The organism is Romboutsia weinsteinii (assembly GCF_002250835.2).
GTDB lineage: Bacteria > Bacillota > Clostridia > Peptostreptococcales > Peptostreptococcaceae > Romboutsia_A > Romboutsia_A weinsteinii.
Window position 1 is genome coordinate 1 of record NZ_NOJY02000005.1, and the last position, 57,671, is coordinate 57,671.

The window sequence follows — 57,671 nt, forward strand, 5'->3', positions numbered from 1 at the left end:
GTATATATGGAGATAATAGATTATGCTCTAAAACAAGGTTTAGATAGTATAGTTTTAGTACCTGAGATTGCGTTGACCCCACAAACAATAGCAAGATTTAAAAGTAGATTTGGAGATATAGTAGGTGTATTTCATAGTCAGCTTTCAGAAGGTCAAAAGCATGACGTATATAAAGCAATAAAAGAAGGTCGAATAAGAATATTAATAGGGGCAAGATCAGCCTTGTTTGCACCTTTTAGTAGCTTAGGAGTTATAATTATTGATGAATTTCATGAAAGTGCTTATAAATCAGAAAAAAATCCTAAATTTAGCGCTATAGAAGTAGCTAGGTTTTTAGCGATAAAAAACAATGTATCTTTAGTATTAGGATCAGCGACACCTTCTATAGAAGAATACTATAAAGCTGAAAATGGAGAATATAACCTAATAAATATTAAAAAAAGAGCAAATAATAATCCGCTGCCTAAGATAGAAGTAGTTGATATGAAAAATGAATTAAATAATGGAAATAAGAGTATATTTAGTAATAGATTGCAAATACAAATACAAGAAGCTGTAAAAAGCAATAATCAAGTTATATTGTTTTTAAATAGAAGAGGTTATGCAAACTTTGTATCTTGTAGAAAATGCGGATATGTTTTTCAATGTGAGAATTGTGACATCTCTTTAACATACCACAAGGGAAAAAATATAGGTCGCTGCCATTATTGTGGATATGAAAAAGAGATACCAAATGAATGTCCTGAATGTAGTAGCCACTATGTCAAACCTTTTGGAGTAGGTACACAAAAAATAGAAGAAGAGTTAAAAAGTATATTTCCTGATATGAGAGTGCTTAGGATGGATAAGGATACGACTTCTAAAAAAGGATCCTTAGAAGAAATATTAAATAAATTTAAAAATGGAGAAGCTGAAATCTTAATTGGGACTCAGATGCTTAGTAAGGGTCTTGACTTTGATAATGTTACATTAGTTGGAATATTATCAGCAGATATGATATTAAATTTTCCTGATTTTAAAAGTTTTGAAACTACATTCCAGTTGGTAACTCAGGTGGCTGGTAGAGCTGGAAGGTCTGATAAGGAAGGTCATGTTGTACTTCAGACTTATGATACTGATCATTATGCGATTAGAAGAGCTATAAATTATGATTTTGAAGGTTTTTATGAGGATGAAATAAAAATAAGAAAAGCATTTGGATATGCACCTTTTAATAATATGGTTAGTGTAGTAATAAGTGGAAGTAATGAAAGGTTAGTAGAGCAAAATGCAAGGAATATGTATAAATCTATGATTTATTTACTAGATAATAGGGGTATAAATAATTTTGACTTTATATTAGGTCCAAATCCTTGCTCTATATCAAAAATAAATCAGAATTATAGATGGCAAATATTATTTAAAGATGATAATATTGAAATTAATTTATTAAAGGGTATAATAAAATATATATGTATTACGAAAAGAGATACGGTGTTTAGTAAAGATATAAACGTATCAATAGATATTAACCCGAATAGCGTATTATAAATTTAGGAGGAATAATAAAAATGGCATTAAGAAATATAGTTCAAATAGGAGAGCCTGTATTAAGAAAGAAATCTAAAAAGGTTGAAGTAATAGATGAAAAAATAATTCAATTATTAGAAGATATGGCAGATACTATGTATGAAGCAGATGGTGTGGGTCTTGCAGCACCTCAAGTAGGAATACTAAAGAGAGTAGTAGTTATAGATATCGGTGATGGAATAATAGAGTTAATAAACCCAGAAATAATAAAAACATCTGGAGAACAAATAGATGAAGAGGGTTGCCTAAGTGTTGTAGGTGAATCTGGAGAAGTAAGAAGACCTTATGTAGTAAAAGTAAGAGCATTAAATAGAAAAGGGCAGATAATAGAAATAGAAGGTGAAGAGCTATTAGCTAGAGCATTCTGCCATGAGATAGACCACTTAGATGGTGTATTATTTGTTGACAAAATAGAAAAGTAATAGGAGCTGATTTAATTGAAGATAGTCTTTATGGGAACGCCAGACATTGCAGTTGGATGTTTACAAAAAATAATAGATGAAAAACATGAACTTATTGGAGTTGTAACTCAACCTGATAAGCCAGTAGGTAGAGGTAAGAAAATGGGAATGCCTCCTGTAAAGGAGCTTGCATTAAAATACGACATACCAGTATACCAACCATTAAAAGCAAGAGATGAAGCTTTTATAGAAGAGATGAGAGCTTTAAATCCAGATGTAATAGTAGTTGTGGCATTTGGACAAATACTACCAAAGGCATTGTTAGATATACCTAAGTTTGGATGTATAAATGTTCATGTATCTTTACTTCCGAAGTATAGAGGGGCAGCTCCTATAAATTGGGTTATAATAAATGGCGAAGAAAAAACTGGTGTAACAACTATGTATATGGATGAAGGTTTAGATACTGGAGACATGATTTTAATATCTGAATTTGATTTAGATAATGAAATAACTGCAGGTGAGCTTCATGATAAGATGAAAGAAATTGGGGCTGAAACACTAAAAGAAACTCTAGATCTAATAGAAAAAGGGTGTGCTCCTAGAATACCTCAAAATCATGATGAGTTTTCATATGCTCCAATGATGAATAAGTCATTAGGAAATGTTGATTGGAGTAAGAGTGCTACTGAGATACATAACTTAGTAAGAGGTGTTAACCCATGGCCAAGTGCTTACACAACTTACAACAATGATACAATGAAAATTTGGAAGACTAAAGTATTAAATGAAAAATCTAATAAAACACCTGGTACAATAATTAGAGTAGATAAAGAGGGTATTAGAGTAAGCACCTGTGACAATGTACTTTTAATTGAAGACATACAAATGCCAGGTAAGAAAAGAGTACAAGTTGGAGAATATATAAAAGGAAATAGTATAGAAGCTGATTTAGTATTAGGTTAGGTGAATTATTATGGAAGCTAAAAGATATTTAACTACTATAGGGATTTTACTTGGAATACTAACAGTTTTACTAGGAGTAGTTAATGTTTTTATAGCAAATTTAACTCAAGTATTTTCAACACTAGTAAATGTTATAACCTTTTTAATAATACTTACAATAGTATTTTCAACGGTAATTACTTATAGGGTCATTAAGGATAAAGAAGTTAGTTCGAAATTAATGAGTATTAATTTTAAGATAGTAAGTATATTATTTCCTATAGTGACTTATGTAGCATCATTAATAGGAATATCTAAAAATGAAATAAGAATAATATTTATAAAGTTAAATAATAAATATATATATAGCAAGAAGTATAATCTAAACTCTGAGGACATACTAATTCTTATACCTCATTGTGTACAAAAAAATAGTTGCAAGTTAAAAGTAACTAATGAAATAACAAACTGTAAACAATGTGGTTTGTGTAACATAGGAGATTTAGTCCAGTTAAAAGAGAAAGCTAATGTTAATATATTTGTAGCTACAGGAGGAACTCTAGCTAGAAAAATTATAATGGACAACAGACCGAAAGCTGTTATAGCTGTAGCTTGCGAAAGAGATTTGACGGCTGGAGTCCAAGATACTAGTAAAATTCCAGTATTAGGTGTATTTAATAAGAGACCTAATGGACCTTGTGTAGATACAAGTATTGATATTAAAGAAGTTGAAGAAGCGATAAATTTCTTTACATCTAAAAAATAGGAGTGTGTTTTATATGTATCCATATTATGGCATGATGTTTGATCCGACAATTTATATATTGATACCGGCGATAATATTTACAATGTATGCTCAATTTAAAGTAAGTTCTACTACTAGTAGATATCTAAAAGTAAATTCTCAAAGAGGATATACTGGAGAGAGAACAGCTAGATCGATATTAGATTCAAATGGCTTATATAATGTTAACATAGAAATGGTAAGAGGAAGACTTAGTGATCATTATGATCCGAGAAGCAATACAGTTAGATTATCACAAGATGTATATTATGGAACATCTATAACTTCAGTTGCAGTAGCTGCGCACGAATGCGGTCATGCAATACAGCATGCAAAAGGGTATGCACCCTTAAGTATAAGAAGTAGTTTAGTTCCAGTAGTAAACTTTGCATCTAATATATCTTGGTTTTTAATAGCATTAGGATTTTTCTTTACAAGAGGACCTTTTTTACAAATAGGAATATTACTATTCTCAGCATCTGTATTATTCCAAATTATTACACTTCCAGTTGAATTTAACGCTTCAAGTAGAGCTGTAGTTCAGCTTGGAAACTTGGGAATTCTTGAGGGGAAAGAAGTTGGTCAAAGTAGGAAGGTGCTTACTGCAGCAGCACTTACTTATGTTGCAGCAGCATTAACATCAGTACTTCAACTTTTGAGACTAGTAGCTATAGCACAAAGAAATAATGATTAAAGGAGATTGTCCTAGTATTTCTAGGACTTTTTCTATGTAAATGAAAAATAAAATTATAAGGAGAATATTTGATGAATTCAAGAGAAATAGCATATAATGTGCTGAGTGACATAGAAAAAAACAATAATTATTCGAATATGGCAATAAATAAATATTTTAAAAATCTAGATATTAGTGACCAAGATAGAGGTTTTGCAACAGAATTAATTTATGGTGTAGTAGAAAATAAATATTATTTAGATTATATTATGGACAAACTTTCAAAGATAAAGTCACAAAAAATGGAGATTCATGTTAAAATATTGATAAGGATGGGAATTTATCAGATAATAATGTTAGATAGTGTGTCTGATTATGCAGCAGTAAATGAAACTGTAAATTTAGTAAAGAAATTTGATAAGAAATCATCAGGATTTGTAAATGCAATTTTGAGAAATGTAATAAGACAAAAAGAAACTATATCTAATGTAGATATAGACGATAAAATTATGTATCTATCTACTAAGTATTCTTATAAGCCGTGGATGATGAAAAATTGGATTAACAGTTTTGGTATAGAATTTACTGAAGATTTATTAGAAGCTAACAATGAAAAGCCTAGTTTATATCTAAGAACTAATACTTTAAAAATTACTAGAGATGAGCTTATTAATAGATTAAATGAGATGAATATAAAATGTTATAAAGTAGCTACGATTGAAGAAGCAATAAGAGTTGAGAACCTTAAGAACATAGAAAATAATAAGTTATTCAAAGAAGGATTATTCACAATACAAGATATAAGTTCTATGATTGTAGGAAAGGTACTAAATCCAAAAGAAGACTCACTTGTATTAGATGTATGTAGTGCTCCGGGAGGAAAGAGTACTCACTTAGCAACTATTATGAAAAATACTGGTAAGGTAGTATCTAGAGATATATTTGAGCATAAAATAAAGCTTATAAATAGTACAGCTAATAGATTAGGATTAACTAATATTGAAGCAGAATGTAGTGATGCATCGGTAATTGATAAAGATAGTATAGAAAGGTTTGATTATGTATTAGCGGATGTACCTTGTTCAGGTCTTGGAATAATAAGAAGAAAACCAGAAATCAAGTATAAGGAAAAAGCAGAACTTAAGGGATTACCAGAATTACAAAAGGTAATATTAAACAATGCCTCTAAATATGTTAGATGTGGAGGAAACTTGGTATATAGTACATGTACTATACAAGACGCTGAAAATATAGATGTAGTTAACAATTTCCTTGAGGAAAATGATAATTTTGAACTAGTTCCTATAGATGCTGTAAATGTAGATTTAGATAATCAAGATAAGGGATATCTAAAAATATACCCTAATATACATGGCATGGATGGCTTCTTTATAGCAAAATTTAAAAGAGTAAGGTAGTGATAATATGAATCAGAATAAAGTAGCATTAAAAAACTTTACAGAAGAAGAATTAAAAGAGTTTATGAAGACTATAGGAGAAAAGTCCTTTAGAGGAAGTCAAATATATTCTTGGATATATAAAGGTGCTAAAAGCTTTGATGATATGAATAATATTCCTAAAAGCTTAAGAGATAAACTTGATGAAGTTTCTTATATTGGAAATTTAGAAATAGAATTAAAGTTAGAATCTAAGAAAGATGGAACTAAAAAATATTTATTTTTATTAAATGATGAAAATATTATAGAAACTGTAATGATGGATTATGAAAGTCGTGTTACAGTATGTATTTCTAATCAGGTTGGATGTAGAATGGGATGTAAATTCTGTGCGTCTACTATAGATGGTTTACTTAGAAATTTAGAACCATGGGAGATATTAGACCAAATTATTAAGATACAGGAAGATACAGGTAAGAGAGTATCAAACCTAGTTCTAATGGGAAGTGGAGAACCACTTGACAACTTTGAAAACACTAAGAAATTCTTAAAGCTTGTTAACGATAAAAATGGGTTAAATATTGGTTATAGACATATAACTTTATCAACTTGTGGTATAGCTCCTAAGATGCGTGAACTAGCCGATTTAGAGATACCTATAAACTTAGCTTTATCTCTACATTCACCTTATGATGATAAGAGGCAAGAAATAATGCCTGTAGCTAAGGCATATCCTGTTAAAGATATAATTGATGCTTGTAAATATTATATCAAAAAGACTAACAGGAGAGTTACATTTGAATACTCGCTTATAAAGGGAGTTAATGACTCAGAAAAAGATGCAGAGGCTATATGTAAGCTTGTAAAAGGAATACTATGTCATGTTAACTTAATACCTATAAATAACGTTGAAGAAAGAGATTTTGAGAGACCAGATAAGTCTTATATTTATAAGTTTAGAGATGTTTTAGAAAAAAATAATATACCAGCTACAGTTAGGATTTCTATGGGCTCTGACATTGGTGGGGCTTGTGGACAATTAAGAAGAAAACATAAGTAGCTTAAGGGGGAAGTCGTATGATCTATAGTTGTGCCTCCCATATTGGAAAAGTAAGAACAAATAATGAAGATTATTGTGGCGGGGAAATAATAGAAATTGAAGAGAAAAATACCGTTGGAGTTTTTGCAATAGCTGATGGTATGGGTGGTCATAAAAAAGGTGAAGTAGCTAGTAAATTAGCAGTAGAAAATATAATCTGTTTTTTAAAAGAAAACCTAATACAACATGAAAATGTAAAGATAGATTATATTGATGATATACTAAAACAAGCGTATAATAGTGTAAATTCTATTATACATAAAAAATCAGTAGATAACATAGAATGTGAAGGTATGGGAACTACTTTAGTAACTGCAGTTATTTACAAAAATAATTTGTATGTTGCTAATGTTGGGGATAGTAGGTGTTATTTGTCACATGGTAAAAAATTTGATAAAATAACAGTAGATCATTCTATAGTAGAAGAGCTTGTAAGAGCAAATGTGATTACTGAACGTGAGGCCAAGACACATCCTCGTAGGAATCACATAACTAGAGCTATGGGTACTGATGAAATGGTAATAGTGGATATATTTAAATGTAGTATAGAACCTGAGGATATGATTCTTCTTGCTACTGATGGACTTACAGGATTTGTAGAAGATGACGAAGTAAAAAAGATAATATCAAAAGATAAAAATATAGATGAAATTAGTGAAGAGTTAATAAATATGGCTAATGAGGTTTCAGGAAAAGATAATGTATCGGTCATATTAATAAAAGCATAATGTAGGATGGTGATAATGTGGGAGAGACTATTTTAGGTAATAGGTATGAAATCATCAGAAAAATTGGTGATGGAGGAATGGCTTTTGTTTACGAAGCCAAGGACAAGTTATTAAGCAGAACTGTTGCATTAAAGGTTCTTAGACCCGAGTTTGTTGATGATGATGAATTTTTAGGTAAATTTAAAAGAGAGGCTGAGGCGGTTGCAAGTCTTTCTCATCCTAATATAGTAAATGTTTATGATGTTGGGGAAGATGGAAAGGTCCATTATATAGTAATGGAGTTTGTAGATGGGCAAAATCTAAAGGAAATAATAAAGGATGAAGGAACTTTAGATGAGTATACAGCTCTTGATATAACTAAGCAAATTGCTATGGCACTTAGTGCAGCTCACAAAAAAGGTATTATACATAGAGATATAAAGCCTCATAATATTCTTATTTCTAAAGAAGGAAGAGTTGTAAAAGTTGCTGATTTTGGTATAGCTAAAGCGGTATCAAACTCTACAATGACAAATATAGGAAGCATAATAGGTTCCGTGCATTATTTTTCACCAGAGCAAGCTAAAGGGAAATATGTAACTAACAATGCGGACCTTTACTCGTTAGGCATAGTTTTATATGAAATGCTTACAGGCAAGGTACCTTTTAAAGGTGACAGTCCTATATCAATAGCTCTACAACATATAAATGATGAGATAGAATTTACTTCTGAAGAGAGAGTAAGTATACCTCAAAGTGTAAGAACTATAATAAAGAAGTTAACAGAAAAATCAAGTGCAGATAGATATCAAAGTGCGGAAGAGCTAATAGAAGATATTGAATATATAGAGAAAAATATTGATCTTGATTTTATAAAAGAATATGATAACTATGCTACAAAAAAGATTGATGGAGCTGAGTTAAATAAAGCTATAACTCCTACACCTGTAGTTGAATTAAATGATGAGCCTGATGAAGATGATGGCTTTGAAGATGATGAAAAACCATCAAGATTAAAGAAGAATAAAGAAAAAACTAAAAATAAGAGCAAGAAGAAAAAAATGAAAAAAGAAGATAGCCCTAAAACTAAGAAGAGGCTTAAAATAGCAGCGATTATATTATGTTTAGTATTAGCGACTCAAGTATTTGTCGCACTTAAATTGATTTCAGGGAAAACTCAAAATGCAGGAGATTTAGTAGCTCCAAGTCTAGAAGAAATGACTCTAGATGAGGCACAAAAAGAGCTTGAGAGACTAGGACTAAAGCTGGATATAAGAAGAGATGAATATAATGCAGATATTCCAAAAGATAGCATAATATCTCAAATGCCAGCATCAGGTACTGCAATGGTTAAAGGTGATACAATAAGCGTAGTAATTAGTAAAGGCGCTAAGAAAGCTGCTATACCAAGTATAGTAGGATACACTTTGGAAGAAGCAGAAAATATCTTAAAGGAAAATAAGCTTGAGCTAGGAAATGTAAAGCAAGAGTATAATGAGATATACAAAGCTGGAGTAGTATTATTACAAAGTCCAACTTCAGGAAACGGAAGTGTTGAAGAGGGAGATAAGATAGATGTTGTTATAAGTAAAGGACCGAAGAAAGAAGAGCAAAAAGAAGAACCAAAAGAGGACGATAAGTCTGATACAACAACAAATCCACCTCAAAATAATAACCAAGGTGGAAGTACAACTAATCCAGGAACAGGTGGAGGAGGAGGAGGAACAACAAATCCGCCGACAAATACTCCGGAGCAACCTGTAGATCCAGCGCCACCAACGGATACTCCAGTACCACCAACGGATACTCCAGCACCACCACAAGATCAAGTACCACAGGTAGATCAAACGGAAACAAATTAAGGTGTAACGCATACTTAAAATATTATATAAAAATAAATTAAATAAAAAGAAAAGCCCAACAGTTTAATCAGTTGGGCTTCTTTTTTTGTGAGATATGCATAAAATATAACAATGTAATAAAATGAAATTTTTAATTAATAATGAAATTATTATGATATTATATTAAAATAGGATACAATATTTATATTGAGTAAAATTTCAGAGGAGGAATTTAATGTTAAATGGAAAGATCATAAAAGGAATTGGGGGATTTTACTACGTAGATACAGAAAATGGACTTTATGAATGTAGAGCTAGAGGTATATTTAGAAAACAAAAAGTTACTCCTTTAGTTGGAGATAGAGTAAGTATAAGTGTAGTTGATGAAGAAACTAAAAAGGGTGTAGTAGAAGAGATAGATAAAAGGGATACAGAGCTTATAAGACCACCTATAGCAAATGTAGATAAGGCTTTAATAGTATTTGCTATAAAAAATCCAAACCCTAATTTATCTCTATTAGATAGATTTATAGTATTAGCGGAAAAAGAAAACTTAGAAATAGTAATAATATTCACTAAAGCTGACCTAGATGAAGAGGATAATTTAGAAGAATTAAAGAGAATTTATGAATCTACTGGATATAAAGTAATTCCAGTAAGTAATAAGACTAAGTTAAATATAGATAGAATAAAAGATGAACTAAGAGAAAATGTAGTAGTTTTTGCTGGTCCATCTGGAGTTGGAAAGTCAAGTTTATTAAATGAAATAGATTCAAAATTTGAACTTCAAACTGGTGAAGTAAGTGAAAAAATAAAAAGAGGTAAGCATACTACACGTCATGCAGAACTATTAAAATTAGAGTGTGGGGGAATGGTTGCGGATACTCCAGGATTTAGTTCATTAACTCTTGATGATATACAAGAAACTGAGCTTAAAGAATACTTTATAGAGTTTGAGGATTTTGACGATTGTAAATTTGGATCAAGATGTATTCATGAAAATGAACCAAGTTGCTCTGTAAAGGAAGCTGTAGAAAGTGGAGAAATATCTAAAGAGAGATATGATAGCTATATACAACTGCTAAGAGAAATAAGACAAGGGAAAAGGAGATACTAAGGATGATTAAATTAGCACCATCTATATTATCAGCAGATTTTGCAAGATTATTAGAGGATGTAAAGAAAGTAGAAAGTGCAGGGTGTGAGTATTTACACATAGATGTGATGGATGGACATTTTGTTCCAAATATTACACTAGGACCTGGAATTGTAAAAAGCTTGAGAAAAGATGTGAATATGGTATTTGATGCACATCTTATGATAGAAAATCCTAATAATTATATAAAGGATTTTGTAGATGCAGGTTGCGATATAATAGTAGTTCACCAAGAAGCATGTAAGCACTTACACAGAACTATACAAAATATAAAATCTTATGGAATAAAGGCTGGGGTTTCTTTAAATCCGGCAACTCCAATAGAAACAATAAAGCACGTGATTCAAGATTTAGATATGGTACTTATAATGACTGTAAATCCAGGTTTTGGAGGTCAATCTTTTATAGAAAGTATGATACCTAAAATAAAAGAACTAAAAGAGTTTATTGATAAAAATGATTTAACTGTAGATATTCAAGTTGATGGTGGTATAAAACCTGATAATGTAGCTGAAGTAGTAAAAGCAGGTGCGAATGTAATAGTAGCAGGTTCTGCTATATTTAATAGTGATGATATTCCTACTACAGTAGAGTTATTTAGAAATAATTCTAATTTATAGGATATAATATGAAGATTTGTATTATTTTAAATGGTGAGATAGAAAATTATGAAACTACAAAATCTATTATAAATAATGAAAATTATGATTACATAATATGCGCAGATGGTGGAGCAAATCATAGTTATAAGATGGATATAATACCGAATTATATACTTGGAGATTTAGATTCAGTACATAGTGGTGTTGTAGACTATTATAAAACTAATGATGTTGATTTTAAGCAATTTCCGGCAAAAAAGAATGAAACTGATGCTGAGCTATGTATCTACCTAGCAACCACTTTAAAAGCCAATCAAATAGATTTTATAGGGGGATTAGGTGGAAGAGTTGACCATATGATTGCAAATATTAACCTACTTTATTACGTCAAAGAACAAAATATTACTCCTAGAATACTTACAGATAAGGAAGAAATTTACATAGCTATAGATGAAGAAATATCTTTAAGAGGACAAGTTGGAGATACAATATCTGTTATCCCTGTAAAGGGAGATGCATACGGAGTAACTCTAAAAAACTTAGAATATCCGCTTGAGGATTACCATATGAAGTATTCTGTTCCAATTGGAATATCAAATATAATGCTAGAGCGAGAGTGTAAGATAAAAGTAGATAGTGGTACTTTACTTATAATAAGAAATATATAATGAATAACAATACTAAATTAAAAAGGGCTAACTTACTACAGTTAGCTCTTTTTAATTTGATTTTATTAATTTGAAAAAAAGCAGAATAAAATGTATTATAAATAGAAAACAGATGTTAGGAGGGGATGGCTTGAATAAAAAAACGATAATTTTAATTGCTATAGTTTTGCTTTGGATGGGAGTGATATATAATTACTCAGATAAAAATGGTAAAGAATCAAAATTGTCTTCTGATAGAGTAATAAAAGCAGTTGAAGTGGTAGGAAAGACTTCCTTGGCTGATAAGAAAAATAGCAAAATGACCGATATAAGATACATAAGGTTAGTGAGGAAATCTGCTCATATAATGTCTTATTTAATACTTGCAGTGCTTGTATTTATGGCAAGCTACGAGATAAAAAAATCTATAAATAAATCAATATGGTACTCTTTTATAATATCTACTTTATATGCAATGTCAGATGAATATCATCAGTATTTTGTACCAGGTAGAAGTGCTTCTATTAAGGATGTAGGAATAGATATGATAGGTATAATACTTGGAATAATTTTAATATATACAATTTATAAGAAAGTAAAGAAGGTAAATTTGTAGTTTAGTCATATATTTATAAGTATAAAAAAATATAGGGGATGGTATTATAATGGATAATAATAAGTCTATAGCTGTTATTTATAAAAGTAAATATGGCAGTACGAAAAAGTACGCTGGGTGGATAGCTCTTAAGCTAGATGCAGATTTGTATGAGATATCAGATATACGAGGTAAAGATTTAAAAGATTACGATGTTATTATATTCGGGGGCTCACTTCATGCAGGGAAAATTAAAGGGGTAGATTTAATTATTAAGAATTATGACATGATAAAGGAAAAAGAAATAATAGTATTTGCGGTTGGATTATCACATGAAAAGGATAAGCTATTAAATTCTATTATGGAAAAAAATTTCGACGAAGAGATAGGAAATAACATAAAACTATTTTATTTAAGAGGATCCTTTAATTATAGAGAACTAAGTATAGGCGATAAAGCAATGATGAGTATTTTAAAAATCGATTTGAAGTCAAAAAAAGATGAGTTAGACGAAGATGGTAAAGGTATGCTAGAGGCATTTAACGCTCCGATTGACTTTTGTGATAAGAAATCTATAGAAAAAGTTATAATCTGTGTAAATGAAAATATATAATGAAAAGACTGTAGTTATGTAAAAGAAATGACTGCAGTCTTTTTTATATAAATAAATTGTAAATTTTAAATTACTTCAATATAAAAAAATAGGACAGGTCTAAATATAATTTAATTTGCATAAATTTAAAGTATATGAAGAGAATACTATGCTAGATAGAGGTATGCCAAAGGAGGTGTTTTATGCGAAATCAATCAAAGGGGTTACTAGGGATTTTATGTTTGGCTACAGGAGCAGCATTGATATTATCTATGATACTACCTAATTGGATTTGGTCAGCTCTTACGGCATTACTTCTTGTAGGGTGTGGGGTATTATTATTTTTATATTAATAGTTAAATTATATGATGATTAAAATGGGGGAGATTTATTATGAAGATGGTAACAATAAAACTACCAAAGTGGATTTCTAATATAGTTTTAAGATTTATGGGTGGAAATAAAAAAGGAAAATAGCAAAAGAAAAAAGCCTACTTTAATTAGTAGGCTTTGATTAATAAGAAAACTTATTAAGCTCTTTCAACTTTCCCAGAACGTAAACATCTAGTACAAACTTTTACTCTCTTAGGAGTACCATCTACTATAGCTCTAACGTTTCTTAAGTTTGCAGACCATGTTCTTCTGCTATGTTTATTTGAGTGTGATACTTGGTTTCCAGCAACCTTCCCTTTACCACATACGCTACATATCTTTGCCATTATCCGTACACCTCCTTAAAATGATAACTATTTAAAGACTAAAAACATATTTATATTAACATAAAAATTAAAATCGTGCAATAGAAATATATATTTGCCTTACTGTATTGAACAATTTCTTGTTATATTATAAAATTATATATATAATTCTATATAAAGTAAATATTAAAAAAAGAAATCTTAAATATTTCCTTCTAATAAAGTCCAAATTTCAATGATTTTTACATAAAAAAATTTGGGTAGGTTTAAATTATAACACATTTATAGTATTATAGTAGTTATAATTTTATAAACGGACAAAATAAAAGAAAGTTTTAGATTATTTTTGAGAAAAATAAAATTAAAAATGAACTTAAGGGGGTCAACCATGAGTGCAAAAATAAGTAATCAATTTGGAAACATAGAAATAGATAGACAAGTAATAGCTCAAGTAGCATATAAAGCTGCAATGGAAAGTTACGGATTAGTAGGTTTAGCTTATAAATCTAAGGGTATAGTAGAATTATTAAAAGGTGAAAATGCTACAAAAGGTGTTAAAGTAGAAGAACTAGAAGATAATACCATAGCAATAGAGCTTTATGTTATAATACAATACGGAACAAACATATCAACAGTTGCAAACAATATAATTGATAGAGTAAAATATACTGTTGAAAACATGACGGCAATAAAGGTAAGTAAAATAGATATTAATGTACAAGGAATTAGAGTCAAGTAATTTAGGAGGAATAAAATGATTCAGTATATAGACGGAAAAAACTTAAGAGATATGTTTGTATCAGGTGCAAACAATCTTCAAAATCATAAAGATTTAGTAGACAAACTAAATGTATTCCCTGTTCCAGATGGAGACACAGGAACTAATATGTCGCTTACTATATCTTATGCTATGAAGGAATTAGCTAAGGTAAGTAATGATAACATAACAGATATAGGTAAAGCACTATCTAAAGGATCGTTAATGGGTGCAAGAGGAAACTCTGGAGTTATCTTATCTCAGATAATAAGAGGAATAGCAAAATCAATAGAAGGTAAAGAAAATTTATCAACTGAAGATTTAGCGCATGCATTTAAAAATGGATCTGATACTGCATACAAGGCTGTAATAAAGCCGATAGAAGGTACTATACTTACTGTAGTTAGAGAAAGTGGAGAACATGCTATAAAAGTTGCTAAAAAAGAAAAAGATATGTTAAAATTCTTAGAACTTCTTATAGAAGAAGCTAATGAATCTTTAAAAAGAACTCCAAATCTACTTAAAGCTTTAAAAGAAGCTGGTGTTGTAGATTCAGGTGGAAAAGGACTAGTTTTAATATATGAAGGAATGTACTCTGCATTAAAAGGAAATGCTATAGAAATAAAAGATTCTAATGCATCTGAAGTACAAACAATAGAAGTTTCTAGAAACAATATTTCAACTGAAGATATAAAATATTGCTATTGTACAGAATTTATATTAGAAAGTAATACTGTAGAAGATACTAAAATAAGAGATATAATGCTACCTTTAGGAGATAGTTTAGCAGTAGTTGGAGATGATGGTGTAATAAAAGTACATGTTCACACTAATGATCCAGGGAAAGCACTACAAGAAGCTTTAAAGCACGGACAATTATTGACAATAAAAATAGAAAATATGAAGTTACAACATGAAAATACATTAGTAGATGCAAATTACGAAACAGCATCTTCTGTAGAAGAAAAAGAATACGGATTTATAGCGACATCAATGGGTGAAGGCTTAGCGACAATATTTAGGGACTTCGGTGTTGATCACATAATAGAAGGTGGTCAAACAATGAACCCAAGCACAGAAGACTTTATGAATGCAATAGAAAGCATACATGCAAGAAATATATTCATATTCCCTAATAATAGCAATATAATAATGGCTGCAAATCAAGCAAAAGAATTAAGTGAAAAGAATATCGTAGTTATACCTACTAAAACTACACCACAAGGTTTCTCTGCTTTAGTAAACTTTAATGGTGATGCTAGTGTAGAAGAAAATGAAGCTGCTATGATGGAATCATTATCATTAGTTAAATCTGGTCAAGTTACTTTTGCAGTAAGAGATACAGTTATGAATGATGTTGATGTTAAAGAAGGTAATGTGATAGGGATAGCAGAAAGTAGGTTAATGTCTGCTGGAGACAGTGTAGATGAAATAACTACTGATCTTATTGAAAAATTAGTTGATGAAGATACTGCAATAATAACTTTATTCTACGGAGAAGATGTAAAAGAAGATCAAGCAAATGAACTTCGTGACGCATTAGAAGAAAAGTTTGAAGATATAGACGTTGAGTTATATTATGGAGGTCAGCCTCTTTATTATTATTTAATCTCAGTTGAATAAGATTTTAAAAGTCCTGTATAATCACGCTACTGATTGTATAGGGCTTTTTAGATTAAATAAATGATGAACTTACATAGCTTTATTTGAACGAAGTGAAATTTTACATAATAGGTGATGATTATGATTGATATAAATAAAGATATACAATATGTAAAAGGTATAGGACCTAAAAAAGCTTACAAACTAAATAAATTAGGAATATTCACATTAAAAGATTTAATATTTTATTTTCCAAGGCAGTATGAGGATAGAAACAATCTAAAAAAAATTATACAATTAGAAAATGAAGATAAGGCTACAATAAAGGCTGTAATAGTAGGAGTTGAGACCACTAGCCCGAGAAAAGGTATGAATATTACTAAGGTTGATGTGCGAGATGAAACTGGCTATGCAAAGCTTGTTTTTTTTAATCAAGAGTATGTAAAAAATACATTTAGATCAGGTGATACAATACTAGTCTTTGGTAAGGTTAAGAAGAATTATAAGAATATTGAAATGACATCTTGTGAGGTTGAGCACCTTACTAATGCTCCAAAGAATACTTGTAAAGTTATGCCTATATATCCACTTACATATGGTGTAACAAATAAAGAAATCATAAGTATAATTAAATCTGTACTTTCTAATGAAGAACTGAAAATAAAAGAGTATATGCCTCAAAGAATAGTAGAAAAATATAAACTATGTAGTATCGAATATGCGGTAAAAAATATACACAACCCAAGTAGTAAAGACGCGCTTAAAATTGCATTATATAGGATTGTATTTGAGGAGTTTTTAATTTTACAGCTTGGACTTTTTATGTTTAAAAATGGTATAACTGAATCAGATGGGATAAAATTTAAGGAAAATGAAAAATTAAAAGATGTATTAGGCTCACTTCCTTTTAAACTAACTAATGCACAAAATAGAGCATTAAATGAAATTATAGATGATATGCAAAATAACAAGGTTATGAATAGGTTGGTTCAAGGAGACGTTGGGAGTGGTAAAACTGTAGTTGCACTACTAGCACTTGCTGATTGTGTTTTAAACGGCTATCAGGGGGCTTTAATGGCTCCTACAGAGATATTAGCAGAGCAACACTATATATCGCTGACAGACACCTTGAAGGATTTTGGAATGAGAGTAGAACTTTTAGTTGGAAGCTTGACTAAAAAGAAAAAAGAAGCTGTTTTGGAAAGAGTAAAAAATCATGAGGTGGATATACTTATAGGAACTCATGCGCTGATTGAAGATAAAGTTGAATTTGATAAATTAGGATTAGTAATAACTGATGAACAGCACAGATTTGGAGTTAGACAAAGAAGTAAACTTTCTGAAAAAGGAAATAATCCGGATATATTAGTAATGACGGCTACGCCAATACCGAGAACATTGGCCCTTATACTTTATGGAGACTTAGATATATCTATAATAGATGAACTTCCTCCAGGAAGGCAGCCAATAGAAACTATTGCTGTAGATAAAAGCAAAAGGGATAGAGCTTATAATAGCTTAGTACGAAAAGAGGTCGAGCAAGGTAGGCAGGTATATATTGTATGTCCATTGGTTGAAGAAAGCGAAGCAATAGAAGCAAAGGCTGCGGTAGACTTGGTAGAAGAATTAAAGTTAGAATACTTCAGTGATTTGAGGGTCGGCTTACTTCATGGGAAAATGAAGGCTAGTGAAAAAGATGCAGTTATGAAAAGTTTTAAAAATAAAGAACTAGATATATTAGTTTCTACAACTGTAATAGAAGTTGGTGTAAACGTACCAAATGCTACACTAATGATAATAGAAAATGCAGAGAGATTTGGATTAGCTCAGCTACACCAGCTTCGAGGTCGTGTAGGAAGAGGAAGTCATAAATCTTATTGTATATTAATATACGCATCTAAGTCAGAGGTCTGTAGACAGAGAATGTCGATTATGGAAGAGACTAATGATGGGTTTAAAATATCTGAAAAAGATTTGGAAATTAGAGGACCAGGTGAATTCTTTGGAACAAGGCAACATGGACTTCCAGAGCTTAAGATTGCTAATATTTTTAAGCATATGAAAATATTAAAGATAGCACAACAAGAGGCTCGCTATATTATGGGAGAAGATCATAATTTAAATGGTTTTGAAAATAAATTGTTGAAAAAGGAAATTTTAGATAAATTTGAGTATGCAGTTCGAGAAATTTCGTTAAATTAAATTAAATTTATGCTAAAATAAAGAGAGGATATATAACATGAGAGTTATTTCAGGAAAAGTAAGAGGGTTAAAGTTAAATGCTCCAAAAAATGATGATGTAAGGCCAACTACTGATAGAGTTAAGGAATCTTTATTTAATATAATAAACTCATACATAATGGATAGTAAGATATTAGATTTATTTGCCGGGACAGGATCACTTGGTATAGAGTGTTTATCTAGAGGAGCACAAAAATGTGTTTTTGTAGATATTAGTAAGGATAGTATAGAAATAGTTAAATCTAATATAAAAAAAGCAAGAGTTGAAAATGAAAGTGTGATAGTAAATGCTGATTTTAAAGACGCTATAACTAAAATACAAGCTACGAAGGATAAGTTCGACGTTATATTTATGGATCCACCGTATTATAAAGATATGTTTATATCGGCTCTTGAGAAAATAGATCAAGCAGATTTATTAATAGAAGATGGAATAATAGTTATAGAGCATGATACTAAGGATTCATTCCCTGAAACTATTGGAAGATTAGAAAAAAGTAAGTCTAAAAAATATGGTAACACTACCTTAACATTTTATAAAATGGAGGCATAATTATGAAGCAAAAAATTCATAGAGCCATGTTTGCAGGAAGTTTTGACCCTGTTACTAATGGACATTTAGATATAATTTGTAGAGCTTCAAACATATTTGATGAACTACAAATAGGGGTTCTTGACAATCCAAATAAAAAAGGTTTATTTACTTTTGATGAAAGAGTAGAGTTAATAAAACAATGTACAGGCCATTTAGATAATGTAAAAGTTGTTAGCTTTGAGGGATTACTAGTAAACTACTGCGAAAAGCATGAAATAAATACATTAGTTAGAGGTGTAAGAAGTGGGGCGGATGTTGAGTATGAACTTCAGATGGCTCATATGAATAGAGAGTTAAACCCAAACATAGAAACTGTAATTTTACCTACGACAACTAAGTATTCATTTATAAGTTCATCATTGATAAAAGAGGTATTAACTTTCGATGCAGATATAAAAAACTTAGTACCAAAAGAAGTATTAGAGGCATTAAAAAGAAAAACTAATAGGGGGAAATAAAGGTGAAGATAGATTTAGAAATGATTGAGTTATTTGAAGAGTTAGAGAGTATGCTACAAAATGGTTCTTCAATTCCTTTCTCGCACAAATGTGGTGTTGATAAGCAAGAAGCTTTAAGGATAATAGGAGATATAAAGACACTTATTCCAGAAGAAGTTACTCAAGCTGTTTGGATAAATAAAGAGAGAAATAAAATAATATCTCAGGCAAAGCAAGATGCAGAGGAGTTAATATCTCAAGCTCAAAAAGAAGCTGATAGGATACAAAAGGAATATGCTCAAAACGTAGAGGAATTAAAGAAAAATTCTGAAGAAGTAGTAAAGGCTTATGTAGAAGCGAGTGATCCAGTTACATTAGCAGAAGAGAAAGCTAATGAAATAGTTTCTAAAGCTGAAAAAGTAGCTACAGAAATTAGATTGGGATCTATTGAGTATGCAGAGGATGTACTTGCAAGTGTTGAACAAAATATTAAATGCATATTAGAAGAGGTTATTAGAGATAAAAACGAGCTAAGTCGCGATAAATAAATTAATCGATAAAAAGGTCTATAAAAATAAATTATTTTTATAGACCTTTTTTAGAATTTAAAGACTTATACTTTTCTTGCAATTTTTTTTGATTTAGAGTTGTTTAAAGTGTATAATGCGGAAATTAAATAAAAAACAACAATTAATGGCAGAATAGTTTTATAATTATTCACATAGCTAACCCAAAGCGAATTTCCATAAAATGTATCATATATATTTGAAAAATTGGAAACTAAAGCTGTAGATGTTGAGAGTGGGTAAAGTATGAATGTAAAAAAACCAGCAAACAATCCGTGTAAAAGCTTACTAAATATGTATAGGTTTGTACTTAAATCTGTCTTAGCGATAAATGTACAACACTGAGCTAAGATTGATAGACCACTAAAAGCTACTAGAAAGCTTGATAATGATACTTTTAGAACTTCAGATGAAGAATTAACTAATGATATATTTGCACATCCTATTGTCATCTCAAATAAACCGCTTATAAAAGCTTGGCATAGTTCTTTTGAAACACCTATAAAGGACAGTGGAATATAAAGTATACTACTCATTAAAGATATTACTTTAAACAAAGAAAGTATCTCAAATACAACAGAAAAAATTATTACAAATCCTCCGATTAAAAGGAGAGTATTAACTCCACTAAAAACTGCATTCCCAAATAAAACGAAGAATCCCTCATTATTTTCATTTTTTGAATTTATAACAGTTCTCACACAAGTTCCAAGATTAGACTTTGTTTTTTGAAGTGTTTCTTTACCGTAATTTCTAAATAATAATCCTACTGATATAGCGCCTAGATAATGGCATACAAGCATTAAGTATCCTAAAGAACTATCTTTAAACATGCCTACTGCTACAGACCCTATAATAAATAATGGTCCAGACGTTGAACAAAAAGCTATAAGACGTTGGGCCTCAAATTGAGAAATTTGATTTTCATTTCTAAGCTCAGATGCTAACTTTGCTCCAACAGGATAACCAGATATCATAGAAATTACAAATACAAGTGAGCCTTTTCCAGATACATTAAAGATAAGCTGGGTTATTGGGTTTATAATAAACCCGATTATGTCTACTATTTTCAAAGATACAACTAAATTAGCGCCTATTATAAAAGGCAATAGTGATGGAATTAATATGTTAACCCATATATCCAATCCTTTTTTTCCTGCTTCTATAGAATTTTGAGGGAATAAAATTACTCCAAATATTAAAAACATTACTATTAATACTGGAATAAAGAAAGTAATAAATTTAGTTTTTTTCATAGCACCACCTAATAGTTTAATATTGTTAAGATATTATATTAAACTATTAAAGAATATATGAATTAAAAGAGTTACAAGCTATTTTGTGGAAATAATGATAGCTACAATAAAAAAAGTATACAACTAGATTTATTTCCTAGATGTATACCTTTTACAATATTAAGTCTGTTTAATATATATTGGTGAAATATAAAAATCCATTGGACCTTTTAATAGATCTCTATTATTTCTGTAATAAATTAAATTGTAAATGTTACTAGCTTTTACGTCATAGTCAATTAATTTTTTGAAATTTTCATCGTTTATGGCGAATGATATATTTGAAAATTTATTTACTATATGTATATCAGAATTAATTTTTATTTTTTTTAAAATTTCTCTGCCTTTATCATTGAAGGCTAATATTCTTGTATATGGCATAGAATTCATCGTTTTAACAGATTCCATATCTTCTTTAGTTATGCCAAGTAAAATATTGTTAAGAATACGTTTAATTTTTGTCAAAGTATATCTCTTAGATTTAATTGATAGTTGTAAATCTAGAAGGGATGAAGTAGTAAAAATACTTTGGTAGATTTTATTCTCTATGCCTTCATTAACATCAAAGTACTGGTTTAATATATTAACATCTCTAGCTATTGTTGAAGTTAAAATATTATAGTACATTTCATCAAACATAGGATTAAAGTTAGTAGATATTTTTTCTGAGATAATATTAAATGTATTTAGAGGAACTACATCACTTATAGTATTTATATCGCTACTATCTTTTAATGATTTTCTAATAGCGGTTGCTGAACATATACTACTTTCTATGGCTTCGGAATTATACTCAGATTGAACTCTCGCAATAGTAAAGGGTTTTATATTACTTTTTAATCTAAGTATACTTTTTATATACTCTATTCCTAAAATATTATTAGATGAATTCAATACATCAAGCAACTTTTCTTTAGATATATCAATTAAATTATTATTACTAATATAATCAAATAGTGCTGAACTTCTTGCAGTAGGGAAGAGTGCACCATCATCTAAGTAATTTTTTAAGTAAGATCTGAACTCTTGAGGTTCTCTAACTAGTATATCTGAAATAGTTGAGAGAATATCAACTGAACCTTCTTCACTTCCAAAACAAATACAATCTACACAATTTAAAGAGTTGAGCATAGCTATAGACCCATGAGCGAAAATCTCTGCGCTTTGACAAGCATACATAGTTGGAAGCTCTATTACTAAATCTACGCCATTTTCAACAGCAGCTCTTGCACGAGTATATTTATCAAATAAAGCGGGTTCACCTCTTTGAAGGAAATTACCACTCATTATAGCTATAGTATGAGTTGCTTTTGTTACTTCTTTAGATTTTTTTAAATGGTATAAATGACCATTATGGAAAGGATTGTATTCAACAATTAATCCTAATATATTCATAAAAAATTCTCCTTTTATATATTATTATTTGAAAAGATAGTTAAAAAATAAACTATTAGAAAAAAGTCTAAAAATAGAGGTATAATAATTAATAAATAGAATTATATACCATTATATGGCTTTATTTCAAATTCAATAAATTTAAGTAATTATATTATAATATTACAACAAAAAGAGAAAAATAATCTATGTTAAGTCAATTATAAATAATTACAGCAAAAATTATAAAGACTATATACTTTTAAATAGAAAGATGTTATATTAAATAAGGAATGTTTAATGTATACAATATTGTAAGTAGTCAGTAAAGTCTTTATAGGCTTGTTACATATTATTGATAAAATTTTAAGGAGGTATACTAATGAAAATATTAGTATTAAACTGTGGTAGTTCTTCATTAAAGTATCAATTAATAGATATGTCAAATGAAGAAGTATTATGTATAGGATTAGTTGAAAGAATAGGTATAGATGGATCTATACTTAAGCAAGAAAAAGATGGTGTAGAAGGTAAGCTTGTAGTTGAGCAACCTATGAAAAACCATGAAGATGCTATTAAATTAGTATTAGAAGGTGTTAAGGACTCTGTTTACGGTGGAGTTAAAGAAATGAGCGAAATAGACGCTGTAGGACACAGAGTTGTTCACGGTGGTGAAAAGTTCGCAGGTTCAGTTATAATAACTGATGAAGTAGAAGCTGCATTAAGAGAATGTATAGAGTTAGCTCCTCTTCATAACCCAGCTAACATAATGGGAATAGATGCTTGTAAAGCTATACTTCCAGGAGTACCAATGGTAGGAGTATTCGATACTGCTTTCCATCAAACAATGCCAGCATCATCATACCTTTATGGTTTACCTCATGAGTTATACACTAAGTACGGTGTAAGAAGATACGGATTCCACGGAACTTCTCACTACTATGTATCTCAAAGAGCTGCTGCAATGTTAGGAAAGAACATAGAAGATGTAAAAATAATAACTTGTCACTTAGGAAATGGAGCTTCTATAGCTGCTGTTGATGGTGGTAAGTGTGTAGATACTTCTATGGGATTCACTCCATTAGAAGGTTTAATAATGGGAACTAGATGTGGAGATATAGATGCTGCTATATTACCATTCTTAATGGAAAAAGAAGGATTAGACGCTAAAGGATTAAGCGATTTAATGAACAAGCAATCTGGAGTATACGGTATGACTGGTATATCAAGTGACTTCAGAGACATAGAAGGTGCAGCTGCTAAGGGAGATGAAAAAGCTCAAATAGCTTTAGATGCATATGCTAAGAAAGTTAAGAAATATATAGGATCTTACGCTGCAGAAATGAACGGTGTTGACGCTGTTGTATTCACTGCTGGTGTTGGTGAAAATGGTATAGATATGAGAGCTCAAATAGCTTCTAACATGGAATTCTTAGGAATGAAGTTAGATGCAGAAGCTAATAAGGTTAGAGGAAAAGAAAGAGTAATATCTACTGAAGATTCTAAAGTTAAGATATTATTAATACCTACTAACGAAGAATTAGTTATAGCTAGAGATACTTTAAAGTTAGTACAAAAATAATTATAAGTTAAAATAATTATAGTTGGTTATAATATATTTAAGGTAGGGTAAAACCTACCTTAAGTTTTGTCCTAAAAAGGCAAATTTATCTATCAAGTAAAAATACTTGACAAACAAATGCGAGATTTGTATAATAAATTTGGCGATATATTGAGGTGAACTTAATGAAAATTAGTCTAGATAAATTAAATAGACGAGAAATTGACAAATTAGACTTGAATTTTTCTCAAAAAATTGATACTATTAATTATTGTGAAGAGAATTATAAATTAATTTCTCCATTAAATCTAAATGGTAAAATTTCAAACACTAATAAAGGTTTATACCTAAATGCAGATGTTGATTTTACAATTCTTGACCATTGTGCAAGATGTTTAGAAAATGTAGAAGTTTCAATAGAATATTCTATACAAGGTTTTTTAGTTAAAGAAGAAGATTTTGACGAAGATAGTTTTGAGGACTACGATGCTTTTATTTACGATAATCAAGAAATAAATCTTGTTAAAGTAATAGAGCAAACAATAGGTTTCAATATGCCGCTAAGCATTTTATGTAAAGAAGAGTGCAAAGGTCTTTGTCAAGATTGCGGAGCAAACTTAAATAAAGAAGAATGCTCTTGTAGTGAAATCGCGAACGACGAGGAGATTATAGATCCCCGTTTTGCTAAATTAAAAGATATATTTAAAAATGACTAAGGAGGTGGCGTAAATGGCAGTACCAAAGCGTAAAACATCTAAATCAAAAACAAAAATGAGAAGAGCAGCTAACTCAAAAATGGCAGCAACAGGATTCGTAAGTTGCCCACAATGTCATGAGCCAAAATTACCACATAGAGTATGTCCAGATTGTGGATATTATAAAGGTAAAGAAGTTGTATCTGAGTAATAACTTCTAAAAACATGTAGAGCAATCTACATGTTTTTTTTGCATTAAATTAAAAAAAATAAAAAAATAAAAATATAAGTATTGAAAAGTTTATAAAAGTATTATACACTACTATTAGTAGCTGGTACTAAATACAGCTATAAAAACCTGGAGGTAATATGAAAAAGAAAAGCAAGGCCCAAAGACAAGAAGAACTTGTTGAAATGTTAAAGGCCGATCCTTTCTATACAGATGAAGAAATAGCCGATTTATTTGGTGTAAGTATACAAACTGTGAGGCTAGATAGGATGACCTTAAATATACCTGAGTTAAGAGAAAGGGTTAAATCAATAGCAGAGACTCAAAGCTCAAAGGTTAAGACTTTAGGGGTAAAAGAGATCACAGGAGAAATCATAGATTTATCTGTAGGACAACTAGGTATATCTATGCTGGAAATTACTGAAGAGATGATTTACTCTAAGACTAATACACTAAGAGATACGTATATATTTTCTCTAGCAGACTCATTAGCTATGGCAATAATAGATGCGCCAAAGGTAATTATGAGAGTTGCAAATATTAAGAGCTTTAAACTTATAGAAAAGAAAGATAGACTTATAGCTAAAGCTGAAATCTATAAAACTATAGATAAAAAGCATTATGTAAAGGTTATAATTAATAATAAAGCTCAAGAACAAATATTTAGAGGGAAATTCGTATTTGAGGAATTAGACTAGGAGGATAAGCAATGAAAATAGTAATAGATGGTATGGGTGGAGATAATGCACCAAGATCAAATGTAGAGGGTGCAGTAAAAGCGATTAAAGAATATGGAGTAGAACTAATAATAACTGGTGACAAAGAATTATTGGAAAATGAATTTTCTAATTATGAATTTGACAGAAGTAAGTTAGAAATAGTTCATACTACTGAAATTATAGAGAATGAAGATAAACCAGTAAAGGCTATAAGAAGTAAAAAGGATTCTTCTATGGTGGTTGCACTTAATCTTGTAAAGCAAGGGAAGGCTAGTGCTATTGTATCGGCAGGGAGCACTGGAGCATTACTTGCAGGAGGATTATTTGTAGTTGGAAGAATAAAAGGTATAGATAGACCTTGTTTATGCCCTGTAATACCTAATGTGGCTCGTGGTATGACTCTTATTGCAGATGGAGGAGCTAATGTAGACTGTAAGCCTAGAAATCTAGTTGAATTTGCGGCAATGAGCAATATTTATGCTAAAAAAGTACTAGATATGGAAAGTCCTAAGTTAGCCCTAGCTAATATAGGAACAGAAGAAGGCAAAGGAAATGATTTAACTAAAAAGGCTTATGAAGAACTTAAAAACTTAGATTTAAACTTCATAGGAAATATGGAAGCAAGAGATGTTATAAATGCTTATACAGATATAATAGTATGTGATGGATTTACTGGAAACATGTTATTAAAATCTGCAGAGGGTGTAGCAATGTCTGTTATGAAACTTATTAAAGAAACTCTTTTATCTAGCACTAAAGGAAAAATAGGAGCTATGTTTATAAAAGATGATTTAAGACAGCTAAAAAGCTTTATGGATTATGCAGAATATGGAGGCGCTCCACTTTTAGGTGTTAATGGAGGAGTTATAAAAGCTCATGGAAGTTCAAACTCAAAGGCTATAAAAAATGCTATAAATCAAGGAATAAAATTTGCTGAAGGTAATGTTGTAGAAGATATAAAAGAATTTGTAAAAAACTTTGAAAGTAAAGTTGAGGATGAAAAAGAGTAAGCTTATTTTGGAGGTTTAATAATATATGAACATTAAGGCTGGTATTTTAGGAGTTGGAAGTTATTTACCTACTAAAGTTTTAGATAACTTCCACTTTGAAAAGATAATGGATACAAGTGACGAGTGGATAAAAACTAGAACAGGAATTAGTGAAAGAAGAGTAGCTAGCGATGAAGAAACTACTTCAGATTTAGCAAGTAATTCAGCATTAAAAGCAATAGAATGTGCAAATTTAAAACCTGAAGATATAGATTTGATTATAGTGGCTACAGCTACACCGGATATGGTATTTCCATCAACGGCCTGCTTAGTACAAGAAAAAATAGGAGCAACAAATGCTGCGGCGTTTGATATATCAGCAGCTTGCTCTGGATTTATATACGGTATTACAATTGCAAAACAATTTGTAGAGAATGAAATGTATAAGAATGTACTTGTGATAGGCTCAGAGACCCTTTCAAGGGCTTTAGACTACAATGATAGATCTACATCGATATTATTTGGTGATGGAGCAGGAGCAGTAGTAATAGGGAATGTAAGTAGCGGTGGTATTTTATCTACACACTTAGGATCTGATGGAAAAGGAAAAGACTTCTTAAGTATACCAGCTGGAGGTTCTAAGCAACCAGCAAGTATTCATACTGTTGAAAATAATTTACATGCAATTCATATGGCAGGAAATGATGTATATAAATTTGCAGTAAGAATAATGGGTGAGGCATCTTTAAAGGCAATAGAAGCTGCTAACTTAAATAAAGAAAATATAGACTACCTTATACCACACCAAGCTAACATAAGGATAATTGAAGCATCAGCTAGAAGACTAAAATTACCTATGGACAAAGTGTATATAAACTTACATAGATATGGAAATATGTCTGCAGCATCTATACCGGTGGCATTGGATGAAGCATATAGAGAAGGTAAAATAAATAAAGGTGACAATGTAGTGCTAGTTGGTTTTGGCGGAGGATTAACTTGGGGCGCTTGTGTAATACAGTGGAGCTTATAAGGAGGAAGAAATGAATACAATTTGTAATATATTAAATATAAAGTATCCTATAATTCAAGGTGGAATGGCATGGGTAGCTGATGCTAGTTTAGCTAGTGCAGTTTCAAATGCTGGTGGACTAGGAATAATTGCAGCAGGAAATGCTCCAAAAGAAGTAATAAAGGAACAAATAAAGAAGTGTAAGGAGTTAACAGATAATCCTTTTGGTGTAAATGTCATGCTTTTATCTCCTTTTGTAGAAGATATTATTGAATTAATTATAGAAGAAAAAATAGAAGTAATAACTACAGGTGCAGGAAACCCTGCTAAGTATATAGATAGATTAAAAGAAGTAGGAACTAAAATAATACCAGTAGTACCAACTGTAGCTTTAGCTCAACGTATGGAGAAGTTAGGTGCAGATGCGGTAATAGTAGAAGGTACAGAAGCTGGCGGTCATATAGGTGAATTAACTACTATGGTACTAACTCCTCAAGTTGCAGATGCAGTAAAAATACCTGTAATAGCAGCAGGAGGAATAGGAGATGGTAGAGGTATAGTTGCGGCTTTTGCACTAGGGGCTACTGGTTTCCAAGTGGGTACTAGATTTATATGCAGTGAAGAATGTAGCGTACATGAGAACTATAAAAATTTAGTATTAAAGTCAAAGGATAGAGATGCAATAGTTACTGGTAGAAGTACTGGTCATCCAGTAAGAACTCTAAAGAATAAACTGGCTAAAGAGATTTTAGATTTAGAAAAAAAAGGTGCAGATCCTGCATTACTTGATGAAAAGGGAATCGGATCTTTAAGACTTGCAACTATAGATGGAGATATAGAAAAAGGTTCTTTTATGGCAGGTCAGATTGCAGCTATCATAAAGGATATAAAGCCTTGTAAGTATATAATAGAAGATATGATAAATCAGGCAAAAGAAATTATGCCAAATATAGAACTAAACTAGGAGGTATTGTATGGGAAAGGTAGCGTTGGTATTTCCAGGTCAAGGTGCTCAGTATGTAGGGATGGCTAAAGATATATATGAAAATAACCAAGTTGCAAAGTGTGTAATTGATAATGCTTGTAATGCTCTTGATATGGACTTAAAAACTATTATGTTTGAAGGAAGCAATGAAGAACTATCTAAAACTGAGAATACTCAGCCCGCTATATTAACTCATAGTATAGCTGTATTAGAAGCTATAAAAAATGAAGTGGATTTAAACTATGATGCATGTTTAGGGCTATCTTTGGGAGAATACAGTGCACTAGTTGCTGCTGATGCAATGGAATTTGAAGATGCAGTGAGTTTAGTTAAAAAAAGAGGTAGATTCATGCAAGATACAGTTCCTGTTGGAGAAGGTGCGATGGCGGCTGTTCTTGGATTAGATAGGGATCTTGTTAATGAAGCGATAGATAGTATCAATGATGGTATTATAGAGGTAGCAAATTACAATTCTCCAGGTCAGATTGTAATATCAGGAGAAGCGTCTAAAATAGATGAAGCTATTGCAAAGTGTAAAGAAAAAGGTGCTAAAAGAGCAGTAAAGTTAAATGTTAGTGGACCTTTTCACTCTTCAATGCTAGAAGGTGCTGGAATAAAACTATCTAAAGAGCTAGAAAGAGTAAATATAAATAAACCAAAAGTACATGTAGTCTCAAATGTAAATGCAAATTATTATGAGAATTCAGGTAAGGATTTACTTGTAAAGCAAGTTAGTTCATCTGTACTTTGGGAAGATTCTATAGAGAAACTTTTAAATGAAGGATATGATACATTTATAGAAGTTGGTCCAGGAAATACTTTAAAAGGATTTATAAAGAAAATATCATCGAAGAAAAGTGCTAGTGTTAATATCTATAACATAGACGGAATAGATTCACTAAATGAATTTGCGAGAACTTATAGAGATGGAGAAATATAATGATAAATTTTAATAATAAAGTAGCTATAGTTACTGGAGGTTCTAGAGGTATAGGAAAAGAAGTAGCTAAAAAGCTTGCATCTCTTGGAGCTAATTTAGTTATAAATTATACATCTAGAGAAGAAGAAGCTCTAAATACTAAAAAAGAAATTGAAGAATTTGGTGTAAAATGCATTACTATAAAATGTGATGTATCTAAATCTAATGAAGTAAATGAAATGATAGAAAGAGCTTTAGAGGAATTTAATCAAATTGATATACTTGTAAATAATGCAGGAATAACAAGAGATACTCTTCTTATGAGAATGAAAGAGGAAGATTTTGATAAGGTAATTGATATAAATTTAAAAGGCGTATTTAACTGCACTAAATCAGTAATAAAGCCTATGATGAAGAAGAGATATGGAAAGATAATAAATATGGCATCAGTAGTTGGAATTATAGGAAATCCAGGCCAAGCAAATTACTGTGCATCAAAGGCCGGTGTAATAGGATTCACAAAGTCTAGTGCAAGAGAATTAGCATCAAGAAATATTAACATCAATGCTATTGCTCCAGGATTTATAGATACAGATATGACAAGCGTATTAAATGATGATATAAAATCATCAATGCTTACTAATATACCTAAAAATACTTTTGGAAAGCCAGAAGATGTTGCAAATGTAGTTGCATTTTTAGCTAGCGACATGTCAAACTATGTAACAGGTCAGGTTATAAATGTAGATGGTGGAATGGTGATGCAATAATAAGTTAATATTTAACTACTAGGAGTAAATTAGTAGATGTAAATAAATTAATAAAAATTATTAGAAAAAATTATTTAAAAATTAAAAAAATAAAACTTAGGAGGATATAACATGTTTAATAAAGTTGTAGAAATAATAAAGGATCAATTAGGAGTAGAAGATAAGGAAATAACAATGGAGACTTCTTTAATGAAGGATTTAGAAGCAGATTCATTAGATGCTGTAGAAATAATAATGGCACTTGAAGATGAATTCTCAATAGAAATACCAGATACTGAAGCTGAAAAGTTTGGATCAATCGGAGATATAGTAAAATATATAGAAGCTAATAAATAGTGGAGGTAGCTCTATGAAAAAGAGAGTTGTTGTAACAGGACTTGGGTGTGTAACGCCTGTAGGAATAGGGAAAAATGAATTTTGGAACAGCATAAAATCTGGAGTTTGTGGAATAGACAAAGTAACTAGATTTGATGCAAGTAGCTTCCAAAGTCAAGTTGCAGGAGAAGTAAAAAACTTTAACCCTGAGGATTATATAAGTAAAAAAGAAGTAAAAAGAATAGATAGGTTCACTCAATACGCTATAGCATCTGCAAAGATGGCTGTAGAAGATGCGAACCTAGATTTAGACAGTATAGATAGAGATCAAATGGGTGTTATAATAGGTTCAGGTATAGGTGGAGTTGGAACTATGGAAGAACAACATAAAGTTCTAATGGAAAAAGGAAATAAAAGAGTAAGCCCATTCTTAGTACCTATGATGATAGGAAATATGGCAGCAGGTCAAGTTTCAATATTCTTAGGTGCTAAGGGACCTAACACTAATGTATGTACGGCATGTGCATCAGGAACTCACTCAATAGGAGATGCTTATAAGGTTATCCAAAGAGGAGATGCTAAGATTATGGTTGCTGGAGGGAGTGAAGCGGGTGTTACACCACTTTCTTTCGCAGGATTCTGTAATATGAAGGCAATGTCTACTAGAAATCATGATCCTAAAACAGCATCACGTCCATTTGATAAGGATAGAGATGGATTTGTTATGGGTGAAGGATCAGGTGTAGTAATCTTAGAAGACTTAGATCATGCTTTATCTAGAGGAGCTAAGATATATGCAGAAGTAGTTGGATATGGGATGACGGCAGATGCTTACCATATGACTACTCCAGCTGAAAATGGTGAAGGAGCAACTAGAGCAATGCAAATGGCTTTAAATGATGGAAATGTACCATTAGATGAAGTAGACTATATAAATGCTCATGGAACTTCCACTCCATACAATGATAGATTAGAGACTCAAGCAATAAAAAATATATTCAAAGAAGGTGCATACGACTTATGTGTCTCTTCTACTAAATCTATGACAGGGCATTTACTAGGAGCAGCAGGAGCAATAGAAGCTATTGTATGTGCTATGAGTGTAAACGAAAACTTTGTACCTCCTACAATAAATGTACAAAATGTAGATGAAGAGTTAGATTTAGACTATGTATTAGACAATGGTAGAGAAAGAGAAGTTAGATATGCTATGTCAAACTCATTAGGGTTTGGCGGTCATAATGCTACTATTGTATTAAAAAAATACTAATATATAAATTTTATAGCTTTAAGATTCAACACAGGATATATACATATTCTGTGTTTTTTTATGTTTGCAATTACTAAGTTAAAAGAAATGTATTATTAAACCCAAACTCCTTATTCTAATAATACATATATTTATCTAAAAATATGTATTATTAGAATAAGGAAGAAGAGATTATTAATGTTATTGAGAGTTACAGGTTTTGGAAGTAATCAATTAAAAATTTTTTAAATAGTAAGATATGATTAGAAGTGTTTTTAGATTCTTTATGATATAATCGCACAGTTCTTCTACAGTTAGGTGAATTTATTTTTAAAAGCTTTATACGTTTATGCGTATGGAATCTCCACGTTTTACCTGGAATAAAGCTAACCCCTTGTCCAAATGCTATCAAATCTCTAACCGTTGATGGATTATTGCTCTCAAATACAATACTGGGTATAAATCCAGACTCCTCACAAAGTGAATCAGTTATATTCTTTAAACCACCTTGACCAAGACAAATAAACTTTTGACTAGACACTTCTGATAGATTTACAGAATTTTTTGATGCTAAAATATGATTAAATGGTATAGCTAGTAAAATATCTTCTTCTAGCAAGTCAATAGAATTTCCTACTACACTTGTAGTTCCTGATGAGTATATGATTAGATCGTAATTAGCAGTATTAATTGTATGATCGGAAACAGATTGGGTTAAGTCGAATTTTATGTCTGGATATAACTCTCTAAATTTAATCAAAATTTCAGTTATGATTGTAGATGCAGCTAAAGCTAAAATCTTTATTTCTTTGTTAAAATTGAATTGTTTATCTTTTAATTCAACTATAGAACTATCTAGCATATTTAAAGTTTCACTAACTTTATCATAGAAGAATCTACCATTACTATTTAACTCTATAGATTTACCCTTTCTATCAAATAATTCTATTTCTAGCTCTTTTTCAAGAGAAGAAATAATTTTACTTAATGAAGGTTGGGATATTCTTAATTCCTTTGAAGCTTTAGTTATATGTTCAGTTTTTGCTACTGTCAAAAAATATCTTAAGTGTAATAACTCCATTATATTACCCCCTAAATATACTCTTATATACTAATATATATATACTTATATACTATTATATATTATACAAACGGGTATAGGCAACGGTACAATAAAAGAGAAAAGACAAAATGTCATGGAAACGATAAGGGATTATAAAGATTATATGAGGGGGGATGTTATGCAATTTAATTTTGCAGAAGTATTTCTAAGTCCATACATACTTATGTTCCTAGCAATTATAACAGGGCTTGCATTTGGAAAGATAAGGTTTGGGAAGTTTAGCTTTGGAATCTCTGGAGCCTTATTTACAGGTCTCGTAATTGGGTGGATAGCATTTAGATATGCATCAGGGGTAGATCCAAGTAGCAGTGGATTTAAGGCTGCAGAAAGCTTACTGAGTACAGGTGTAGTATCAAGTAATTTCTTTGATATGTTTTTAATTTTATTTGTTGCTGCAGTTGGACTACTTGCAGCAAAAGATATGGGAATTGTATTGAAAAAATATGGTGCCAAGTTTGTACTATTAGGAATAATTATAACATTTACAAGTGCAGCAGCAACATATGCAGCCACTTTCTTTAGTGAGGATTCTAATGAATATGAGGTGTCTGGAGTTTATACAGGAGCTTTAACTAGCTCTCCAGGTCTTGCTGCAGCAATAGAGACAGCTAAAGGGCATGCTACAGAGAAAACTATAGAGTATGGCAGCATGAGTGCAGATGAAAAAATAAAGTTTCTGAAAATGGCAGGAATTAAGGAAAACGATATACCGAAAAATGTTGAGGATTTCAAAATAACAGACGATATTAAAAATCAATTTATAACTAATGCTGAAGCTAGTATAGGAGCAGGGCATGCAATAGGTTACCCTTTTGGTGTATTCATAGTAATACTAGCAGTTAATTTCTTCCCAACAATATTCAAAATTGATGTAGAGAAAGAAAGAATAAATTATAGGAAAGAATTAGAAGAAGCTAAAAGAACAATTAAAATTAAAGAGATAGAAGAAGCAAAATTTGATATGTTAGGATTTATAATAGCATGCACATTTGGTTACTTAATAGGAAATGTAAATATATATTTACCTTTAATAGGATATTTTAGTTTAGGATCAACGGGAGGAGTATTAATCGGTTCACTAATTGTAGGTTATATTGGACAAATAGGAAAAATTAAATTTAGAATGGATGGAAAAATTCTTGGAGTAATAAGAGACGTTTCTTTAGTATTTTTCCTAGCGATTGTTGGACTAAGATATGGATATAAAGCAATAGATGCTTTGGTAGGATCAGGAATATACCTAGCTGTTATTTCTTTAGTAGTTGGTGTTGTAGGTATGATGATAGGATTTTTAATAGGAAGATATGTACTTAAAATAAATTGGTTAATGTTATCAGGTGCAATATGTGGTGGGATGACATCAACACCTGGACTTGGAGCTGCAATTGAAGCAGCCGGTAGTGATGATCCAGCAGCTGGCTATGGGGCAACATATCCATTTGCACTACTGGGAATGGTGATATTCACAATTATGCTTCATAAGTTACCTATGTAGTATAAGTAGTAGAAATTTTTATAAATATTTAGGGGGATATTTGATATTTATGGAAAGATTAAAATGTAAAAAATTAAAAAATAAAGTAATGACTCCTGAACAAGCAGCTATGCTATTTAAGGATGATATGATCGTTGGAACAAGTGGATTTACACCATCTGGTTATCCAAAGGCAGTTCCGCTTGCATTAGCTCAAAGAGCAAAGAATGGCGAGAGTATAGGGTTGACTTTAATAACAGGGGCTTCGGTTGGACCGGAGCTAGATGGAGCTTTGACTGAGGCGAATATAATAAAGAGGAGATACCCATATCAGACAACTGCAGAAATGAGAAATGCTATAAATAATAATAAAGTTCAATATTCTGACATGCATTTAAGCCATACTGCACAGTGGGTAAAATATGGTTTTTTAGGTAAGGTAGATATTGCTCTTATTGAAGCCGTGAGTATTACAGAAGAAGGGTACATTGTACCATCAACTTCTATTGGCAACTCAAACGTATTTGTAGAAATGGCAGATAAGATTATTATTGAAATAAATAGTTCTCAGCCGATAGAACTGGAAGGAATACATGATATATATGATATCAAAAATCCTCCAAACAGAGATATTATTCCTCTAATAAACCCAGATGATAGGATAGGTGTGCCTTATATAAAATGTGATTTAGATAAGATATCAGCTATTGTATTTACTGATATAAAAGATAAAACAAGAGCTGTTGCACCAGTAGATGAAGTATCTAAGAAAATGGCTCAAAATCTTATACAGTTTTTAGAAAAAGAAGTAGAAGAAAAAAGATTACCAATAAATCTACTACCTCTACAGTCAGGAGTCGGAAGTGTAGCTAATGCTATACTATCAGGACTAGAAAATTCTAAATTTAAAGACTTGGTTGTATATTCAGAGGTTATACAAGATTCGGTTATAGATTTAATCAAATCAGGTAAGGTTAAGTTAGCATCAGGCACATCTATTACAATTTCACCAGACAGACTAGACGAATTTTATAAAGATATTAATTATTATAAAAATAAATTGATTTTAAGACCACAGGAAATAAGTAATAGCCCAGAAGTTGCAAGAAGATTGGGTGTAATCGCTATAAATACAGCGATAGAAGTAGATATATATGGAAATGTAAATTCTACAAATATTATGGGCAGTAGAATTATGAATGGAATAGGTGGATCTGGGGATTTTGCAAGAAATGGATATATTACAATATTCACAACGGAGTCTATAGCAAAAGGAGGAGACATATCTAGCATAGTGCCTATGGTAAGCCACCATGACCATACTGAACATGATGTAATGGTTATAGTAACTGAGCAAGGAGTTGCAGATCTCAGAGGCCTATCTCCAAAAGAAAGAGCAAGATGCATAATAGAAAACTGTGCACATCCGGATTACAAAGAAGAATTAATTGATTATTTAAATAGAGCCCAAGAAGGCAAGTATAAACATACACCTCATATACTTAGTGAGGCCCTTTCATGGCATGATAGATTCTTAAGAACAGGAACAATGAAAAAAGGGAAGTTAGAGGAAGCTAAATAAATTTTAATTATATAAAAGTACTATTTTAACAAAATGGTTAAGGGGGAAATATGATGGAGAAAAAAACAATCGATCAATCTTTTAAAAAATGGGAAGAAGGTAATGTTGGTAAAGTTTTAGCTAAATTTCCAGAAAGAAAAGAAGAATTTAAGTTTGATACAGGAGAGGAAGTAAAAAGATTATATACTCCTTTAGATGCTGAAATAGACTATGAAAATGATTTAGGATATCCAGGTCAGTTTCCTTATACAAGAGGGGTACAGCCAACTATGTATAGAGGTAAATTATGGACAATGAGAATGTATGCTGGATTTGCAACTGCTGAGGAATCAAATCAGAGATACAAATTTTTAATAGATCAGGGATCGATGGGATTATCTGTTGCATTTGACTTACCTACTCAAATGGGATATGACTCAAATGATTCAATAGCAGAAGGAGAAGTAGGTAAAGTTGGAGTTGCAATAGATTCGCTTGCAGATATGGAAATATTATTTGATGGAATACCTCTAGATAAGGTATCAACATCAATGACTATAAATGCACCTGCATCAGTTTTACTGGCGATGTATATTGCTGTTGCAAAAAAACAAGGTGTTACACCTGATAAATTAAGAGGAACTATACAAAATGATATATTAAAAGAATATGTAGCAAGAGGAACATATATATTCCCAGTTGGGCCATCTATGAGGCTTATAACTGATATATTTGATTATTGCTCTAAGAATGTACCTAAGTGGAACACAATAAGTATATCTGGTTACCATATAAGAGAAGCAGGAGCTAATGCAATTGAAGAGGTAGCATTTACACTAGCAGATGGTATTGCATATGTAAATGCAGCTCTAGAGGCAGGTCTTCATGTTGATGATTTTGCTCCGAGGCTATCATTTTTCTTCAATGCTCACAATAATCTTCTTGAAGAAGTTGCTAAATTTAGAGCTGCAAGAAGAATATGGGCAAATACTATGAAAAATAGATTTAAAGCAGAAAATCCAAAATCTTGGGCACTTAAATTCCACACTCAAACAGCTGGATGTACTTTAACTGCACAACAACCAGAAAATAATATTGTAAGAGTTGCAATACAAACATTGGCTGCAGTACTTGGAGGAACTCAATCACTTCATACTAACTCAAAAGATGAAGCTCTAGCGTTACCAACAGAAGATTCAGTAAGAGTTGCACTTAGAACACAACAAATAGTTGGATATGAAAGTGGAGTGGCTGATAGTATAGATCCACTTGCTGGTTCTTATTATATAGAAAGTTTAACTAATAAAATAGAAAAAGAAGCTCTTGATTTAATAAGTAAGATAGATGAGTTAGGTGGAGCACCTCAAGCAATCGAAAAAGGGTATATTCAGCAAGAAATAATGGATAGTGCTTATAAATATCAAAAGGAAATTGAAAATAATGAAAGAGTAATAGTTGGTGTTAATAAATTCAAAATAGAAGAAGAAGCACCTAAGGGATTATTAAGAGTTGACCCATCTGTAGGTGAAAGACAAAAGGAAAAGATAGAATCATTAAAAGCAAAAAGAGATAATGAAAAAGTAAAAATAGCCTTAGAAAAACTTAGAAATGCTTGCAATAGTGATAAAAATGTAATGCCATATATATTAGAGGCAGTAGAAAATTATGCTACATTGGGAGAAGTTTGCGGAGTTATGAGAGCAGAATTTGGTGAATACAAGCAAACTGTAATGATATAAGTTAACAACTTTTAAATAGAGGTATTAAGGGGGAAATACAATGAAACCTATAAGAGTATTAGTTGCAAAACCAGGTCTTGACGGTCACGATAGAGGTGCAAAAGTTATAGCTAGAGCACTTAGAGATGCTGGTATGGAGGTTATATATACAGGTCTTAGACAAACGCCAGAGCAAATAGTTCAAGCGGTAATTCAGGAAGATGTGGATGTAGTAGCCATGAGTATTTTATCAGGTGCTCATAATCACTTACTTCCAAAGGTGGTTGAACTTCTTAAAGCAGAAGGTGCTTATGATGATGTATTAGTAATAGGAGGAGGAGTAATACCAGAAGAAGATATACCTTATCTAAAAGAAAGTGGTGTAGCTGAGATATTTACTCCAGGAACACCAACCTCTGTAACTATTGAATTTATAAAAGCCAACCTTAAAAAATAAGCATTTAGCACTTAGGAGTGATTATATGGAAAATCTTATAGATGAGCTTTTAAAAGGAAATAAAAGAGCTTGTGCAAGACTTATTACTATGATTGAAAATGAAGTTGAGGGATACGAGGACCTACTAAAGGAAATATATAAATACACTGGGAAGGCTTATGTTATAGGTATAACAGGTCCTCCTGGTGCAGGGAAATCTACTTTTACAGATAAAATTGTTAAACTCTTAAGAACTCATAATAAAAAGGTTGGAATAATTGCGATAGATCCAACTAGTCCATTTACTAAAGGTGCAATACTTGGAGATAGAATAAGAATGAATGATCTAAGTGTTGATAAAAATGTATTTATTCGTTCTATGGGCACAAGAGGTAGCCTAGGAGGTCTTTCTAATGCAACTCAAGCAGCTATAAAAGTTTTTGATGCATATGGTTGTGACTACATATTTATAGAAACAGTTGGAGTTGGTCAGTCAGAAGTAGATATTGTAAAAACTGCGGATACTACGGTTATGGTTATGGTACCTGGTCTTGGAGATGATATCCAAGCTATCAAAGCTGGTGTTATGGAAATAGCAGATGTATTTGTAGTAAATAAGGCAGATAAAGATGGAGCTAAAAAAACCTCTATAGAAATAGATATGATGCTTGATTTTAAAAAAGATTGGGAATTTAGACCACCTGTAAGCTTAGTTATATCAGAGTCTGGAGAAGGGATAGAGACTGCATTCGATGATATATTAAAGCATAAAGATTACTTATATAAAAGTGAAAAAATTTACTCGAAAAGGTTAGAAAGAAATAAATTAGAGATAAAAGAAATTGTTCATAGAAAGATAGAAAAATTAGTTAATAGTATTGAAGCAACTCAAGATGTAGATAAATTGCTTATAAAAACTATAACAAATGAAATAGACCCATATACAATAGGGGAAAAAATATATAAAAGTATTACTAAATAAAGGGGGATCTTAAGATGGATATAAAAAATGTAGATCATATAGGTATAGCTGTTGTTAATTTAGATGAAGCATTAAAATTTTATGAAGATGTACTTGGATTAAAATGCCAAGGAAGTGAAGTAGTAAATGACCAAAAAGTTAGAGTTGGATTCTTACCAGTTGGAGATACTGAGCTAGAGCTTTTAGAGTCTACAAGTGAAGATGGTCCGATAGCTAAATTTATAGAAAAAAATGGTGGCAGAGGTGGAATACAACATATTGCATTAAGGGTTGATAATATAGAAGATGCAATAGAAGAAATTAAATCTAAGGGATATAAAATGATAGATGAAAAGCCAAGATATGGTGCAGGAAATGCAAGTATAGCATTTTGCCACCCAAAAAGTACCAATGGAATACTTATAGAACTAAGTGAAAGAAAATAAGACTTGGGGGGATAGAGATGTCTGTAGAAAAATTAAACTTACTTAAAAAAAATAGAGAATCTATAGAACTAGGAGGAGGACAAAAGAGAATAGATAAGCAACATAAATCAGGTAAGCTTACATCAAGAGAAAGATTAGGTTTATTATTTGATGAAAATACTTTTGTTGAAATTGATGCATTTGTTAAGCATAGATGTACAAACTTTGGTATGGAAAAACAAGAAGCTCCGGGTGAAGGTGTTGTTTGTGGATATGGAAAAGTTGATGGAAGGCTAGTATATGCACATGCACAAGACTTCACAGTACTTGGAGGATCACTTGGAGAAATGCATGCTAAAAAAATCGCAAAAATAATGGATTTAGCTATAAAGATGGGAGCTCCTGTAGTTGGACTTAACGACTCTGGTGGAGCTAGGATACAAGAGGCGGTAGATGCTCTTGCAGGATATGGAATAATATTCTATAAAAATACCATAGCATCAGGTGTTATTCCTCAAATATCAGCTATAATGGGGCCTTGTGCAGGTGGAGCTGTTTACTCACCAGCACTTACGGACTTTATATATATGGTAGATCAAACAAGTCAGATGTTTATAACTGGGCCGCAAGTTATAAAAACAGTCACAGGTGAAGATGTGTCGGCTGAAGAGCTAGGTGGGGCATCTACTCATAATACAACTTCAGGAGTTGCTCATTTTATGGCAGATAACGATCAAGATTGTATAGAGCAAATAAGAAAATTATTAAGTTTCTTACCTTCTAATAATGCAGAAAAAGCACCTATAGTAGAATGTGAGGATTCACCAAATATAGCCTTAGATGAATTAAATGATATAATACCTGAGGGATCAAATAAAGCTTATGATATGAAAGATGTAATATATAGAATTATAGATAATGGAGATTTACATGAAGTCCAACCGCATTTTGCACAAAATATAATAACTGGATTTGCAAGAATAAATGGAGAAAGTATAGGTATAATTGCAAATCAGCCTAATATAATGGCAGGTAGCTTAGATATAAATGCATCAGATAAAGCTGCAAGGTTCATAAGAACTTGTGATGCGTTTAATATACCAATACTAAGTTTGGTTGATGTACCTGGATTTTTACCAGGCACAGGTCAAGAATATGGTGGAATAATAAGACATGGTGCAAAGATGCTTTATGCATATAGTGAAGCAACAGTTCCTAAAGTAACACTAATAACTAGGAAAGCTTATGGAGGATCTTATCTTGCAATGTGCTCAAAAGATTTAGGGGCTGATATTGTTTTAGCTTGGCCAACAGCAGAAGTTGCAGTTATGGGACCACAGGGAGCTGCAAATATAATATTTAAGAAGGATATAAAAGAAGCTTCTGAACCAGGAAAAGTAAGAGCTGAAAAGATAGAAGAATATACAAGTGAGTTTGCTACTCCATATAAAGCAGCAGAAAGAGGTTTTGTAGATGATGTAATTGAACCGTCATTAACAAGAATAAGGTTAGCTGATGCTTTTGATATGCTATCTTCAAAAAGAGAAAGCAGACCATTTAAAAAACATGGCAATATACCTTTATAGGAAGGTGATAAATAATGAGTATAAGTGAATTGCTTCAAAATTTAAAAACGAATATTGATTCTATGAGCGTGGGAGAAAAGCTATTAGGAGGATGCGCTACGGCAGTATTAGCTATGGGAATAGTATTTCTAATACTAGTTCTAATAATGTATATTATAAAAATAATAAATGCAACTCCTAAAGAGGAAAATGTAAACACTGAATCTACAATAAGTAATATATCAGATATTGAAAAAAATGAAGATATTAGTGAAGAAGATGATGTAGATGAGTTAGTGTCAGTAATAACAGCAGCTATTATGGCATCAAGTCTAAATAATATTATTGTAAGAAGAATTACTAGAACTAATAATATACAAAGCAACTGGGAAAAGACATCTAATATAGAAGTATAAAACGGGGGGACTAAAATGATAAAAAAATATAATATTACAGTTAATGGTAGCACTTATGAAGTTGAAGTTGAAGAATTAGGTGCAAGTACAGCTTCGGTTGAAAGACCTCAAGTATCAAAAAATATTCAACCAAAGGTACAAAAGCAAAAGGCTCCATCTTCTCCTAAAGGTGGAGGTATTGTAGCTCCTATGCCGGGAACAATAAGTGATGTAAAGGTAAGTGTTGGTCAAGATGTCAAAAAAGGTCAGGTGCTTGTGATACTTGAAGCTATGAAAATGGAAAATGAGATTATGGCGCCATCTGATGGAAAAGTAAGTTCAGTAAATGTATCTAAAGGTGCATCTGTAAGTTCAGGAGATTTATTAGTTACATTAGGATAAGTAAATACGTTTAAAAGGGGGAAAAACCCGTGGGAGAAGTTATAATAGATTTTATTCAAACGATGGGTATTGTTAATATTACTTGGCAACAGGTTGTCATGATAATAATAGCTTGTGTATTACTATACTTAGCAATAGCAAAAGGATTTGAGCCATTACTATTAGTGCCAATAGCATTTGGTATGCTACTTTCAAACTTACCTCTGTCAGGAGTAATGAATGAAGCGATTTCAAAGATTCAATTTATAAATCCGGTTGGGGTAGAAGCTTTTAAAGAGGGTGTAAACGCTCATGTAAGTACACAGACACCTGGAGGGTTGTTACATTACTTATTCCAAGGAGATGAACTTGGAATATTCCCTCCATTAATATTTTTAGGTGTAGGTGCAATGACTGATTTTGGTCCACTAATTGCAAATCCCAAAAGTATACTGCTTGGCGCGGCAGCACAATTTGGTATATTTACAACATTTTTAGGGGCATTAGTATTAGGTTTTGGAGCTCAAGCAGCTTCATCTATAGGTATAATAGGAGGAGCAGATGGGCCAACAGCAATATATCTTGCTACTAAGCTAGCTCCAGAATTACTAGCACCAATTGCGGTTGCAGCGTATTCATATATGGCATTGGTTCCAATAATACAACCGCCTATAATGAGAGCTCTTACAACTAAAGAAGAAAGATGTATAGTTATGACTCAATCTAAGCCAGTTTCTAAAAAAGCTAAGATAATATTTCCAATAGTTGTAACGATAGTGGTATCTTTATTACTACCAGCAGCAGCTACATTGATAGGTATGCTTATGTTTGGTAATTTGTTAAAAGAATCTGGAGCAACAGACAGATTGTCAGATACAGCTTCAAATGCGATGATGAATATAGTCACTATTTTCTTAGGTATATCTGTTGGAGCATCTGCTGAAGCTCAAATATTTTTAAGTGCTCAAACTCTTATGATATTTGCACTAGGAATATTAGCGTTTGCTGTAGGAACTGCAGCAGGAGTAATATTTGCTAAAATCATGAATTTGATATGTAAAGAAAAAATAAATCCATTGATAGGATCAGCTGGTGTATCAGCAGTTCCTATGGCAGCAAGAGTGTCTCAAAAAGTTGCTCAAGCAGAGTCACCAGGAAATTTTTTATTAATGCATGCAATGGGACCGAATGTTGCTGGAGTTATAGGATCAGCAGTAGCAGCTGGGATACTATTAAGTTTATTTGGATAATATTAAAATACCGAGGGTATCTACTCTCGGTATTTTTAATTTTCATGATTATATAGGTAGTATGTAATATAAGATAGGATAGTTGTAAAATCATGTTATACGTATTGAGGCAAATGTAAATTCAAAATAACTGAAAAAAATAACTAAAATATTTGATTTATTTTATAGAAAAAATTAAAAAAGTAGACGTAAAATTAAAATTTTATCTTAAATATAGCAACTAAATGCAATATAGTAAGAATGTATATTAATTATATGATAATTGAAGAACTTATATTAAAACTTGTGAAATTAAGCGATATATTAGGTAAAACAACAAAGTGATGAAACAGATAGAATATTTACTTGCAAAAAAATAGCATTGATAAAAAAAAAACAAATAAAGTTAAGGAAAACGATATCAAAAAGAGGCGTTTTTTGACATGAATTTATATTATTTCACAAAAAAGAACTCATTTTTTGAAAGTGAAAAAATAAAAAAATCAATAATTTGTAGAAGGAATTGCAAGTTTTCTAGCATATATATTTAAGAGAGAAATAAAAAATTGTACTCATAGTATAAGTTAAGAGGGTGATTGTATTGGGAAAAGAACTAGTTATACAAAAGTCATGGTGTAAAAAATGTGGTATATGTGTAGAATTTTGCCCGAAAAATATTTTAGACCTTGATGAAGAAGGGGTATATGTTAAGTCAAAAGAAGAATGCATACTATGTGGATTGTGTGAACTAAGATGTCCAGACTATGCAATATATCTAGAAAAATAAGAAGAAGAAGGTGTATATGATGGCGGTAAAGGTTAAGTTATTACAGGGGAACGAAGCTTGTGTACATGGAGCTATACATGCAGGAATGAAGTTTTTTGCAGGGTATCCAATAACTCCATCAACAGAAATTGCAGAAATATCATCTCTAATGCTTCCGAAAGTTAAAGGAACTTTTATACAAATGGAAGATGAAATAGCTTCTATATCAGCAACAATAGGTGCATCAATTGCAGGACAAAAATCTATGACAGCAACAAGTGGTCCGGGATTCTCGTTAAAACAAGAAGCCATAGGATATGCATGTATAACAGAAACACCATGTGTAATAGTAAATGTCCAAAGACATGGGCCAAGTACAGGACTTCCTACTAGTCCAGCTCAAGGAGATTTAATGCAAGCAAAATGGGGGACTCATGGAGACCATTCTATAATAGCTCTTTCTCCTACAACAGTACCAGAAACTTATTCGATGACAGTAAGAGCATTTAATTTAGCAGAAAAATATAGAACACCAGTTATTCTATTACTAGATGAAGTAATAGGACATATGAGAGAAAAAGTTGAATTTAATGAATTAGAAAACTTAGAAATTATAGATAGAAAAAGAGCTAATTGCAATGCAGAAGAATTTAAAGCATTTGAAGTTACAGAAGATTTAATACCACCTATGGAAAAGATAGGAGAAGGATATAAATTCCATGTAACTGGTCTTGTACATGATGAAACAGGGTTCCCTACTAATAGTACAGAGGAAGCTAGAAAACTTTTAAGTAGGCAGACAAAAAAAATAGAAGATAACTTAGATGATATACTGATGAATGAAGAGTACATGACTGAAGACTGTGAAATACTTATTGTTACTTTTGGATGTATGGTGAGAAGTAGTAAAGATAGTATAGATGAACTAAGAGCAAAAGGTATAAAGATAGGTCTACTTGCAATAAAAACAGTATGGCCATTCCCAAGTGAAGCTGTTAAAAAATTAAGTGAACAAGTAGAATATATATTTGTTCCTGAAATGAACATGGGACAGATGATATTAGAGGTAGAGAGGGTAGTCAAAAACAATTGTAAAGTTGTTGGAATAAATAAGTTTAATGGAGAAATTATAACACCTCAGGAAATCGTTTCTGAAGTGGAGGGGGTGCTTAGCTTTGCCAAGTAAAGTTATTGAAAATAATTTTAGAGTAAATAGATTACCTCATATTTGGTGTCCAGGATGTGGTCATGGAATACTTATGAGATCGTTAGCAGTGGCTATAGAAGAAGCAAATTTAGATAAAGATAAAATTTGTATAGTATCAGGTATAGGTTGCTCTTCAAGATCAAGTGGATATTTCGATTATAATACAGTACATACTACTCACGGTAGAGCTCTTGCATTTGCAACAGGTATTAAGCTTGCTAACCCAGATTTACATGTTATCGTAATAAGTGGAGACGGAGATGCAACTGCTATAGGTGGAAATCACCTAATACATTCTTGTAGAAGAAATATTGATATTACTACAATAGTATTTAATAACAATATATATGGTATGACTGGAGGACAATACTCTCCAACTACTCCAACTAATGATAAAGCGACTACATCACCATATGGTAATATAGATAAGCCATTTGATATATGTGATCTTTCTGCAGGAGCAGGTGCTACGTTTGTAGCTAGAGCTAGTGCATATCATGCAAAACAAATGATAGATTATACAAAAAAAGCACTTTTACATAAAGGTTTCTCTGTAGTAGAAGGAATAAGCGCATGTCCAACATACTATGGAAGAAAAAATAAGAAAGGTTCAGCTGTAGACCTTATAAAATTAATAAAAGATAATACTCAAATGAGTAATGATATAGTAAAAAGTAAATTAGATGGCAAAACGGCAATAGGTATATTTAAAGATGAAATTCAACCTGAATATACTGAAGAATATAAAAAAGTGATGGATAAATTTTAGATTAGGAGCGATTGAATATGAAAACTGAAATAAGATTAAGTGGATCTGGAGGTCAAGGGTTAATACTTGCTGGAGTGATACTTGCTGAAGGTGCTATTTTATCAAACTTAAACGCAGTTCAATCACAATCATATGGCCCAGAAGCTAGAGGTGGAGCCAGTAAAGCAGAAGTAATTCTAAGTGATAAAAGTATAAATTTTCCTAAGATAATGGATTCAGATATATTAATATCGTTAACTCAGAAATCATTTGATGAATACTCAAAGCATATAAAAGAAAATAGTATAGTTATTGTAGATTCATCTATAGATGTACATGGTATAAATGCCAAAGTATGTAAGGCTCCAATAATTAAAACTGCAGAAGAAGTTTTAAAGAAGCCTATGACAGCAAATATAATTACATTGGGAGTTCTTAGTTCGGTAATTCAAGATGTGGATAAAGAGCATCTAAAAAAAGCTATTTCAAAGAGAGTTCCTAAAGGGACTGAAGAACTAAACATGGAAGCTTTTGAGCAAGGAACAAAGCTAATAGCAGCAATGTAAACTTAGACCACTAATTATTTCAAGGGGGAAGAACTATGGAAAACAAAAATATCCAGGAATCTTTTGATAAATGGGAGGAAAGTAAGGTTAATAAAAGTATATCAAGATTTCCAGAGAGAAAAGAGAGATTTAATTTTGATGATGGAGAAGAAATGAAAAGATTATATACTCCGCTTGATATAAATGTTGACTATGAAAATGATTTAGGATACCCAGGGCAATTTCCATTTACAAGAGGTGTACAGCCTACGATGTATAGAGGAAAGTTTTGGACGATGAGGATGTACGCTGGATTTGCAACAGCAGAAGAATCTAATAATAGATATAAATACTTAATAGATCAAGGATCTATGGGACTATCTGTTGCTTTTGACTTACCAACTCAAATGGGATACGACTCAGATGATGATATATCTCAAGGTGAAGTTGGAAAAGTTGGAGTAGCAATAGACTCACTAGCTGATATGGAGATATTATTTGATGGAATACCTTTAGATAAAGTATCAACATCAATGACTATAAATGCACCAGCATCAGTACTTCTTGCTATGTATATTGCAGTTGCAAGAAAACAGGGAGTAAGCGCTGATAAATTAAGAGGTACGATACAAAATGATATATTAAAGGAATATGTAGCTAGAGGAACATATATATTCCCTGTAAAAGAGTCTATGAGATTAATAACTGATATATTTGAATACTGCTCTCAGAGCGTTCCAAAGTGGAACACAATAAGTATATCAGGATACCATATAAGAGAAGCTGGAGCTAATGCAGTTCAAGAAGTTGCATTTACACTAGCAGATGGTATGGCGTATGTAAAAGCTGCTATTGATGCAGGGCTTCATGTTGATGATTTTGCGCCAAGACTTTCATTCTTCTTCAATGCACATAATAACTTATTAGAAGAGATTGCTAAATTTAGAGCAGCAAGAAGAATATGGTCTAGAATAATGAAGGATAGATTTAAAGCTGAAAATCCTAAATCTTGCCAATTGAAGTTCCATACTCAAACAGCAGGTTGTACATTAACTGCTCAACAACCTGAAAATAATATAGTAAGGGTTGCTATACAGACACTAGCTGCAGTACTTGGAGGAACTCAATCACTACATACAAACTCTAAAGATGAAGCATTAGCACTTCCTACAGAGGAGTCTGTAAGAGTTGCACTTAGAACTCAGCAAATAGTTGCACATGAAAGTGGAGTTGCTGATAGTATAGATCCACTTGCTGGTTCATATTTGATAGAAAGTTTAACTGAGAAAATAGAAAAAGAAGTGATAAGCATAATAGATAAAATAGAAGAGTTAGGTGGAGCACCTCAAGCTATTGAAAAAGGGTATATACAACAAGAAATTATGGATAGTGCTTATAAATACCAAAAAGAAATCGAAAATAATGAAAGAATAATAGTTGGTGTTAATAAATTCCAAGTTGAAGAAGAAGCTCCAAAAGGTTTACTTAGAGTAGATCCGATAGTAGGAGAAAGACAAAAAGATAAAATAGCAGAATTAAAATCAAGAAGAGACAATGAAAAAGTAAAAGAAGCTTTACAAGCTTTAAACAAAGCATGTGAAGGTAATGAAAATGTTATGCCATACATATTAGATGCAGTAGAAGCATATGCAACTTTAGGAGAAGTATGTGGTGTTATGAGAAGTGTATTTGGTGAATATAAACAAACCGTAATGATATAAGTGGGAGGTAAGTAGAATGAGACCTATAAGAGTTTTAGTAGCAAAGCCAGGATTAGATGGACACGATAGAGGAGCTAAGGTAATAGCTAGAGCACTTAGAGATGCTGGTATGGAGGTTATTTACACAGGACTTAGACAGACACCAGAGCAAATAGTTCAATCTGCTATACAAGAAGATGTAGATGTTGTAGCAATGAGTATATTATCAGGTGCTCATAATCATTTACTTCCAAAAGTTATTGAACTTTTAAAGAAAGAAGATGCTTATGAAGATATATTAGTGATAGGTGGAGGAGTAATACCAGAGGAAGATATTCCGTTCTTAAAAGAAAGTGGTGTTGCTCAAATATTTACACCAGGTACTCCTACAACTGTAACTATTGATTTTATAAAAGAAAATCTAAAAAGAAGTACAATTGGTGCTTAGGAGTGATCTTATGAACAATTTAGTGTCATCTCTTATACAAGGTAACAAGAGAGCTTGTGCTAAGCTTATAACGCTAGTAGAAAATGAACTTGATGGATACGAAGAGGTGCTAAAAGAAGTATATAAGCATACAGGAAATGCGTACATAATTGGTATAACAGGACCTCCTGGAGCAGGAAAATCTACTTTTACAGATAAGCTAGCAAAAACTTTAAGGCAAGAAGATAAAAAAATCGGAATAATTGCCATTGACCCAACAAGCCCCTTTACAAAAGGGGCAATCCTTGGGGATAGGATTAGAATGAATGATTTAAGTTTAGATAAAAATGTATTTATAAGATCTATGGGTACAAGAGGTAGTCTGGGTGGCTTATCGGGAGCAACTCAGGCGGCTATAAAAATATTAGATGCTTATGGGTGTGACTACATATTTATAGAAACGGTTGGAGTTGGTCAGTCAGAAGTAGATATAGTAAAAACTGCGGATACAACAGTAATGGTAATGGTACCTGGTCTAGGAGATGATATACAAGCTATTAAGGCCGGTGTAATGGAGATTGCAGATGTATTTGTAGTAAATAAGGCAGATAAAGATGGTGCAAAAAAGACATTGATAGAAATTGATATGATGCTAGACTTTAAAAAAGATTGGGATTTTAGACCACCAATTAGTTTAGCTATATCAGAAAATGGTCAAGGTGTGAATGATGTTCTTAATAATATATTAAGTCATAAGAAATACTTGCATGAAAGCAAAGAGATTGATAATAAAAGATTGGACAGAAATAAACTTGAAGTAAAAGAAATAGTACATAAAAGGATAGAAAAATTAGTAGCGCAAGTTGAAGCGAAAGAAGACATAGACACTCTTTTGAATAAGACTATTACTAAGGAATGCGATCCTTATACAATCGGTCAAAAGATATTTGAAAGTGTTGTTAAGTAATAAAAAGGGGGCCAAAATATGAATGTAAGTAGAGTTGATCATATAGGAATTGCAGTTGTTAACTTAGAGGAGAGTTTAAAGTTTTATGAAGACATATTAGGTATAACATGTCAAGGAACCGAAATAGTAGAAGACCAAAAGGTTAAAGTGGCGTTCTTACCTGTAGGGGATACAGAGTTAGAGCTATTAGAATCTACTACTGAAGATGGACCTATAGCTAAATTTATAGAAAAAAACGGTGGAAGAGGTGGAATACAACATGTAGCCTTAAGAGTTGATAATATAGAAGAAGCTATTGAAGAAATAAAATCAAAGGGATATAAGATGATAGATGAGAAACCAAGATATGGTGCAGGAAATGCTAGCATAGCTTTTTGCCATCCTAAGAGTACTCATGGAATACTTTTAGAACTTAGCGAGAGAAAATAATATTAATGACGGGGGAATAAGCATGTCCGTAGAAAAATTAAACCTACTAAATAAAAAAAGAGAAGTTATAGAGCTTGGGGGGGGACAAAAAAGAATCGATAAGCAGCATAGCTCAGGTAAGCTAACATGCAGGGAAAGATTAAATCTATTATTTGATGAAAACACATTTGTAGAAGTTGATGCTTTTGTTAAGCATAGATGTACAAACTTTGGAATGGAGAAAAATGAAGCTCCTGGCGAAGGTGTAGTATGCGGTTATGGTAAAGTGGATGGAAGGCTTGTATATTCATATGCACAAGATTTTACAGTATTAGGAGGATCTCTTGGAGAGATGCATGCTAAGAAAATTATAAAAGTAATGGACTTAGCAATAAAAATGGGGGCACCAGTAATAGGATTAAATGATTCTGGAGGAGCTAGAATACAAGAAGCGGTAGATGCACTTGCAGGATATGGTGGAATTTTCTATAAAAACACAATAGCATCAGGTGTAATACCTCAAATATCTGCAATAATGGGTCCTTGTGCAGGTGGTGCAGTTTACTCACCAGCTTTAACCGATTTTATATATATGGTAGATAGAACTAGCCAAATGTTTATAACAGGACCACAAGTTATAAAAACAGTTACAGGTGAAGATGTAAGTGCTGAGGAATTAGGAGGAGCATCTACACACAACATGACTTCTGGGGTTGCTCATTTTATAGCAGAAAATGACCAAAACTGCATTGAGCAGATAAGAACTTTATTGAGTTTCCTACCTTCAAACAATGCTGAAAAAGCTCCAATTTTAGAAACTGGAGATTCTCCAAATAGAGAAGTTGAAATTTTAAATAATATTATACCTGATGGAGCAAATAAGGCATATGATATGAAAGATGTCATAGTAAACATAGTTGATGATGGATTCTTCTATGAAGTTCAACAGTACTTTGCTTTAAATATGATTGTTGGATTTGCAAGAATAAATGGAGAGAGCATAGGGATAATTGCTAACCAGCCAAAATACATGGCAGGAAGTTTAGATATAGATGCTTCAGATAAGGCAGCTAGATTTATAAGAACTTGTGATGCATATAATATACCTATTCTTAGCTTAGTAGATGTTCCAGGATTTTTACCAGGAACAAGTCAAGAGTATGGTGGAATAATAAGACATGGAGCAAAAATGCTTTATGCATATAGTGAGGCAACAGTTCCTAAGGTTACATTAATAACTAGAAAGGCTTATGGAGGATCATACCTTGCAATGTGTTCAAAAGACTTAGGTGCAGATGTTGTTATGGCATGGCCTACTGCTGAAATTGCAGTTATGGGGTCTGAAGGTGCTGCAAACATAATCTTTAGTAAAGATATAAAAGCATCTGAAAACCCAACAGAAACTAGAGCTCAAAAAATAAAAGAATATAATGATGAATTTGCAACACCATATAAAGCAGCAGAAAGAGGATTTGTAGATGATGTAATACAACCATCTTTAACTAGATTAAGACTGGCTGATGCATTTGATATGCTATCTTCAAAGAGGGAAAGTCGACCATTTAAAAAGCATGGCAATATACCTCTATAGGAAGGAGATAGGTAAATGAATATAAGTCAACTATTAGAGAGTCTAAAAATAAATATAGAAAATATGTCTACTGCAGAGAGATTATTAGGTGGGTTAGCTACAGCAGCTCTTGCTATGCTTGTAGTATTTGTAGTTTTAATACTTATAGCAGGATTAATAACTATAATAAATAAAACACCACAAGAAAAACAAATTGAAACTAAAGAAAGTCATAATAATATTGAAGTTGCCGAAACAGACGAAGAATCATTAGAAGATAATCTTCAGTTGGTATCTGTTATAACGGCAGCAATAATGGCTAGTAGTAATAATAAAAATATTGTAGTTAGAAGAATTACTAGAAGTAATAACATACAAACAAATTGGGAGAAAATGTCTAAATCAGAAGTATAAAGTGGAGGGAATATAATGATAAAAAAATATAATATAACAGTAAATGGAGCAAGTTACGAGGTAGAGGTAGAAGAATTAGGTACAGTTGAACAAGTAAAAACTAGTAGTAGTGCTCCAGTTAATAGACCGGCTCAAGCTCCTAAGGCTATTCCTAAAAAATCTCAGCCGCAGGTTCAAACAGGTGGTGGAAGTGTAGTAGCCCCTATGCCTGGGACTATTAGTGATGTAAAGGTAAGTGTTGGTCAAAGTGTTAAAAAAGGAGAAGTTCTTTTAATACTTGAAGCAATGAAGATGGAAAATGAAATAATGGCATCTACAGATGGTAAGGTATCTGCTGTAAGTGTATCTAAAGGTACATCTGTAAGCTCAGGAGATATATTAGTTACAATAGCATAAAAGTTGAAATACCATAGAAAGGGGAAAAACAGTGGGAGAGGTTATATTAGATTTTATTCAAACTATGGGGATTGTAAACATTTCTTGGAAGCAAATAATAATGATAACTGTAGCCTGTATATTGTTATATTTAGCTATTGCAAAAAAATTCGAACCCTTACTTTTAGTACCAATCGCATTTGGAATGTTGCTATCTAATCTTCCATTATCAGGTGTAATGAACGGAGCTGTTTCTCATATCCAATTAATATCACCGGAAGGCGTGGATGCATTTAAGCAGGGGGCAAACGCAACCATAGAGACTCATTCTCCTGGAGGCTTACTATATTACTTGTTCCAAGGAGATGAGCTTGGAATATTTCCACCATTAGTATTCTTAGGTGTAGGAGCAATGACGGATTTTGCACCATTAATTGCAAATCCTAAAAGTATATTACTAGGAGCCGCAGCTCAGTTTGGAATATTTACAACATTTTTAGGCGCTTTAGTATTAGGGTTTGGTGCACAAGCTGCATCAGCAATTGGTATAATAGGTGGAGCCGATGGACCGACTGCAATATACTTAGCTACAAAGTTAGCTCCGGAATTATTGGCACCTATAGCTGTAGCTGCATACTCATATATGGCTTTAGTACCTATAATACAACCGCCAATAATGAGAGCATTAACTACAAAGGAAGAAAGAAGTATTGTGATGACTCAAACAAAGTCAGTTTCTAAAAGGGCTAAGATAATATTCCCTATAGTAGTTACAATAGTTGTATCTTTAATACTACCAGCTGCGTCTACTCTTATAGGAATGTTAATGTTTGGAAACCTTCTTAAAGAATCTGGCGTAACAGATAGATTATCAGAAACTGCGTCAAATACGCTTATAAATATAGTTACAATATTCTTAGGAATATCTGTAGGGGCATCTGCAGAAGCAGAAATTTTCTTAAGTTCTCAGACGCTAATGATATTTGGATTAGGTATACTAGCTTTTGCTGTTGGTACAGCTACAGGGGTAATATTTGCAAAGATTATGAATTTAGTATGTAAGCAAAAAGTAAATCCATTAATAGGGTCAGCTGGAGTGTCAGCAGTACCTATGGCTGCAAGAGTATCTCAAAAAGTTGCACAAGAAGAGAGTCCAGGAAACTTTATCCTAATGCATGCAATGGGACCTAATGTTGCCGGAGTTATAGGATCTGCTGTAGCAGCAGGAATACTGTTAAGTTTATTTGGCTAAAAAAATAAAAAAATATCGAATGTAAATTACTGTAAAATAGGTAGCCTAAGGCTACCTATTTTATTTTGTATATAAAAGATAATTATTAATAAAAATATATAAGTTTAATAAGTAAAAGTGGAAACTTAAAATGCAAGATTGCATATAATATCTTACAAATGAAAGTTTGAAAAAAATACTTGCAATATTCAAATTAATATAGTATAGTATAATTAACAAATAAAATAATCGAGGAGGTCTATAATATGAATGAAAGTTTAGAATTAGTATATTTTGAATACGAAGAAGAAATGGATTATGATTATGCACCAGATTATGATGTAGAGTAAATAATGAAGAAAAAATAAAAACATTTTCATCAAATATATATACAAAGAAGAATATTAAGTAATTAATTGCAAAATACAAATAATAATAGGAGGTAGGCAATTATGAATGAAAGTTTAGAATTAGTATATTTTGAATATGAAGAAGAAATGGATTATGGATATACACCAGTTTATGATGTTGAATAAGCTAAGACAAAATTAAGGAGTACAAAATGGAATACTTACAAATACGGAAGCCATAACTTATCTTATTAAATGATAATTATGGCTTTTTTATTGTTAAAATTATTATTTTTCTATTTTTAGATAAGCCTCCAGTCCTTCTTTCAATAGATAAGCAGCTTTTTTCAAATCATCAGAGTTTAATATATAAGCAAGTCTTATTTCGTCAATTCCAAATCCAGGGGTATGATAAAATCCCTCAGCAGGACAAGGCATAACTGTCTCACCATCTATATCAAAGTCACTAAGTAGCCATTTAACAAAATGATCAGCATTCTTTACAGGTATTTTAGCCACAATATAAAATGCACCACTTGGTTTTTTACATATAACACCGGGAATTTTCATCAACTCATTATATAAGACATCTCTTCTTTCTTTATATTCCTTATTTACACTATGAAGGTAAGAGTTGTCGGTTTTATAAAGTTCTATAGCACCGACTTGTTCAAGTGTTGGAACTGATAATCTAGCTTGACAAAGTTTTAAGATAGATCCTATAAATTTTTTATTTTTTGAAGCCAAAGATCCTACCCTAGCGCCACAAGCACTGTATCTTTTTGAGACACTGTCCACAATGATTACTCTATCTTCAATACATTTTATATTGCCCAAGCTAGTATACTCACCATCATAGATAAATTCTCTATAAACTTCATCTGCAATAACCCATAAATTATGCTCCTTAGCAATTTCTGAAATCATATCAATTTCTTCTTTTGTATATACTACACCAGTTGGGTTTCCAGGATTTGAGAATAATATAGCTTTAGTATTTGAATTTATTTTAGCTATGATATCTTCTTTAGGTGGTAGATGAAATCCATTTTCTGCAATTGTAGTTATAGGATTTATATCAACACCAACTGATTTGCAAAAGCTGTAGTAGTTTGAGTAAAATGGTTCGGGTACTAATATATTGTCTCCTTCGTCGCATATAGAAATGATTGTGAATAATAATGCCTCACTTCCTCCATTTGTTATTAAGATATCCTCATTTTCAAAATCAATATTATAATTTTTATAATATTTTCTGATGGCATCAATAAGCTCGGGAAGACCCTCAGATAAGGCATACTCTAATACTTTACTTTTATAACCTCTTATTGCATCAAAGAACCCTTCAGGTGTTTTTATGTCAGGCTGACCTATATTTAAGTGATAAACTTTTTTTCCTAGTTTTTTAGCTTTAGCAGAGTAGGTAAGAAGTTCCATAATAGTAGAGACGGGAACTGATTGAATTCTATTTGATATATTCATGCACTGAGACCTCCTAATTAGAATATTAATATAAAATCATAGTAACATTATGATTATTCCCTATACGAAGATTAATATATAAGAAATTAAAAGACATCATAAAATTAAGTAATATTTTCTCAATTAAATTAATAGAATTATATAAACAAGAGAGGAGGACAAGGCATGGCAAAGCTTTGTAATGAAATTATAAATTCACTTTCTATTAACTTGAAAGAAAAAATAAAAAATATACAAGATGAAAGCATAAATATAGAAGAAATAAGGATACGCTCACAAAAGCCATTAATACTAAATGCAAATAACAAGGATTATTTTTATAATAAAAGAACTGATAGACTAAGTTTGGAGATGGACAATCCTTATATTATAAGTAAGGAAGATATTGAACAAACCTTTCAAATAATTTGCAAATACTCTATACATACATTTATGGATGACATAAAAAAAGGATTTATTACTCTTAGAGGAGGGCATAGGGTAGGTATAGTAGGGAAAGTTATTGTAGAAGATGGACAAGTTAAAAATATAAAGCATGTATCGTCTTTAAATATAAGAGTTTCAAGGGAAATTATAGGGTGCTCAGATAAAATATTAAGTCACATAATTGGAGGAGAGAATAAGGTTAATAATACATTAATAATATCGCCTCCTCAGTGTGGTAAAACAACATTAATTAGAGATATAGTAAGAAATTTAAGTAATGGAAATAAGCTTTGTGGATTTAATGGTATAAAGGTAGCTTTGATAGATGAACGTAACGAAATAGCTGGATCATATTTAGGACAACCACAGATGGATGTTGGAATAAGAACAGATATTATAGAAACATGCCCAAAAGATTTAGGTATAATGATGCTTTTGAGATCAATGTCTCCAAATCTTATAGTGACTGATGAGATAGGTAGTGAAAAAGAAATAAGATCGTTATATACTGCATTAAACGGCGGTGTAAGTTTAATAACTACAGTGCATGGAGACTCGATAGAAGATATTAAGAATAGAAAAGAGTTAAGTAGCTTGTTAGACAAAGAGCTATTCAAAAAGGTAATAATATTATCGGCAAAAAAAGGACCTGGTACAGTTGAGAAGATTTATGACCTTGAAGAGAAGAGGTGGTATTTTGCAAATTAAAATAGTAATAATAGGCGTTTTAATAGGGTGTAGCTATTTAATAGGTGAGAGTATTTATAAAGCTTATACAAAAAGGCATAAACAGTTAAATGATCTCATAAGAATATTAGAGATAATGAGGATGGACTTGTCCTTTGGACTTTATACACTTGAAGAAATATTTAGAAGAATTGGAGAGATTAAAGAGTATTCATTCTCAAAGTTTTTTAAGAACATGGCAGAGGATTTGAATAGTGATCAAGGAGATACGTTAGAAACGATCATATCTGGCAATATAAATATTTTAACTAAAGAAAACTATTTACAAAATAAGGAGGTAGATGAACTCAAGAAGCTTATATTAACTTTAGGAAAAAGTGACATAGATTCTCAGACCAGAATGATAGACTTGGGTATTGAAAATCTTAAAAAATTAACTACAGAAACAAGTGATGATATAAATAAAAAAGGTACAGTATATAGAAAACTTGTGATAGTTATGGGTATAGCGGTAGGTATAATTTTAATTTAGGGGGATTAATATGGATATAACATTGATATTAAAAGTAGCAGGCGTAGGTATATTAATATCAGTATTAAATATGATTCTTGAAAAAACAGATAGAAAAGATTGGGCTACATTAACTACATTAGCAGGAGTTATAATAGTACTCGGTATGGTACTAACAGAAATAAGTGATTTATTTAATGCTGTAAGAACGATGTTTCAACTTTACTAAGGAGGAGGAGATATTTTGGAGGTAATGCAATTAATAGGGATTGCAATAATTTCAACCACACTCTGCTTAGTAATAAAAAAAGATAGACCAGAAATGGCAAATTTCATAGCTATAATAACAGGAATAACAATATTATTATCTGTTATATTTAAGCTTAATTTTATAATTGAAAGTATACAAAGCTTAGCAGATAAAGCGAATATTCCTACGATGTATATATCACTAATAATAAAACTTATAGGAATTGCTTATCTTATGGAATTTGCAATACAACTTTGTAAAGACTGTGGGGAAGGAAATATAGCTTCTAAACTAGAGTTTGGTGGGAAAATAATAGTAATGAC

63 protein-coding genes (1 of these 63 running past the window's edge) are annotated in these 57,671 nt (G+C 31.5%); 58 read left to right on the forward strand and 5 right to left on the reverse strand.

Translation table 11 applies throughout. From position 1 onward, the window contains the following. From priA to CHL78_RS03860, 15 genes are all read left to right on the forward strand, one after another. Positions 1-1,530 (forward strand): replication restart helicase PriA (priA, locus tag CHL78_RS03790; RefSeq protein ID WP_116041212.1); only part of this gene is annotated, 1,530 nt, incomplete at its 5' end. 20 nt (positions 1,531-1,550) lie between these two features. After that, entirely contained in the window at positions 1,551-1,991 is a 441-nt protein-coding gene (def, locus tag CHL78_RS03795) for a peptide deformylase (RefSeq protein ID WP_094366486.1), read from the forward strand. Positions 1,992-2,006: 15 nt separating this feature from the next. After that, positions 2,007-2,936: a methionyl-tRNA formyltransferase gene (fmt, locus tag CHL78_RS03800; protein ID WP_094366487.1), complete on the forward strand. Its 930-nt coding sequence runs from the start codon at positions 2,007-2,009 to the stop codon at positions 2,934-2,936. A gap of 10 nt (positions 2,937-2,946) precedes the next feature. After that, positions 2,947-3,681: a DUF116 domain-containing protein gene (locus CHL78_RS03805; protein ID WP_330408573.1), complete on the forward strand. Its 735-nt coding sequence runs from the start codon at positions 2,947-2,949 to the stop codon at positions 3,679-3,681. Positions 3,682-3,694: 13 nt separating this feature from the next. Then, positions 3,695-4,393 carry a zinc metallopeptidase gene (locus tag CHL78_RS03810; protein ID WP_094366489.1) on the forward strand — a complete coding sequence of 233 codons (699 nt, stop codon included), beginning with the start codon at positions 3,695-3,697 and terminating at the stop codon, positions 4,391-4,393. A 71-nt stretch (positions 4,394-4,464) separates the two neighbouring features. Then, complete coding sequence (gene rsmB, locus CHL78_RS03815; RefSeq protein ID WP_094366490.1) at positions 4,465-5,790, forward strand: 16S rRNA (cytosine(967)-C(5))-methyltransferase RsmB; 1,326 nt, start codon at positions 4,465-4,467, stop codon at positions 5,788-5,790. A 7-nt stretch (positions 5,791-5,797) separates the two neighbouring features. Next, complete coding sequence (gene rlmN / locus CHL78_RS03820) at positions 5,798-6,829, forward strand: 23S rRNA (adenine(2503)-C(2))-methyltransferase RlmN (protein ID WP_094366491.1); 1,032 nt, start codon at positions 5,798-5,800, stop codon at positions 6,827-6,829. A 17-nt stretch (positions 6,830-6,846) separates the two neighbouring features. After that, positions 6,847-7,596: a Stp1/IreP family PP2C-type Ser/Thr phosphatase gene (locus CHL78_RS03825; RefSeq protein ID WP_094366492.1), complete on the forward strand. Its 750-nt coding sequence runs from the start codon at positions 6,847-6,849 to the stop codon at positions 7,594-7,596. Positions 7,597-7,613: 17 nt separating this feature from the next. Beyond that, on the forward strand, positions 7,614-9,437 hold the full coding sequence (gene pknB, locus CHL78_RS03830; protein WP_094366493.1) for a Stk1 family PASTA domain-containing Ser/Thr kinase: 1,824 nt from the start codon (positions 7,614-7,616) through the stop codon (positions 9,435-9,437). Between the two features lie 214 nt (positions 9,438-9,651). Further along, positions 9,652-10,533 carry a ribosome small subunit-dependent GTPase A gene (gene rsgA, locus CHL78_RS03835; protein WP_094366494.1) on the forward strand — a complete coding sequence of 294 codons (882 nt, stop codon included), beginning with the start codon at positions 9,652-9,654 and terminating at the stop codon, positions 10,531-10,533. Positions 10,534-10,535: 2 nt separating this feature from the next. Then, on the forward strand, positions 10,536-11,192 hold the full coding sequence (gene rpe, locus CHL78_RS03840; protein ID WP_094366495.1) for a ribulose-phosphate 3-epimerase: 657 nt from the start codon (positions 10,536-10,538) through the stop codon (positions 11,190-11,192). A gap of 8 nt (positions 11,193-11,200) precedes the next feature. Continuing rightward, on the forward strand, positions 11,201-11,842 hold the full coding sequence (locus tag CHL78_RS03845) for a thiamine diphosphokinase (RefSeq protein WP_094366496.1): 642 nt from the start codon (positions 11,201-11,203) through the stop codon (positions 11,840-11,842). A 130-nt stretch (positions 11,843-11,972) separates the two neighbouring features. Continuing rightward, positions 11,973-12,437 (forward strand): VanZ family protein, encoded by a 465-nt coding sequence (locus CHL78_RS03850; RefSeq protein ID WP_158540628.1) that lies wholly within the window; start codon positions 11,973-11,975, stop codon positions 12,435-12,437. Between the two features lie 49 nt (positions 12,438-12,486). Beyond that, entirely contained in the window at positions 12,487-13,029 is a 543-nt protein-coding gene (locus tag CHL78_RS03855) for a flavodoxin domain-containing protein (protein WP_094366498.1), read from the forward strand. A 182-nt stretch (positions 13,030-13,211) separates the two neighbouring features. After that, the gene (locus CHL78_RS03860) at positions 13,212-13,361 is read left to right on the forward strand and encodes a 2-oxoglutarate translocator (protein WP_094366499.1); all 150 of its coding nucleotides are present in this window, start codon (positions 13,212-13,214) and stop codon (positions 13,359-13,361) included. 177 nt (positions 13,362-13,538) lie between these two features. Here CHL78_RS03860 and rpmB read toward each other — a convergent pair whose 3' ends face one another. Then, positions 13,539-13,727: a 50S ribosomal protein L28 gene (gene rpmB / locus CHL78_RS03865; protein WP_094366500.1), complete on the reverse strand. Its 189-nt coding sequence runs from the start codon at positions 13,725-13,727 to the stop codon at positions 13,539-13,541. A gap of 367 nt (positions 13,728-14,094) precedes the next feature. Here rpmB and CHL78_RS03870 point away from each other — a divergent pair, with 367 nt between their 5' ends. The 6 genes from CHL78_RS03870 to CHL78_RS03895 all read left to right on the forward strand — a co-directional run bounded on the left by CHL78_RS03870 (position 14,095) and on the right by CHL78_RS03895 (position 19,886). Next, positions 14,095-14,445, forward strand: coding sequence for an Asp23/Gls24 family envelope stress response protein (locus CHL78_RS03870; protein WP_094366501.1), 351 nt, complete (start codon positions 14,095-14,097; stop codon positions 14,443-14,445). Between the two features lie 15 nt (positions 14,446-14,460). Next, positions 14,461-16,086, forward strand: coding sequence for a DAK2 domain-containing protein (locus tag CHL78_RS03875; RefSeq protein WP_094366502.1), 1,626 nt, complete (start codon positions 14,461-14,463; stop codon positions 16,084-16,086). Positions 16,087-16,206: 120 nt separating this feature from the next. Next, complete coding sequence (recG, locus tag CHL78_RS03880) at positions 16,207-18,267, forward strand: ATP-dependent DNA helicase RecG (RefSeq protein WP_094366503.1); 2,061 nt, start codon at positions 16,207-16,209, stop codon at positions 18,265-18,267. 37 nt (positions 18,268-18,304) lie between these two features. After that, positions 18,305-18,859 carry a 16S rRNA (guanine(966)-N(2))-methyltransferase RsmD gene (rsmD, locus tag CHL78_RS03885; RefSeq protein WP_094366504.1) on the forward strand — a complete coding sequence of 185 codons (555 nt, stop codon included), beginning with the start codon at positions 18,305-18,307 and terminating at the stop codon, positions 18,857-18,859. Positions 18,860-18,861: 2 nt separating this feature from the next. Then, positions 18,862-19,359, forward strand: coding sequence for a pantetheine-phosphate adenylyltransferase (gene coaD / locus CHL78_RS03890; protein WP_094366505.1), 498 nt, complete (start codon positions 18,862-18,864; stop codon positions 19,357-19,359). A gap of 2 nt (positions 19,360-19,361) precedes the next feature. Then, complete coding sequence (locus CHL78_RS03895) at positions 19,362-19,886, forward strand: hypothetical protein (protein ID WP_094366506.1); 525 nt, start codon at positions 19,362-19,364, stop codon at positions 19,884-19,886. A 65-nt stretch (positions 19,887-19,951) separates the two neighbouring features. On the opposite strand, the gene ylbJ is transcribed toward CHL78_RS03895, so the two are convergent. Together ylbJ and CHL78_RS03905 are read right to left on the reverse strand one after the other, a co-directional pair. Next, positions 19,952-21,160 (reverse strand): sporulation integral membrane protein YlbJ, encoded by a 1,209-nt coding sequence (gene ylbJ / locus CHL78_RS03900; RefSeq protein WP_094366507.1) that lies wholly within the window; start codon positions 21,158-21,160, stop codon positions 19,952-19,954. Between the two features lie 159 nt (positions 21,161-21,319). Beyond that, a complete protein-coding gene (locus CHL78_RS03905; RefSeq protein ID WP_094366508.1) occupies positions 21,320-22,594 on the reverse strand; it encodes a nucleotidyltransferase in 1,275 nt (424 codons plus the stop codon). 361 nt (positions 22,595-22,955) lie between these two features. Between CHL78_RS03905 and CHL78_RS03910 the strand changes: the two genes are divergently transcribed. From CHL78_RS03910 to fabF, 11 genes are all read left to right on the forward strand, one after another. Then, positions 22,956-24,155: an acetate/propionate family kinase gene (locus tag CHL78_RS03910; protein ID WP_094366509.1), complete on the forward strand. Its 1,200-nt coding sequence runs from the start codon at positions 22,956-22,958 to the stop codon at positions 24,153-24,155. A 164-nt stretch (positions 24,156-24,319) separates the two neighbouring features. Further along, positions 24,320-24,850, forward strand: coding sequence for a YceD family protein (locus tag CHL78_RS03915; RefSeq protein WP_094366510.1), 531 nt, complete (start codon positions 24,320-24,322; stop codon positions 24,848-24,850). A 13-nt stretch (positions 24,851-24,863) separates the two neighbouring features. Beyond that, a complete protein-coding gene (rpmF, locus tag CHL78_RS03920; protein ID WP_094366511.1) occupies positions 24,864-25,040 on the forward strand; it encodes a 50S ribosomal protein L32 in 177 nt (58 codons plus the stop codon). A 158-nt stretch (positions 25,041-25,198) separates the two neighbouring features. Then, positions 25,199-25,756: a transcription factor FapR gene (gene fapR, locus CHL78_RS03925; RefSeq protein ID WP_094366512.1), complete on the forward strand. Its 558-nt coding sequence runs from the start codon at positions 25,199-25,201 to the stop codon at positions 25,754-25,756. Positions 25,757-25,767: 11 nt separating this feature from the next. Then, a complete protein-coding gene (plsX, locus tag CHL78_RS03930; RefSeq protein WP_094366513.1) occupies positions 25,768-26,787 on the forward strand; it encodes a phosphate acyltransferase PlsX in 1,020 nt (339 codons plus the stop codon). A gap of 25 nt (positions 26,788-26,812) precedes the next feature. Continuing rightward, positions 26,813-27,799 carry a beta-ketoacyl-ACP synthase III gene (locus tag CHL78_RS03935; RefSeq protein ID WP_094366514.1) on the forward strand — a complete coding sequence of 329 codons (987 nt, stop codon included), beginning with the start codon at positions 26,813-26,815 and terminating at the stop codon, positions 27,797-27,799. 10 nt (positions 27,800-27,809) lie between these two features. Beyond that, positions 27,810-28,742, forward strand: coding sequence for an enoyl-[acyl-carrier-protein] reductase FabK (gene fabK, locus CHL78_RS03940; RefSeq protein ID WP_094366515.1), 933 nt, complete (start codon positions 27,810-27,812; stop codon positions 28,740-28,742). Between the two features lie 10 nt (positions 28,743-28,752). Beyond that, a complete protein-coding gene (fabD, locus tag CHL78_RS03945) occupies positions 28,753-29,703 on the forward strand; it encodes an ACP S-malonyltransferase (protein WP_094366516.1) in 951 nt (316 codons plus the stop codon). Next, positions 29,703-30,452: a 3-oxoacyl-[acyl-carrier-protein] reductase gene (gene fabG, locus CHL78_RS03950; protein WP_094366517.1), complete on the forward strand. Its 750-nt coding sequence runs from the start codon at positions 29,703-29,705 to the stop codon at positions 30,450-30,452. Before fabD ends, fabG begins: the two co-directional genes overlap by 1 nt. Positions 30,453-30,563: 111 nt before the next feature. Continuing rightward, entirely contained in the window at positions 30,564-30,788 is a 225-nt protein-coding gene (acpP, locus tag CHL78_RS03955; RefSeq protein ID WP_094366518.1) for an acyl carrier protein, read from the forward strand. Positions 30,789-30,801: 13 nt separating this feature from the next. Then, positions 30,802-32,037: a beta-ketoacyl-ACP synthase II gene (fabF, locus tag CHL78_RS03960; protein ID WP_094366519.1), complete on the forward strand. Its 1,236-nt coding sequence runs from the start codon at positions 30,802-30,804 to the stop codon at positions 32,035-32,037. A gap of 190 nt (positions 32,038-32,227) precedes the next feature. Here the strand turns inward: fabF and CHL78_RS03965 are convergent, their stop codons facing one another. Continuing rightward, positions 32,228-33,097: a LysR family transcriptional regulator gene (locus tag CHL78_RS03965; RefSeq protein ID WP_094366520.1), complete on the reverse strand. Its 870-nt coding sequence runs from the start codon at positions 33,095-33,097 to the stop codon at positions 32,228-32,230. Between the two features lie 160 nt (positions 33,098-33,257). On the opposite strand from CHL78_RS03965, the gene CHL78_RS03970 reads away from it, so the two are divergent. The 22 genes from CHL78_RS03970 to CHL78_RS04075 all read left to right on the forward strand — a co-directional run bounded on the left by CHL78_RS03970 (position 33,258) and on the right by CHL78_RS04075 (position 53,663). Continuing rightward, positions 33,258-34,634 carry an aspartate-alanine antiporter-like transporter gene (locus CHL78_RS03970; RefSeq protein ID WP_094366521.1) on the forward strand — a complete coding sequence of 459 codons (1,377 nt, stop codon included), beginning with the start codon at positions 33,258-33,260 and terminating at the stop codon, positions 34,632-34,634. 49 nt (positions 34,635-34,683) lie between these two features. Continuing rightward, complete coding sequence (locus CHL78_RS03975; RefSeq protein ID WP_094366823.1) at positions 34,684-36,195, forward strand: acetyl-CoA hydrolase/transferase family protein; 1,512 nt, start codon at positions 34,684-34,686, stop codon at positions 36,193-36,195. A 53-nt stretch (positions 36,196-36,248) separates the two neighbouring features. Continuing rightward, positions 36,249-37,913, forward strand: a complete 1,665-nt coding sequence (locus tag CHL78_RS03980; protein ID WP_330408574.1) for an acyl-CoA mutase large subunit family protein — start codon at positions 36,249-36,251, stop codon at positions 37,911-37,913. A 40-nt stretch (positions 37,914-37,953) separates the two neighbouring features. Further along, the gene (locus CHL78_RS03985; RefSeq protein WP_094366523.1) at positions 37,954-38,349 is read left to right on the forward strand and encodes a cobalamin B12-binding domain-containing protein; all 396 of its coding nucleotides are present in this window, start codon (positions 37,954-37,956) and stop codon (positions 38,347-38,349) included. 25 nt (positions 38,350-38,374) lie between these two features. Then, on the forward strand, positions 38,375-39,310 hold the full coding sequence (meaB, locus tag CHL78_RS03990) for a methylmalonyl Co-A mutase-associated GTPase MeaB (RefSeq protein ID WP_094366524.1): 936 nt from the start codon (positions 38,375-38,377) through the stop codon (positions 39,308-39,310). Between the two features lie 14 nt (positions 39,311-39,324). After that, entirely contained in the window at positions 39,325-39,735 is a 411-nt protein-coding gene (mce, locus tag CHL78_RS03995) for a methylmalonyl-CoA epimerase (RefSeq protein WP_094366525.1), read from the forward strand. Positions 39,736-39,752: 17 nt separating this feature from the next. After that, positions 39,753-41,300, forward strand: a complete 1,548-nt coding sequence (gene mmdA, locus CHL78_RS04000; RefSeq protein WP_094366526.1) for a methylmalonyl-CoA decarboxylase subunit alpha — start codon at positions 39,753-39,755, stop codon at positions 41,298-41,300. A 14-nt stretch (positions 41,301-41,314) separates the two neighbouring features. Next, positions 41,315-41,695: an OadG family protein gene (locus tag CHL78_RS04005; protein ID WP_094366527.1), complete on the forward strand. Its 381-nt coding sequence runs from the start codon at positions 41,315-41,317 to the stop codon at positions 41,693-41,695. 15 nt (positions 41,696-41,710) lie between these two features. Beyond that, positions 41,711-42,076 carry a biotin/lipoyl-containing protein gene (locus tag CHL78_RS04010; protein ID WP_199533984.1) on the forward strand — a complete coding sequence of 122 codons (366 nt, stop codon included), beginning with the start codon at positions 41,711-41,713 and terminating at the stop codon, positions 42,074-42,076. Positions 42,077-42,138: 62 nt separating this feature from the next. Next, the gene (locus CHL78_RS04015; protein ID WP_334294184.1) at positions 42,139-43,305 is read left to right on the forward strand and encodes a sodium ion-translocating decarboxylase subunit beta; all 1,167 of its coding nucleotides are present in this window, start codon (positions 42,139-42,141) and stop codon (positions 43,303-43,305) included. Positions 43,306-43,885: 580 nt separating this feature from the next. After that, positions 43,886-44,071 carry a 4Fe-4S dicluster domain-containing protein gene (locus CHL78_RS04020; protein WP_199533985.1) on the forward strand — a complete coding sequence of 62 codons (186 nt, stop codon included), beginning with the start codon at positions 43,886-43,888 and terminating at the stop codon, positions 44,069-44,071. Between the two features lie 16 nt (positions 44,072-44,087). After that, positions 44,088-45,236, forward strand: coding sequence for a 2-oxoacid:acceptor oxidoreductase subunit alpha (locus CHL78_RS04025; RefSeq protein ID WP_094366529.1), 1,149 nt, complete (start codon positions 44,088-44,090; stop codon positions 45,234-45,236). Further along, positions 45,226-46,026, forward strand: a complete 801-nt coding sequence (locus CHL78_RS04030) for a 2-oxoacid:ferredoxin oxidoreductase subunit beta (protein WP_243446364.1) — start codon at positions 45,226-45,228, stop codon at positions 46,024-46,026. Before CHL78_RS04025 ends, CHL78_RS04030 begins: the two co-directional genes overlap by 11 nt. A gap of 17 nt (positions 46,027-46,043) precedes the next feature. Continuing rightward, the gene (locus tag CHL78_RS04035) at positions 46,044-46,571 is read left to right on the forward strand and encodes a 2-oxoacid:acceptor oxidoreductase family protein (RefSeq protein ID WP_199533986.1); all 528 of its coding nucleotides are present in this window, start codon (positions 46,044-46,046) and stop codon (positions 46,569-46,571) included. Between the two features lie 35 nt (positions 46,572-46,606). After that, complete coding sequence (locus tag CHL78_RS04040) at positions 46,607-48,271, forward strand: acyl-CoA mutase large subunit family protein (RefSeq protein ID WP_094366531.1); 1,665 nt, start codon at positions 46,607-46,609, stop codon at positions 48,269-48,271. 16 nt (positions 48,272-48,287) lie between these two features. Next, a complete protein-coding gene (locus tag CHL78_RS04045; protein WP_094366532.1) occupies positions 48,288-48,698 on the forward strand; it encodes a cobalamin B12-binding domain-containing protein in 411 nt (136 codons plus the stop codon). A 10-nt stretch (positions 48,699-48,708) separates the two neighbouring features. Then, the gene (gene meaB, locus CHL78_RS04050; RefSeq protein WP_094366533.1) at positions 48,709-49,644 is read left to right on the forward strand and encodes a methylmalonyl Co-A mutase-associated GTPase MeaB; all 936 of its coding nucleotides are present in this window, start codon (positions 48,709-48,711) and stop codon (positions 49,642-49,644) included. 18 nt (positions 49,645-49,662) lie between these two features. Continuing rightward, a complete protein-coding gene (mce, locus tag CHL78_RS04055) occupies positions 49,663-50,073 on the forward strand; it encodes a methylmalonyl-CoA epimerase (protein ID WP_094366534.1) in 411 nt (136 codons plus the stop codon). Positions 50,074-50,095: 22 nt separating this feature from the next. After that, positions 50,096-51,643, forward strand: coding sequence for a methylmalonyl-CoA decarboxylase subunit alpha (gene mmdA, locus CHL78_RS04060; RefSeq protein WP_094366535.1), 1,548 nt, complete (start codon positions 50,096-50,098; stop codon positions 51,641-51,643). Between the two features lie 15 nt (positions 51,644-51,658). Then, on the forward strand, positions 51,659-52,036 hold the full coding sequence (locus CHL78_RS04065) for an OadG family protein (protein ID WP_094366536.1): 378 nt from the start codon (positions 51,659-51,661) through the stop codon (positions 52,034-52,036). Positions 52,037-52,051: 15 nt separating this feature from the next. Beyond that, positions 52,052-52,432: a biotin/lipoyl-containing protein gene (locus CHL78_RS04070; RefSeq protein WP_330408575.1), complete on the forward strand. Its 381-nt coding sequence runs from the start codon at positions 52,052-52,054 to the stop codon at positions 52,430-52,432. A 31-nt stretch (positions 52,433-52,463) separates the two neighbouring features. After that, positions 52,464-53,663: a sodium ion-translocating decarboxylase subunit beta gene (locus CHL78_RS04075; protein ID WP_243446365.1), complete on the forward strand. Its 1,200-nt coding sequence runs from the start codon at positions 52,464-52,466 to the stop codon at positions 53,661-53,663. 617 nt (positions 53,664-54,280) lie between these two features. On the opposite strand, the gene CHL78_RS04080 is transcribed toward CHL78_RS04075, so the two are convergent. Beyond that, entirely contained in the window at positions 54,281-55,474 is a 1,194-nt protein-coding gene (locus tag CHL78_RS04080) for a pyridoxal phosphate-dependent aminotransferase (RefSeq protein ID WP_094366537.1), read from the reverse strand. 165 nt (positions 55,475-55,639) lie between these two features. Between CHL78_RS04080 and spoIIIAA the strand changes: the two genes are divergently transcribed. The 4 genes in view from spoIIIAA to spoIIIAD are tightly spaced (at most 24 nt apart) and all read left to right on the forward strand, a layout consistent with a single transcriptional unit that may run on beyond the window. After that, complete coding sequence (gene spoIIIAA / locus CHL78_RS04085; RefSeq protein ID WP_094366538.1) at positions 55,640-56,608, forward strand: stage III sporulation protein AA; 969 nt, start codon at positions 55,640-55,642, stop codon at positions 56,606-56,608. Further along, positions 56,598-57,119: a stage III sporulation protein AB gene (locus CHL78_RS04090; RefSeq protein WP_094366539.1), complete on the forward strand. Its 522-nt coding sequence runs from the start codon at positions 56,598-56,600 to the stop codon at positions 57,117-57,119. The genes spoIIIAA and CHL78_RS04090 overlap by 11 nt, the downstream gene beginning before the upstream one ends. Before the next feature lie 10 nt (positions 57,120-57,129). Next, entirely contained in the window at positions 57,130-57,327 is a 198-nt protein-coding gene (spoIIIAC, locus tag CHL78_RS04095) for a stage III sporulation protein AC (RefSeq protein ID WP_094366540.1), read from the forward strand. Positions 57,328-57,351: 24 nt separating this feature from the next. Further along, a protein-coding gene (gene spoIIIAD / locus CHL78_RS04100; RefSeq protein WP_243446370.1) for a stage III sporulation protein AD crosses the window boundary here: on the forward strand, positions 57,352-57,671 show its 5' portion. Its footprint extends 58 nt past the window's final position; 320 of the gene's 378 nt are visible here — the first part of the coding sequence; its start codon is at positions 57,352-57,354; its stop codon lies beyond the right edge, outside the window.

What these genes read in the sequence shown, in the direction of transcription:
- def (WP_094366486.1), top strand. Translation starts at nt 1,551, where the DNA reads ATGGCATTAAGAAATATAGTTCAAATAGGAGAGCCTGTATTAAGAAAG.
- CHL78_RS03805 (WP_330408573.1), top strand. Translation starts at nt 2,947, where the DNA reads ATGGAAGCTAAAAGATATTTAACTACTATAGGGATTTTACTTGGAATA.
- CHL78_RS03810 (WP_094366489.1), top strand. Translation starts at nt 3,695, where the DNA reads ATGTATCCATATTATGGCATGATGTTTGATCCGACAATTTATATATTG.
- rsmB (WP_094366490.1), top strand. Translation starts at nt 4,465, where the DNA reads ATGAATTCAAGAGAAATAGCATATAATGTGCTGAGTGACATAGAAAAA.
- rlmN (WP_094366491.1), top strand. Translation starts at nt 5,798, where the DNA reads ATGAATCAGAATAAAGTAGCATTAAAAAACTTTACAGAAGAAGAATTA.
- CHL78_RS03825 (WP_094366492.1), top strand. Translation starts at nt 6,847, where the DNA reads ATGATCTATAGTTGTGCCTCCCATATTGGAAAAGTAAGAACAAATAAT.
- rsgA (WP_094366494.1), top strand. Translation starts at nt 9,652, where the DNA reads ATGTTAAATGGAAAGATCATAAAAGGAATTGGGGGATTTTACTACGTA.
- rpe (WP_094366495.1), top strand. Translation starts at nt 10,536, where the DNA reads ATGATTAAATTAGCACCATCTATATTATCAGCAGATTTTGCAAGATTA.
- CHL78_RS03845 (WP_094366496.1), top strand. Translation starts at nt 11,201, where the DNA reads ATGAAGATTTGTATTATTTTAAATGGTGAGATAGAAAATTATGAAACT.
- CHL78_RS03855 (WP_094366498.1), top strand. Translation starts at nt 12,487, where the DNA reads ATGGATAATAATAAGTCTATAGCTGTTATTTATAAAAGTAAATATGGC.
- CHL78_RS03860 (WP_094366499.1), top strand. Translation starts at nt 13,212, where the DNA reads ATGCGAAATCAATCAAAGGGGTTACTAGGGATTTTATGTTTGGCTACA.
- rpmB (WP_094366500.1), bottom strand. Translation starts at nt 13,727, where the DNA reads ATGGCAAAGATATGTAGCGTATGTGGTAAAGGGAAGGTTGCTGGAAAC.
- CHL78_RS03870 (WP_094366501.1), top strand. Translation starts at nt 14,095, where the DNA reads ATGAGTGCAAAAATAAGTAATCAATTTGGAAACATAGAAATAGATAGA.
- CHL78_RS03875 (WP_094366502.1), top strand. Translation starts at nt 14,461, where the DNA reads ATGATTCAGTATATAGACGGAAAAAACTTAAGAGATATGTTTGTATCA.
- recG (WP_094366503.1), top strand. Translation starts at nt 16,207, where the DNA reads ATGATTGATATAAATAAAGATATACAATATGTAAAAGGTATAGGACCT.
- rsmD (WP_094366504.1), top strand. Translation starts at nt 18,305, where the DNA reads ATGAGAGTTATTTCAGGAAAAGTAAGAGGGTTAAAGTTAAATGCTCCA.
- coaD (WP_094366505.1), top strand. Translation starts at nt 18,862, where the DNA reads ATGAAGCAAAAAATTCATAGAGCCATGTTTGCAGGAAGTTTTGACCCT.
- ylbJ (WP_094366507.1), bottom strand. Translation starts at nt 21,160, where the DNA reads ATGAAAAAAACTAAATTTATTACTTTCTTTATTCCAGTATTAATAGTA.
- CHL78_RS03905 (WP_094366508.1), bottom strand. Translation starts at nt 22,594, where the DNA reads ATGAATATATTAGGATTAATTGTTGAATACAATCCTTTCCATAATGGT.
- CHL78_RS03910 (WP_094366509.1), top strand. Translation starts at nt 22,956, where the DNA reads ATGAAAATATTAGTATTAAACTGTGGTAGTTCTTCATTAAAGTATCAA.
- CHL78_RS03915 (WP_094366510.1), top strand. Translation starts at nt 24,320, where the DNA reads ATGAAAATTAGTCTAGATAAATTAAATAGACGAGAAATTGACAAATTA.
- rpmF (WP_094366511.1), top strand. Translation starts at nt 24,864, where the DNA reads ATGGCAGTACCAAAGCGTAAAACATCTAAATCAAAAACAAAAATGAGA.
- fapR (WP_094366512.1), top strand. Translation starts at nt 25,199, where the DNA reads ATGAAAAAGAAAAGCAAGGCCCAAAGACAAGAAGAACTTGTTGAAATG.
- plsX (WP_094366513.1), top strand. Translation starts at nt 25,768, where the DNA reads ATGAAAATAGTAATAGATGGTATGGGTGGAGATAATGCACCAAGATCA.
- CHL78_RS03935 (WP_094366514.1), top strand. Translation starts at nt 26,813, where the DNA reads ATGAACATTAAGGCTGGTATTTTAGGAGTTGGAAGTTATTTACCTACT.
- fabK (WP_094366515.1), top strand. Translation starts at nt 27,810, where the DNA reads ATGAATACAATTTGTAATATATTAAATATAAAGTATCCTATAATTCAA.
- fabD (WP_094366516.1), top strand. Translation starts at nt 28,753, where the DNA reads ATGGGAAAGGTAGCGTTGGTATTTCCAGGTCAAGGTGCTCAGTATGTA.
- fabG (WP_094366517.1), top strand. Translation starts at nt 29,703, where the DNA reads ATGATAAATTTTAATAATAAAGTAGCTATAGTTACTGGAGGTTCTAGA.
- acpP (WP_094366518.1), top strand. Translation starts at nt 30,564, where the DNA reads ATGTTTAATAAAGTTGTAGAAATAATAAAGGATCAATTAGGAGTAGAA.
- fabF (WP_094366519.1), top strand. Translation starts at nt 30,802, where the DNA reads ATGAAAAAGAGAGTTGTTGTAACAGGACTTGGGTGTGTAACGCCTGTA.
- CHL78_RS03965 (WP_094366520.1), bottom strand. Translation starts at nt 33,097, where the DNA reads ATGGAGTTATTACACTTAAGATATTTTTTGACAGTAGCAAAAACTGAA.
- CHL78_RS03970 (WP_094366521.1), top strand. Translation starts at nt 33,258, where the DNA reads ATGCAATTTAATTTTGCAGAAGTATTTCTAAGTCCATACATACTTATG.
- CHL78_RS03975 (WP_094366823.1), top strand. Translation starts at nt 34,684, where the DNA reads ATGGAAAGATTAAAATGTAAAAAATTAAAAAATAAAGTAATGACTCCT.
- CHL78_RS03980 (WP_330408574.1), top strand. Translation starts at nt 36,249, where the DNA reads ATGGAGAAAAAAACAATCGATCAATCTTTTAAAAAATGGGAAGAAGGT.
- CHL78_RS03985 (WP_094366523.1), top strand. Translation starts at nt 37,954, where the DNA reads ATGAAACCTATAAGAGTATTAGTTGCAAAACCAGGTCTTGACGGTCAC.
- meaB (WP_094366524.1), top strand. Translation starts at nt 38,375, where the DNA reads ATGGAAAATCTTATAGATGAGCTTTTAAAAGGAAATAAAAGAGCTTGT.
- mce (WP_094366525.1), top strand. Translation starts at nt 39,325, where the DNA reads ATGGATATAAAAAATGTAGATCATATAGGTATAGCTGTTGTTAATTTA.
- mmdA (WP_094366526.1), top strand. Translation starts at nt 39,753, where the DNA reads ATGTCTGTAGAAAAATTAAACTTACTTAAAAAAAATAGAGAATCTATA.
- CHL78_RS04005 (WP_094366527.1), top strand. Translation starts at nt 41,315, where the DNA reads ATGAGTATAAGTGAATTGCTTCAAAATTTAAAAACGAATATTGATTCT.
- CHL78_RS04010 (WP_199533984.1), top strand. Translation starts at nt 41,711, where the DNA reads ATGATAAAAAAATATAATATTACAGTTAATGGTAGCACTTATGAAGTT.
- CHL78_RS04015 (WP_334294184.1), top strand. Translation starts at nt 42,139, where the DNA reads ATGGGTATTGTTAATATTACTTGGCAACAGGTTGTCATGATAATAATA.
- CHL78_RS04025 (WP_094366529.1), top strand. Translation starts at nt 44,088, where the DNA reads ATGATGGCGGTAAAGGTTAAGTTATTACAGGGGAACGAAGCTTGTGTA.
- CHL78_RS04035 (WP_199533986.1), top strand. Translation starts at nt 46,044, where the DNA reads ATGAAAACTGAAATAAGATTAAGTGGATCTGGAGGTCAAGGGTTAATA.
- CHL78_RS04040 (WP_094366531.1), top strand. Translation starts at nt 46,607, where the DNA reads ATGGAAAACAAAAATATCCAGGAATCTTTTGATAAATGGGAGGAAAGT.
- CHL78_RS04045 (WP_094366532.1), top strand. Translation starts at nt 48,288, where the DNA reads ATGAGACCTATAAGAGTTTTAGTAGCAAAGCCAGGATTAGATGGACAC.
- meaB (WP_094366533.1), top strand. Translation starts at nt 48,709, where the DNA reads ATGAACAATTTAGTGTCATCTCTTATACAAGGTAACAAGAGAGCTTGT.
- mce (WP_094366534.1), top strand. Translation starts at nt 49,663, where the DNA reads ATGAATGTAAGTAGAGTTGATCATATAGGAATTGCAGTTGTTAACTTA.
- mmdA (WP_094366535.1), top strand. Translation starts at nt 50,096, where the DNA reads ATGTCCGTAGAAAAATTAAACCTACTAAATAAAAAAAGAGAAGTTATA.
- CHL78_RS04065 (WP_094366536.1), top strand. Translation starts at nt 51,659, where the DNA reads ATGAATATAAGTCAACTATTAGAGAGTCTAAAAATAAATATAGAAAAT.
- CHL78_RS04070 (WP_330408575.1), top strand. Translation starts at nt 52,052, where the DNA reads ATGATAAAAAAATATAATATAACAGTAAATGGAGCAAGTTACGAGGTA.
- CHL78_RS04080 (WP_094366537.1), bottom strand. Translation starts at nt 55,474, where the DNA reads ATGAATATATCAAATAGAATTCAATCAGTTCCCGTCTCTACTATTATG.
- spoIIIAA (WP_094366538.1), top strand. Translation starts at nt 55,640, where the DNA reads ATGGCAAAGCTTTGTAATGAAATTATAAATTCACTTTCTATTAACTTG.
- spoIIIAC (WP_094366540.1), top strand. Translation starts at nt 57,130, where the DNA reads ATGGATATAACATTGATATTAAAAGTAGCAGGCGTAGGTATATTAATA.